This window comes from Komagataeibacter sp. FXV3, assembly GCF_015155755.1.
Lineage (GTDB): Bacteria > Pseudomonadota > Alphaproteobacteria > Acetobacterales > Acetobacteraceae > Komagataeibacter.
Genome location: NZ_VWPI01000044.1, coordinates 1 through 57,671, shown reverse-complemented (window position 1 = coordinate 57,671; position 57,671 = coordinate 1). Strand labels below are relative to the sequence as shown.

Annotated in this window: 52 protein-coding genes and 2 pseudogenes (1 of these 54 running past the window's edge); 25 read left to right on the top strand and 29 right to left on the bottom strand. The window is 58.1% G+C overall.

The window, feature by feature from the left end:
* Both F1542_RS04435 and F1542_RS04430 read left to right on the top strand, forming a co-directional pair.
* Positions 1-1,185: the 3' portion of a molybdopterin cofactor-binding domain-containing protein gene (locus tag F1542_RS04435; RefSeq protein WP_193731971.1), read on the top strand. It extends 948 nt beyond the left edge of the window; only the last 1,185 of its 2,133 coding nucleotides appear in the window; its start codon lies beyond the left edge, outside the window; the stop codon is at positions 1,183-1,185.
* The gene (locus F1542_RS04430; RefSeq protein WP_193731970.1) at positions 1,182-2,489 is read left to right on the top strand and encodes an FAD binding domain-containing protein; all 1,308 of its coding nucleotides are present in this window, start codon (positions 1,182-1,184) and stop codon (positions 2,487-2,489) included. Before F1542_RS04435 ends, F1542_RS04430 begins: the two co-directional genes overlap by 4 nt.
* Here F1542_RS04430 and F1542_RS04425 read toward each other — a convergent pair.
* The gene (locus tag F1542_RS04425) at positions 2,458-3,021 is read right to left on the bottom strand and encodes a TetR/AcrR family transcriptional regulator (protein WP_193731969.1); all 564 of its coding nucleotides are present in this window, start codon (positions 3,019-3,021) and stop codon (positions 2,458-2,460) included. The genes F1542_RS04430 and F1542_RS04425 overlap by 32 nt on opposite strands.
* Positions 3,022-3,089: 68 nt before the next feature.
* Between F1542_RS04425 and F1542_RS04420 the strand changes: the two genes are divergently transcribed.
* The 3 genes from F1542_RS04420 to F1542_RS04410 are packed head-to-tail and all read left to right on the top strand — an operon-like array spanning position 3,090 to position 5,200.
* The gene (locus F1542_RS04420) at positions 3,090-3,797 is read left to right on the top strand and encodes a DUF1349 domain-containing protein (protein ID WP_193731968.1); all 708 of its coding nucleotides are present in this window, start codon (positions 3,090-3,092) and stop codon (positions 3,795-3,797) included.
* The gene (locus F1542_RS04415) at positions 3,794-4,330 is read left to right on the top strand and encodes a sugar O-acetyltransferase (protein ID WP_193731967.1); all 537 of its coding nucleotides are present in this window, start codon (positions 3,794-3,796) and stop codon (positions 4,328-4,330) included. Before F1542_RS04420 ends, F1542_RS04415 begins: the two co-directional genes overlap by 4 nt.
* A gap of 27 nt (positions 4,331-4,357) precedes the next feature.
* Positions 4,358-5,200: a PhzF family phenazine biosynthesis protein gene (locus F1542_RS04410; protein WP_193731966.1), complete on the top strand. Its 843-nt coding sequence runs from the start codon at positions 4,358-4,360 to the stop codon at positions 5,198-5,200.
* A gap of 115 nt (positions 5,201-5,315) precedes the next feature.
* Here F1542_RS04410 and F1542_RS04405 read toward each other — a convergent pair whose 3' ends face one another.
* Positions 5,316-6,236, bottom strand: a complete 921-nt coding sequence (locus tag F1542_RS04405) for an SDR family oxidoreductase (RefSeq protein ID WP_193731965.1) — start codon at positions 6,234-6,236, stop codon at positions 5,316-5,318.
* A 150-nt stretch (positions 6,237-6,386) separates the two neighbouring features.
* Between F1542_RS04405 and F1542_RS04400 the strand changes: the two genes are divergently transcribed.
* A complete protein-coding gene (locus tag F1542_RS04400) occupies positions 6,387-7,079 on the top strand; it encodes a type 1 glutamine amidotransferase domain-containing protein (protein ID WP_193731964.1) in 693 nt (230 codons plus the stop codon).
* Here F1542_RS04400 and F1542_RS04395 read toward each other — a convergent pair.
* Positions 7,076-7,585 (bottom strand): MerR family transcriptional regulator, encoded by a 510-nt coding sequence (locus tag F1542_RS04395; protein WP_193731963.1) that lies wholly within the window; start codon positions 7,583-7,585, stop codon positions 7,076-7,078. The two genes, F1542_RS04400 and F1542_RS04395, sit on opposite strands and share 4 nt — an antisense overlap.
* A gap of 100 nt (positions 7,586-7,685) precedes the next feature.
* On the opposite strand from F1542_RS04395, the gene F1542_RS04390 reads away from it, so the two are divergent.
* Positions 7,686-8,522, top strand: coding sequence for an alpha/beta fold hydrolase (locus F1542_RS04390; RefSeq protein WP_193731962.1), 837 nt, complete (start codon positions 7,686-7,688; stop codon positions 8,520-8,522).
* 189 nt (positions 8,523-8,711) lie between these two features.
* Here the strand turns inward: F1542_RS04390 and F1542_RS04385 are convergent.
* Positions 8,712-8,924, bottom strand: a pseudogene (locus F1542_RS04385) (type II toxin-antitoxin system VapC family toxin); the annotation flags it as partial.
* Positions 8,925-9,459: 535 nt separating this feature from the next.
* On the opposite strand from F1542_RS04385, the gene F1542_RS17080 reads away from it, so the two are divergent.
* From F1542_RS17080 to F1542_RS17485, 3 genes are read left to right on the top strand one after another with little or no spacing between them, the layout of a single operon-like run.
* Complete coding sequence (locus tag F1542_RS17080) at positions 9,460-9,582, top strand: Arm DNA-binding domain-containing protein (protein WP_227672466.1); 123 nt, start codon at positions 9,460-9,462, stop codon at positions 9,580-9,582.
* A 33-nt stretch (positions 9,583-9,615) separates the two neighbouring features.
* The gene (locus F1542_RS17490) at positions 9,616-9,720 is read left to right on the top strand and encodes an integrase arm-type DNA-binding domain-containing protein (RefSeq protein WP_227672472.1); all 105 of its coding nucleotides are present in this window, start codon (positions 9,616-9,618) and stop codon (positions 9,718-9,720) included.
* Positions 9,721-9,729: 9 nt separating this feature from the next.
* Entirely contained in the window at positions 9,730-10,182 is a 453-nt protein-coding gene (locus tag F1542_RS17485) for a phage integrase central domain-containing protein (RefSeq protein ID WP_408886226.1), read from the top strand.
* Positions 10,183-10,197: 15 nt separating this feature from the next.
* On the opposite strand, the pseudogene F1542_RS04375 reads toward F1542_RS17485, so the two are convergent.
* Positions 10,198-10,472 (bottom strand): annotated as a pseudogene (locus tag F1542_RS04375) (IS3 family transposase); the annotation flags it as partial.
* Between the two features lie 233 nt (positions 10,473-10,705).
* On the opposite strand from F1542_RS04375, the gene F1542_RS17430 reads away from it, so the two are divergent.
* Complete coding sequence (locus F1542_RS17430) at positions 10,706-11,035, top strand: hypothetical protein (RefSeq protein WP_193731960.1); 330 nt, start codon at positions 10,706-10,708, stop codon at positions 11,033-11,035.
* A 266-nt stretch (positions 11,036-11,301) separates the two neighbouring features.
* Here the strand turns inward: F1542_RS17430 and F1542_RS04365 are convergent, their stop codons facing one another.
* Genes F1542_RS04365 through F1542_RS04345 form a run of 5 tightly spaced genes read right to left on the bottom strand, consistent with a single transcriptional unit; the run spans position 11,302 to position 16,715 of the window.
* Positions 11,302-11,622 (bottom strand): antibiotic biosynthesis monooxygenase, encoded by a 321-nt coding sequence (locus F1542_RS04365; RefSeq protein ID WP_193731959.1) that lies wholly within the window; start codon positions 11,620-11,622, stop codon positions 11,302-11,304.
* Positions 11,607-12,437, bottom strand: coding sequence for an ATP-binding cassette domain-containing protein (locus tag F1542_RS04360; protein ID WP_193731958.1), 831 nt, complete (start codon positions 12,435-12,437; stop codon positions 11,607-11,609). The genes F1542_RS04365 and F1542_RS04360 overlap by 16 nt, the downstream gene beginning before the upstream one ends.
* Positions 12,437-13,462, bottom strand: coding sequence for an iron ABC transporter permease (locus tag F1542_RS04355; RefSeq protein WP_193731957.1), 1,026 nt, complete (start codon positions 13,460-13,462; stop codon positions 12,437-12,439). The genes F1542_RS04360 and F1542_RS04355 overlap by 1 nt, the downstream gene beginning before the upstream one ends.
* On the bottom strand, positions 13,459-14,391 hold the full coding sequence (locus F1542_RS04350) for a hemin ABC transporter substrate-binding protein (protein WP_227672464.1): 933 nt from the start codon (positions 14,389-14,391) through the stop codon (positions 13,459-13,461). Before F1542_RS04350 ends, F1542_RS04355 begins: the two co-directional genes overlap by 4 nt.
* Positions 14,391-16,715 (bottom strand): TonB-dependent hemoglobin/transferrin/lactoferrin family receptor, encoded by a 2,325-nt coding sequence (locus tag F1542_RS04345; RefSeq protein ID WP_346011773.1) that lies wholly within the window; start codon positions 16,713-16,715, stop codon positions 14,391-14,393. The genes F1542_RS04350 and F1542_RS04345 overlap by 1 nt, the downstream gene beginning before the upstream one ends.
* 189 nt (positions 16,716-16,904) lie before the next feature.
* Here F1542_RS04345 and F1542_RS04340 point away from each other — a divergent pair, with 189 nt between their 5' ends.
* Positions 16,905-17,510: a biliverdin-producing heme oxygenase gene (locus F1542_RS04340; protein WP_193731956.1), complete on the top strand. Its 606-nt coding sequence runs from the start codon at positions 16,905-16,907 to the stop codon at positions 17,508-17,510.
* A gap of 143 nt (positions 17,511-17,653) precedes the next feature.
* Here F1542_RS04340 and F1542_RS04335 read toward each other — a convergent pair whose 3' ends face one another.
* The 13 genes from F1542_RS04335 to F1542_RS04275 all read right to left on the bottom strand — a co-directional run bounded on the left by F1542_RS04335 (position 17,654) and on the right by F1542_RS04275 (position 32,828).
* Positions 17,654-18,112, bottom strand: coding sequence for a Fur family transcriptional regulator (locus F1542_RS04335; RefSeq protein ID WP_227672462.1), 459 nt, complete (start codon positions 18,110-18,112; stop codon positions 17,654-17,656).
* A gap of 91 nt (positions 18,113-18,203) precedes the next feature.
* Positions 18,204-19,079 carry a TonB family protein gene (locus F1542_RS04330; protein ID WP_408886225.1) on the bottom strand — a complete coding sequence of 292 codons (876 nt, stop codon included), beginning with the start codon at positions 19,077-19,079 and terminating at the stop codon, positions 18,204-18,206.
* Positions 19,076-19,585: a TonB system transport protein ExbD gene (gene exbD, locus F1542_RS04325; RefSeq protein ID WP_193731954.1), complete on the bottom strand. Its 510-nt coding sequence runs from the start codon at positions 19,583-19,585 to the stop codon at positions 19,076-19,078. The genes F1542_RS04330 and exbD overlap by 4 nt, the downstream gene beginning before the upstream one ends.
* Before the next feature lie 6 nt (positions 19,586-19,591).
* A complete protein-coding gene (gene exbB, locus F1542_RS04320; protein ID WP_193731953.1) occupies positions 19,592-20,335 on the bottom strand; it encodes a tonB-system energizer ExbB in 744 nt (247 codons plus the stop codon).
* Positions 20,332-20,586 carry a hypothetical protein gene (locus tag F1542_RS04315; RefSeq protein ID WP_193731952.1) on the bottom strand — a complete coding sequence of 85 codons (255 nt, stop codon included), beginning with the start codon at positions 20,584-20,586 and terminating at the stop codon, positions 20,332-20,334. The genes exbB and F1542_RS04315 overlap by 4 nt, the downstream gene beginning before the upstream one ends.
* On the bottom strand, positions 20,583-21,839 hold the full coding sequence (locus tag F1542_RS04310) for a PepSY domain-containing protein (RefSeq protein WP_193731951.1): 1,257 nt from the start codon (positions 21,837-21,839) through the stop codon (positions 20,583-20,585). The genes F1542_RS04315 and F1542_RS04310 overlap by 4 nt, the downstream gene beginning before the upstream one ends.
* A 211-nt stretch (positions 21,840-22,050) precedes the next feature.
* Positions 22,051-23,781: a cyclic peptide export ABC transporter gene (locus tag F1542_RS04305; protein ID WP_193731950.1), complete on the bottom strand. Its 1,731-nt coding sequence runs from the start codon at positions 23,779-23,781 to the stop codon at positions 22,051-22,053.
* A 56-nt stretch (positions 23,782-23,837) separates the two neighbouring features.
* Positions 23,838-26,423: a TonB-dependent siderophore receptor gene (locus tag F1542_RS04300; protein ID WP_193731949.1), complete on the bottom strand. Its 2,586-nt coding sequence runs from the start codon at positions 26,421-26,423 to the stop codon at positions 23,838-23,840.
* Between the two features lie 150 nt (positions 26,424-26,573).
* On the bottom strand, positions 26,574-27,551 hold the full coding sequence (locus F1542_RS04295) for a FecR domain-containing protein (RefSeq protein WP_193731948.1): 978 nt from the start codon (positions 27,549-27,551) through the stop codon (positions 26,574-26,576).
* Between the two features lie 96 nt (positions 27,552-27,647).
* Complete coding sequence (locus tag F1542_RS04290) at positions 27,648-28,277, bottom strand: sigma-70 family RNA polymerase sigma factor (protein WP_193731947.1); 630 nt, start codon at positions 28,275-28,277, stop codon at positions 27,648-27,650.
* Between the two features lie 262 nt (positions 28,278-28,539).
* A complete protein-coding gene (locus F1542_RS04285) occupies positions 28,540-31,050 on the bottom strand; it encodes a TonB-dependent siderophore receptor (protein ID WP_193731946.1) in 2,511 nt (836 codons plus the stop codon).
* 176 nt (positions 31,051-31,226) lie between these two features.
* Positions 31,227-32,219: a FecR domain-containing protein gene (locus F1542_RS04280; RefSeq protein ID WP_193731945.1), complete on the bottom strand. Its 993-nt coding sequence runs from the start codon at positions 32,217-32,219 to the stop codon at positions 31,227-31,229.
* Between the two features lie 99 nt (positions 32,220-32,318).
* Positions 32,319-32,828, bottom strand: coding sequence for a sigma-70 family RNA polymerase sigma factor (locus F1542_RS04275; protein WP_193731944.1), 510 nt, complete (start codon positions 32,826-32,828; stop codon positions 32,319-32,321).
* Between the two features lie 235 nt (positions 32,829-33,063).
* Between F1542_RS04275 and F1542_RS04270 the strand changes: the two genes are divergently transcribed.
* Complete coding sequence (locus F1542_RS04270) at positions 33,064-34,245, top strand: PepSY domain-containing protein (RefSeq protein WP_193731943.1); 1,182 nt, start codon at positions 33,064-33,066, stop codon at positions 34,243-34,245.
* A gap of 58 nt (positions 34,246-34,303) precedes the next feature.
* On the opposite strand, the gene F1542_RS04265 is transcribed toward F1542_RS04270, so the two are convergent.
* On the bottom strand, positions 34,304-34,597 hold the full coding sequence (locus tag F1542_RS04265; protein WP_193731987.1) for a DUF6525 family protein: 294 nt from the start codon (positions 34,595-34,597) through the stop codon (positions 34,304-34,306).
* A gap of 7 nt (positions 34,598-34,604) precedes the next feature.
* On the opposite strand from F1542_RS04265, the gene F1542_RS04260 reads away from it, so the two are divergent.
* The 5 genes from F1542_RS04260 to F1542_RS04240 all read left to right on the top strand — a co-directional run bounded on the left by F1542_RS04260 (position 34,605) and on the right by F1542_RS04240 (position 41,233).
* On the top strand, positions 34,605-35,066 hold the full coding sequence (locus F1542_RS04260) for an IS5 family transposase (RefSeq protein WP_346011771.1): 462 nt from the start codon (positions 34,605-34,607) through the stop codon (positions 35,064-35,066).
* Positions 35,067-35,417: 351 nt separating this feature from the next.
* Positions 35,418-36,437 carry a glycosyl hydrolase family 8 gene (locus F1542_RS04255; RefSeq protein ID WP_227672461.1) on the top strand — a complete coding sequence of 340 codons (1,020 nt, stop codon included), beginning with the start codon at positions 35,418-35,420 and terminating at the stop codon, positions 36,435-36,437.
* Positions 36,434-37,732 carry an HlyD family secretion protein gene (locus F1542_RS04250; protein ID WP_193731941.1) on the top strand — a complete coding sequence of 433 codons (1,299 nt, stop codon included), beginning with the start codon at positions 36,434-36,436 and terminating at the stop codon, positions 37,730-37,732. The genes F1542_RS04255 and F1542_RS04250 overlap by 4 nt, the downstream gene beginning before the upstream one ends.
* Before the next feature lie 108 nt (positions 37,733-37,840).
* Positions 37,841-39,685 carry a glycosyltransferase gene (locus F1542_RS04245; protein WP_193731940.1) on the top strand — a complete coding sequence of 615 codons (1,845 nt, stop codon included), beginning with the start codon at positions 37,841-37,843 and terminating at the stop codon, positions 39,683-39,685.
* Positions 39,686-39,739: 54 nt separating this feature from the next.
* The gene (locus F1542_RS04240) at positions 39,740-41,233 is read left to right on the top strand and encodes a TolC family outer membrane protein (protein WP_227672460.1); all 1,494 of its coding nucleotides are present in this window, start codon (positions 39,740-39,742) and stop codon (positions 41,231-41,233) included.
* A 9-nt stretch (positions 41,234-41,242) separates the two neighbouring features.
* On the opposite strand, the gene F1542_RS04235 is transcribed toward F1542_RS04240, so the two are convergent.
* Positions 41,243-41,440 (bottom strand): transposase, encoded by a 198-nt coding sequence (locus F1542_RS04235; RefSeq protein ID WP_408886228.1) that lies wholly within the window; start codon positions 41,438-41,440, stop codon positions 41,243-41,245.
* 438 nt (positions 41,441-41,878) lie between these two features.
* On the opposite strand from F1542_RS04235, the gene F1542_RS04225 reads away from it, so the two are divergent.
* Entirely contained in the window at positions 41,879-43,414 is a 1,536-nt protein-coding gene (locus tag F1542_RS04225; protein WP_193731939.1) for an ATP-dependent endonuclease, read from the top strand.
* 605 nt (positions 43,415-44,019) lie between these two features.
* Here the strand turns inward: F1542_RS04225 and F1542_RS04220 are convergent.
* The 3 genes from F1542_RS04220 to F1542_RS04210 all read right to left on the bottom strand — a co-directional run bounded on the left by F1542_RS04220 (position 44,020) and on the right by F1542_RS04210 (position 47,717).
* Positions 44,020-45,087: a nitronate monooxygenase family protein gene (locus tag F1542_RS04220; RefSeq protein ID WP_193731938.1), complete on the bottom strand. Its 1,068-nt coding sequence runs from the start codon at positions 45,085-45,087 to the stop codon at positions 44,020-44,022.
* Between the two features lie 281 nt (positions 45,088-45,368).
* Positions 45,369-46,484, bottom strand: a complete 1,116-nt coding sequence (locus tag F1542_RS04215) for a metallophosphoesterase (RefSeq protein WP_193731937.1) — start codon at positions 46,482-46,484, stop codon at positions 45,369-45,371.
* Between the two features lie 252 nt (positions 46,485-46,736).
* Entirely contained in the window at positions 46,737-47,717 is a 981-nt protein-coding gene (locus F1542_RS04210; protein WP_193731936.1) for an SDR family NAD(P)-dependent oxidoreductase, read from the bottom strand.
* A gap of 120 nt (positions 47,718-47,837) precedes the next feature.
* On the opposite strand from F1542_RS04210, the gene F1542_RS04205 reads away from it, so the two are divergent.
* Entirely contained in the window at positions 47,838-48,419 is a 582-nt protein-coding gene (locus F1542_RS04205) for a TetR/AcrR family transcriptional regulator (protein WP_193731935.1), read from the top strand.
* Positions 48,420-48,590: 171 nt separating this feature from the next.
* On the opposite strand, the gene F1542_RS04200 is transcribed toward F1542_RS04205, so the two are convergent.
* Positions 48,591-49,409: a mechanosensitive ion channel domain-containing protein gene (locus F1542_RS04200; protein WP_193731985.1), complete on the bottom strand. Its 819-nt coding sequence runs from the start codon at positions 49,407-49,409 to the stop codon at positions 48,591-48,593.
* Between the two features lie 506 nt (positions 49,410-49,915).
* Between F1542_RS04200 and F1542_RS04195 the strand changes: the two genes are divergently transcribed.
* The 5 genes from F1542_RS04195 to F1542_RS04175 all read left to right on the top strand — a co-directional run.
* Positions 49,916-52,333 (top strand): TonB-dependent receptor, encoded by a 2,418-nt coding sequence (locus F1542_RS04195; protein WP_193731934.1) that lies wholly within the window; start codon positions 49,916-49,918, stop codon positions 52,331-52,333.
* A gap of 12 nt (positions 52,334-52,345) precedes the next feature.
* Entirely contained in the window at positions 52,346-53,449 is a 1,104-nt protein-coding gene (locus F1542_RS04190) for a glycerophosphodiester phosphodiesterase family protein (protein ID WP_193731933.1), read from the top strand.
* A gap of 650 nt (positions 53,450-54,099) precedes the next feature.
* The gene (locus tag F1542_RS04185; RefSeq protein WP_193731932.1) at positions 54,100-55,599 is read left to right on the top strand and encodes a carbohydrate porin; all 1,500 of its coding nucleotides are present in this window, start codon (positions 54,100-54,102) and stop codon (positions 55,597-55,599) included.
* Between the two features lie 141 nt (positions 55,600-55,740).
* The gene (glpK, locus tag F1542_RS04180; protein ID WP_193731931.1) at positions 55,741-57,240 is read left to right on the top strand and encodes a glycerol kinase GlpK; all 1,500 of its coding nucleotides are present in this window, start codon (positions 55,741-55,743) and stop codon (positions 57,238-57,240) included.
* A gap of 35 nt (positions 57,241-57,275) precedes the next feature.
* A partial coding sequence (locus tag F1542_RS04175) for an MIP/aquaporin family protein (RefSeq protein WP_193731930.1) occupies positions 57,276-57,671 on the top strand: 396 nt, incomplete at its 3' end.

The window sequence follows — 57,671 nt, the reverse complement described above, 5'->3', positions numbered from 1 at the left end:
CATGCCTCCGGCCCCTACCGTTTTCAGGCCAGCCGGATTCAGGGCAAGGCCGTCCATACCAATACCGGCAATGCCTCGGCCTTTCGCGGGTTTGGCAATCCGCAGGTTATTCTGGGCATTGAGCAGGCGATGGACGTGCTGGCGGCGAAATGTGGCATGAACCCCATTGATTTCCGGGTGCAGAACCTGCTTCGCGGCGGTGACCGGGCCGGGGCCGGGCATATCGTGCGCAATGATGTCACGCTGCCACGACTGATTGCAGCAGCCCGCAACGGGCCATTGCTTCGTGCGCCTGAGGCAGAAACCCTGCGGCCAGATGAAGATGGCAGGCTGCGTGCGACCGGCTTTGCCTTTGTCTGGCAGGGCTTCGGGCTAGGAGCCGGGGCCGAACCCGGTTCCAGCGTCACCCTGCGCCGCGACGCAGACGGGCAGTTCTGGCTGGACTGTTCAAGTGCGGATCTTGGCGAGGGCAATCTGTCCGCATTCCAGCAGATTGCCGCGTCAATGCTGGGTTGCGCGGCGCATGACATCGGGCTTGATAGCGGCAGCACGGATAATACGAATTCATGGTCCACGAACGCCTCCCGCTCCGTGGTCGTGACTGGTAATGCCGTAGCGAAGGCGGCCCGTCAGTTAGCCGTGCGGATTGATGCGGGTGAAAACGGAGCGCTGGAGGAGACCGCGCATTTTGCCCCCGATTTCCCCGAAAAACTGACATTGGGCGCGCCGCACGTCGGGTATTCCTACGGCATACAGGCCGTTCGCATTGCGCTGGATACCGCAACTGCGAATGTCACGGTGGAAGAAGTCGAGACATGGCTCGATGCCGGAACGGTCATCAATCCCGATGGAGTGACAGGCCAGATCGAAGGCGGTCTGGCGCAGGGGCTGGGCTTTGCCCTGAGTGAAGACCTTGTGCAGCACGAGGGGCGTGTCCTGAACAACCGTTTCTCGTCCTACATCCTGCCCACCATCCGCGATGTGCCGGTGGATGTTCGTGTTCACCTGATCAATCACCCTGATGCGTCAAATCCGCTGGGCGCGCGCGGCATTGCGGAAGTCGGGCTGACACCTGCGGCGCCCGCCATCGCCAATGCCCTTGCGCGCTGCCTTGGCCATCGCTTCGAACAGTTCCCGATCACGCCGGAGGCCATTCTGCCGGTCATGGAAAGGGTTCTGTCATGATCACATTCCAGCTTAATGGCGCGCCGGTCCAGATTGCGCATGAGGGCAAGACCCTGTTGCAGGTGCTGCGCGATGATCTGCACCTCAATGGCGCCAAGCTTGGCTGTGGTGAAGGCGAATGCGGGGCCTGCACGGTGCTGGTGGATGGGCGGCCAGTCTGTTCCTGCCTTGTAGCAGCCGAAACGCTGCAAGGCGCTACGGTTACAACCATTGAAGCCCTGGCCCGGACGCGGGATGGATCAGAAATCTGTTCCGCCCTGGCGCGCACGGGCGGGGTGCAATGCGGGTTCTGCACGCCGGGCATTGTCATGGCCTGGGCCGGCCGGCACCGTGATGATACCCCCGATGATGCCCTTGAGGGCAATCTCTGCCGGTGCACGGGCTATGTGAAAATCCGCGCAGCATTGGAGCAGGCACCCTGCCTGCCGCAACACAGGGGCACCATTTCCGGCACGGCGGACCTGTCCTTGCAGGACGGGCTGACCCGTCTGGCCCAAAATCCTGAACTGGTCCCGATCGCAGGGGGAACCGACCTTGTGGTGCGCGCGGGCCATGCTCTTGGCGCCCACCGGCTGTTTTCGCTTGAGCGGCTCGATGCGCCGGAACTGCATCAGGTTTTTTGGGAGGATGGCAATCTCGTCATCGGTGCCCTGATGCGCTGGCAGGATATCCTGCATGATCCTGTCATTGCGCGCTCTGTGCCCATCCTCAGGGATGTCGCGCATGGGGTTGGCAGCCCGCAGGTCAGGAATGCCGCGACCATTGGCGGCAATGTGGCCACCGCCTCCCCGGCAGGAGACGGGCTTCCCGCACTGGTGGCCCTTCAGGCCCGTGTCCGGCTCATCCATCGCGATGGAAGCCGAGAGATGCCCGTTGCCGCATTCATCACGGGGGCCGGGCGCACGCAACGCAGGGCAGGAGAACTGATTGCTGGCTTTGTCATTCCCGCAAAATGCCTGGGCCAGCCGCAACTCTTTACCAAGGTCGGCCCGCGCAGCGCGCAGGCGATCTCGAAACTGTCCCTCGCAACGGTCGGCGTGCCTGATGACCCGGCCGGGATCAGCTTTGCGTTCGGGGCGGTCGGTCCCGTTCCCATGACATGCCCGAAGGCGCATCATTCCCTTGCCTCAGGCATGCGGGATGACGCGCATCTCAACGCCGTGGCTGACCTGGCCATGTCCGAAATCACGCCGATCGATGACATGCGCTCGACGGCCTCCTACCGCAGGCGCGTGGCTGGCAATCTTCTCATGCGCCATTGCCGGGCACTCTTCAGCCGTGCGGCGTGCAGAGGCGGCGGATAATGTCCTCTATCTGCCCACGGTCCAGCTTGGCGGGGTCCACCGAGCCGTGAATGCCCATGCCCTCGACCAGGGCATCGAGTGCGCGGCAGGTCAGCGGATCAAAGAAGCACCCCAACGCCTCCCGGCTGGCCTGCATCCAGTCGCGCATGATGGCCGCGAGTGCGGGCTTGCGGGCGGCAAAGGCGTATAATTCATAACTCAGCAGCAGCGTGCGCGGCGTGGACCAGATGTTTCCGGCAATGATATCGACAAGCGCCTGTATCGCCTCCTCCCGGTTTCCGGCCTCGGCCAGCCGCCCGACAAACGCTGCGGAACTGGCATGGGCCACCTGCGTGAAAGCCAGATGCAGCAGGTCGTCCATGCCGTTGAAATGGTATGTCATCGAGCCAAGCGGCACGCCCGCCGCCTTCGCCACGCGGCGGTGCGTCGTGCCCTGCACGCCGTGTTCCACGATCACGTCCAGGGCAGCATTGATGATGCGCTGCTTGCGGTCGGGGTCGGGGCGACGGATGGCTGAAGGGTTGCTTGACATGAGGGAACAGGTTTAGCCTTGCGCGATGTGTACGTTCGTACACAAGATGAATATCTCAACGACGCGGGATGGTAGCAGTGAGCGAGAATACCGAAAAGAACGCTTCCCCCGGCATGACACGGCGCACGATCATCGCAGCAGGCGCAGTAGCCGGTGGCATGGCCCTTGGCGGCGGAGTGGCACATGCCAGCGCGCGCGGCCCGTGGCGGGGCGGGGTCTGGCTCAACAAACCACATCAGAGCGCGATCAGGGCCAATGCGCTTGAGATGACAACGGACAAGGGCTCCGACTTCTGGCGCGAGACCTTTTACGGCTTCACACGTGATAGCGGTCATTTCTACGGCATGCATGCCCCTGCCCGCTTCACGGCGCAGCTTCGTATCCGCGCTGAGTATGAGAAGCTGTACGATCAGGCCGGTCTCATGGTGCGCATTGACGAGACGCGTTGGGTCAAGGCAGGGATCGAACTCTCGGATGGGCGCGCCATGCTCAGCAGCGTGCTCACCGATGGCCGCTCGGACTGGGCCACGGCTCCTTATGAGGGCGACCCGAAGGATTTCTGGATGCGGGCAAGCGTGGCCGATGGCGTGCTGCGGCTTCAGGTCTCGGGGGATGGCAAAACCTGGCCGCTTGTGCGTCTGGCCCCCTTCCCTATGGCTGAGTCCTATCTGGTCGGGCCGATGTGCTGCACGCCGGAGCGTGAGGGGCTGAAGGTGCGTTTTTCTGACTGGAAACTGACCCCGCCGCTTAACAAGCCACTGCATGACCTGACATGATGCCCCACCGCAGCGAAAAACAGAAAATGCTGGCGGGCGAGCTGTATGTGGCCAGCGACCCCGAATTGCAGCACGATATGGCGCAGTGTGCCGAGTGGCTTGCCCGATACAACAACGCCAACGCTACCCTGCCTGAACGGCTGGGCGCGGTTGGAGAGAATACCTGCATCCGCCCACCCTTTCGTTGTGATTACGGCTATAATCTCTTTCTGGGGAACAACGTATTCTTCAATTTCAACTGCATCGTGCTTGATGTGGTTCCGATCAGGATTGGCGATGGCACGCAGATCGGTCCGGGCGTGCAGATCCTGGCAGCCGATCACCCGCGCGATCCGGCTTTGCGCCAGAAAATGCTGGAATTTGGCCGCCCTGTTACCATTGGCCGCAATGTCTGGATCGGTGGCGGCGCCATCATCCTGCCTGGCATCACGGTCGGGGATGATGCCATTATCGGGGCGGGCAGTGTCGTCACCCATGATGTGGCCGCTGGCGCAACCGTGGCCGGCAATCCGGCGCGGCCTCTGCATCTGTGATCATAACCTCGGCAAACAGATACACCCATGACTGAATTCCAGTTTCAACAGATCGATGTATTCTCCACTGAGCCGACCAGGGGCAATCCGGTCGCCGTGGTAATCGGAGCCGACGACCTGACCACGGAGCAGATGACCGCCTTTGCCAACTGGACCAACCTGAGTGAAACCACGTTCCTGCTCCGTCCAACAACGCCGGAAGCAGATTACAGGGTGCGTATCTTTACGCCCCGGACGGAACTGCCGTTTGCGGGCCACCCTACCCTGGGTAGCTGTCATGCCTGGCTGGCTGCGGGCGGCCAGCCGCGCGGGAATACGATCGTGCAGGAATGTGGTCTGGGCCTTGTGCCGGTGCGCGCGCATAATGGCTGCCTTGCTTTTGCAGCGCCCCCATTGCAGCGATCGGGGGCGGTGGAGCCCGGCCTGCTGCACCGGGTTGCGGATGGGCTGAAGATTCCCGCCTCATCCATCCGGGCCGCGGCTTGGACTGATAACGGGCCGGGATGGCTATCCGTCATGCTGGGGTCGCGCAGGGAGGTTCTGGCGCTTGAACCCGATTACGCGGCCCTGTCGGACCTGTGTATCGGCGTAACAGGACCTTGGGATCCCATCCATGATGGACAACAGGCGCAGTTCGAGGTGCGTGCCTTCGCCATGGCCTGCGGAGTCAATGAAGATCCCGTTACCGGTAGTCTGAACGCCGGGCTGGCGCAGTGGCTCATAGGCAGCGGGCTCGCGCCCGAGCATTACATTGCCAGCCAGGGCACCTGCCTTGGCCGGGCCGGGCGCGTCCATGTCGATCAAGAAAATGGAAAAATCTGGGTTGGCGGGGGGGCAACGACCCTGATTAAAGGCGTGCTGCGGTTATAATCCTTCTTGCAGGAATTCAAGGGACCTTTGCTGGCTTCAATATGGGAAGAGTGTCAGTTTTTGAGATACATAACATGCGCATGCATTGCCTGACATGAAAGCGGTATCCACCTCTCTATTCCTTCCTGATCAGTTCCAGACCCTCCTCATATGTCGTCACGGAAAACTCGGGAAAATGGTGTTTGAATTTGGTTGAGTCGAAGAGATTGTCCTGTTCGTAACGGGGCAGCAATTCCCTGATCTCCCGCACCTTTTTTGAGAAAATGCCTGCGATGATCAGTGGCCATTTTCCAATGACCGAATAGGAAGGGGGACGTCCGAAAATCCTACTCGCCATGGTAACAAATGTCTTGTAGGTCGGCCGATCGTCACAGCACGGCAGATGCCAAGTCTGCCCGAAAGCTCCCGGTGTATTGCCCAGCGTTGCCAGCGCGCGGCTCGCATCCGGCGTCCAGATGAGGGTCCGGCGTGTGTCGTCACGGACAGGCACCAGGGGCCTTTTACCTGCTTTCAGCCTGTCAATGATCAGGGCGTTGGTGAAGCTCTGGGTTTTTCCCGGTCCATAGAATTCCGGTGCGCGGGCGATCAGCACGGGAATGTCTCCGCGTGCCATTTCTTCCAACACCATGGAGGCCATTGCCGCGCGCACCCGTCCTTTCCGGCCAATCGGCGCAAAACACGTTTCCTCCGTCTGGATCTGGCTGTTCTGCGGATACATGTAGGTATTGTCGAAATAGGCAAAGCTGGCCCCCGCCGCCCGGCAGGCCTGCAGGGCATTCCTCAGCATGACGGGAAACTGTTCTTCCCAGAGTTTGCTGTCAGGGGGCAGGCCGGCCGTAAAGTAGACGATCCGGCTGCCTTTAACTGCCTGTGTCGTCTGCCCTGCATCCAGCAGGTTCGCCGCCATGAGCGTATCGTCTTCGTTGACCTTGCGGGGATTGCGGCTCACAAGCCGCAACGCCCCCGTATGATGCTGATATAATGTTCGCGCTAGTTCCGTGGCGATTTGGCCATTTGCGCCCAGTATTGTCTGCATGTGAGGCTGCCTCCATGATGTCAGGTAGGTTTGCCCTTACACCATTAACCTTGAAGTCAGATTTAATGTCAAACCACAGATTGACCTTCAACCGGGCTTGAACGTTACAGGGCAGTGATCAGAAACGCTGCCGCATGGGAGGGGCCAGCCATGAACCGTCGTATCCTTCACGTTGTCACCAACACCGCTCATTTCGGCGATTCCGCGCAGCCGACCGGATTATGGCTGTCGGAACTGACGCATGCGTGGGACGTATTTGCCGCCAGCGGTTATGAACAACGCATTGTCAGCCCAAAAGGCGGCAGGGTTCCGCTTGATCCGCGTGCGTTGAAATGGCCTATGCGCGATGCCTCCGCCAGGGCCTGGCTGGGCGATGGAGAAAAAATGGCCCTGCTGTCTTCAACAGGTAGCCCCGCAGACATCAATCCGGTCGATTATGACGCGATCTACTTCACCGGCGGTCATGGCGTAATGTGGGATTTTCCCGACAATGAGGGCCTTCAGGCCATCACCCGCGCACTATGGGAAAAGGGCGGTGTGGTCTCCGCTGTCTGTCATGGATATTGCGGACTGCTGAACACCCGGCTTGCAGATGGCTCCTTTCTGGTCCGCGGTCGGAAAATCACCGGTTTTTCATGGACCGAGGAGAGGCTGGCGGGTGTCGCGCGCGAAATCCCCTTTAACGCGGAGGCACAGATGAAGGCACGGGGCGCGATTTATGAAAAGGCGCTGCTTCCGTTCATGTCCCATGTCGTGATGGATGGACGGTTGGTGACAGGACAGAACCCCTTTTCCGCCAGGGCGACGGCAAGAAAAGTGGTGGCGCTTCTGGATAGGATTTAACGGGATGCCGTCTTTTTACGGCGGCCAGGGCTTACCGACTGACGGCGGTCCGTCGCATCCAGAAGGCGGATATCGTCCGACGTGACGTCGAGGGCTTTGGGGTGATCCGCAAGCATGTTCGTCAGGACACGATGCGCATTGGCTGCACAGTCCATGTCGTCGGGGCGCGCCTGAATATCCTCGATCAGACGGAGCAGATGCATCCTGCTCTGGGCCAAGCGTGCCTGCAGCGCTTCGATATCCGCAATCTTGCGTGTCAGGGCATCCATCAATGTAGCGTGGTCCCAGTGTTCCAGATCAGGAGGCAGCAGGGTGCGGATTTCATCCAGTGTAAACCCGGCCCGCTGCGCCGTTGTGATGAGACCCAGGATCATCACGGCCTGCCGCGGATAGGTCCGGTATCCGTTGGGCCGGCGGTCAACCGTTTTCAGCAGCCCAATGCGCTCATAGAACCGGATCCTCGACGGTGTCAGGCCACTTAGCCGTGCCAGTTCTCCAATCTTCATGATTTCCCCCCCCCGGTCATGAACGCAGCTTGACCTTGAAGCTATCTTTAACGTTAGGCTCTGACCAGTATCCCGTTATTGATCGGCAAGGAGGCGTATCATGTCATTCGTCACGACATCTGATGGCGTAGAGATTTTCTACAAGGACTGGGGACCGAAGGATGCCCAGCCGATCGTCTTCCATCATGGCTGGCCACTCAGCGCCGATGACTGGGACACACAGATGCTGTTTTTCCTGAGCAAGGGGTTTCGCGTGATCGCGCATGACCGTCGCGGTCATGGGCGTTCGGCACAGGTGAACGACGGGCACGACATGGATCATTATGCGGCGGATACATCGGCCGTTGTCGAACATCTTGATCTACAAAATGCCATCCATGTCGGGCATTCGACCGGCGGGGGCCAGGTTGCCCGCTATGTCGCGAAATATGGTCAGCCTCAGGGGCGTGTCGCCGGGGCCGTGCTCATCAGTTCCGTACCGCCCCTGATGGTTCAGACGGACCATAGCCCTGAAGGCGCACCGATCGCAGCCCTGAACGGACTGCGTGCGGGGCTTGCGGCCAATCGCGCGCAGTTCTTCCTGGATGTAGCCAGCGGGCCGTTCTACGGCTTCAACCGCCCCGGAGCAGAAGTTTCGGAAGGCACGATCCGCAACTGGTGGCGTCAGGGCATGATGGGCAGCGCCAAGGCCCATTACGAGGGCATCAAAGCATTCTCCGAAACGGATCAGACCGAGGATCTGAAGGCCATCACAGTACCGGTGCTTGTGCTACAGGGCGATGATGATCAGGTCGTGCCCTACCGGAACGCAGCGGTCCTTCAGGACAGGCTGCTTCAGGACAGCACGCTGAAAATCTATCCCGGTTATCCGCACGGCATGCACACGACCCATGCAGACGTCATCAATGCAGATATCCTGGCGTTCATTACCGAATGATGATCGCATCATGATGACGAGACGTTTAGCGTCAGCAGGTAGCGTCTGGCCTCTCCACCTGCCCTGTTGTGCATTCAGTTCCCGCAATATCGCCGCGCAGAAATCTGTCCGTCGATGTCGGCTGAAGGTAACCTCGCTTACGGACGGAATGTCTTGACATGAAGACGTATTCTGACGGCAGTTTCTGCTTCACGAACAGCGTATTCGCTTGAGAGGGTAATGATCCATTTGTCCGTCTTCCGAAAGGAATGTGGCGTGTTCAGCTTGCGCCTGCGCCATCAGGAGATGATCAAACGGATCACGATGATGCAGAGGCAAAGACATCAGGATCTGCAGGTGTTCGGGTTGTATTTGCAGCAGAGAGAAACCTTCCGCAGGAATGGCTGCCAGAATATCGTTCATAATGCTTTGCCGCATAAGGTTCTATCATCGTCTCTCTCCGCCGTCCCATAACTCGTTGAGAGCCAGACTGTCAGATACAAAAAAAGGGTATAAGGTCGTCTTTATATACTGGTATAAAAACCACCATCATGCGGCTTTTCTCTGAACAGCACCGTGCCCTTGGGGGCCTTCCTGCGCGCCCGCCGCGATGCCCTTTCGCCCGGCGATGTCGACCTGCACCCATTGCCAGGAAGACGTCTGGCCAAGAACCGTCGGTCGTCATCACGAAGAAACCCTCGCTAAATATGTGGGAAATAATGTGGGATACTGAGGATTAATGAAAGATATAAGTTAATTCCTTTCAGTGGTTTATTTAGATATTAAGGCGGACTTCCCCTCCGCCAATTCTCCTTCTCAGACAATGTGAAATAGCGTCAAAAATCTTGGTTTTCAGCCAGTTTTGGCGCATTCTTCATCTCGTAAGTTCCTGTTTTGTCTCATCCTATCTCGTCAGAAAGCGGGTATGGAGCGGGTATGAAGAACAGGCACAGCGGGTATGGAGATTGCGATGCTGACCGACGCAAAAATCCGCTCGGCCAAGCCGGCAGACAGGGTCTGGCGACTGGCAGACACGGGCGGACTGTTCGTGCAAATCACCCCGGCGGGAGAGAAGATCTAGCGGTAGCGCTACAAATTCGAAAAGCGGGAGAAACTGCAGACGCTCGGGCATTATCCTGGTGTCTCGCTGACTGACGCGCGGGCCGAGCGGGAGGAAGCCCGGCGTATTCTTCGTGAAGGTCGTGATCCTTCGGCGTAGGCAAAGATCGTGCGCCTTGCCGCGCGTGTGAATACGGCAACGACCTTTGAAGCTGTCGCGCGCGAATGGTATGAACAGCGCAAGGTCCTGTGGGCCACGCGCCATGCATTTGATGTGATCCGCAGTCTGGAACGGGATATTTTTCCCAAACTCGGTCATGTTCCGATCAATGAGATTACCCCTCCCGTCGTCCTTGCCGTGCTGAGGCAGATCGAGGATCGTGGGGCAATCGGCCCACCGCATCCGTCAGCGCATGAGCGATGTGTTTGTGCATGCGATCGCATCCGGTTGTGGTTCCTCCGATCCTGCTGCGGTTGTGACGCCTGCCCTTCGTCCCGTCATACGAGGTCGACAGCCCGCCATTACAGATCTGGAAGGCGTACGCAGCCTCGTCCACAGGACAGAAGCCGAAGAGGCTCATCCAGTGACCCTTCTGGTCTTGCGGCTGCTCTATCTCACTGAATGGTCCCTAGTTTTCTAGACGCCTTGAGCATTCAAAATCTGCTGTTGTTCGAACTGCATGGGTGACAGCATCCCGTTCCTGACGTGCTTGCGCAGGTGTCAAACACGTCCTTCCGGGCTTCCTGGCGCGTTTTGCAGGTGCGGCGCCAGATGCGCTCGCGCTTGAGCGATGAGATAAAACTCTCCGCCACAGCATTGTCGTGGCAATTGCCGCGTCGGCTCATCAAGTGTTCCAGAGTGTGAGCCCGTATGAAGGCAGTCCAGTCCATGCTGGTAAACTGACTGCCCTGACCCCCGGTTGTTCCGAACCGGATAGTCTCATGAATTAACAGTCTGACTGGCAATGCGGCACAGGACCGCATTGTTATATGTTTAGCATCGTCTGCCCTACGGGCTCAACAATCGCCTTCACGACGGTTTTCGCGTCAATACCGCCATATCTGGAGAGCCTGCCGACCATAAGCGCTGACAGCGCTGTCGCCAGCCGCTGCCCGATCGCCTCCATCGGTCGTGTCTCTGCACGATGACCCAGCAGCAAACCGGGGCGCAGGATGTCCACGCGGCTGAAACCGGCCGCCCTGATGTCGCGTTCGATTGTGCCTTTGCTCCTGACGTAAAAACCGCGACCATTCCCCCCACTGAGGATACGGGAATGAACCGGCGCGCGCCAAGCGCATGCGCGCCTCTGGCAAAAGACAAGGACGTGGTCGTGATCGACGCGGAACATGGCCGCCTGCGATCTCGCAGCACGAATTGTCGTGCCCAGGCAGGAAATCGCCGCGTCATGGTCACCGCGCCGGCGGGTAGGGGAAAAGGCCGGCGGTACTGTCGTGTAACCGAAAGAACAGCTTGACCCTGCCCTCGTCTTTCCTGTTGATCGCCAGCAGAAGCTGACGGATCAGGTCAACGGTTATCTGTCAAAGGACGCCAATGTCACCTTCCTGACATTTGACGGGGTTGATCACATGGGGGCGGCCCGCAAGTTCTTCTACATCCGGGCCGCACGCGACTGGATGTTCAGGCAGTCAAAGGCATGAGTCTGGCCCGTGCAGCCTCTTGCGGGCCAATGGCGGTATAATCATCGCCACCGGCCCCCGACCGCATCTGGACCGTATTATATCAGTCCTGCACCGTAATATCCTGCAGGACATCAAAACCCTCGAAGACCGGGGGACCGATCGTCAGGACCTTGCCCTGCCCTGCCCGGGCATGCGCCTGCCGGAACTGCTCCGACTGCGTCCATGCGCCAAATGCGGCATGGGAAGCCCATACCGTATGGGATGCGTACAGGACGTGATCTTCACGTGCAGGCCCACGCAGGAACTGGAAGCTGACAAAACCGGGCACGGTTTTCAGCAGGACGTCACGTTCCAGCCAGCGCTGTTCGAATTCTCCCGTGTATTCGGGTCTGACCCGGAAGCGGTTCATGGCGATGTACATCTGTCTGTTTCCTCGTCAATATTGTCATGGGGAAGGATGAAGGGTCTGGCCGTTTTTTCGTGGCGGTGGACGCAGCCGTGTCGCAACCCGAAAATGTTGCAGGCCAGATCCTGCGTCAGGACGGTTTCTGGCGGCCCCTGCGCATGGATTGTTCCCCGGTGCACCACAACCAGCCAGTCGGCACAGGCTGCGGCCCAGTTCAGGTCATGCAACACGATCGCCACACCACCGCCCCGGCGCGCATGCTGGCGGGCCAGTTGCAGCACAAGCGCCTGATGCGCTGGGTCTTGTGCTGAAATCGGTTCATCCAGCAGCAGGAAGCCGGGTAGCGTGTCATCTGTCATGGCAACTTCCAGTTGCATCAGGACACGGGCCAGATGGGCGCGCTGGCGTTCACCGCCGGACAGCGTCATCATCTGCCGGTTGGCAAATCCTTCCAGTCCCACCCGTTTCACCAGCGCATCGGCCAGCAGTCCCTGTTGCGCAATGTCCAGCCTGTGGGCCGCCATCCCGGCCCCCATCATGACCATCTGGCGCACCAGAAACTGCCCGGCTGCCTCGCTTTCCTGTGTCAGCATGGCCCGGTGCCTAGCCAGCTTCCGGGCAGGCAGGGTTGTAATCGACCGGCCATCCAGCATGACCCTTCCCCCGGTTGGTGTGGAAAGGCCGCTGGCAATGCGCAGCAGGGAACTCTTGCCCGCGCCGTTGGGACCAATGATTGCCGTGACATTTCCCCTGCCAAAAGACAGGGTGATGTCATGCAGGATGTCGCGGCCGCCCTGCCGCCATGTGATGTCGCGTAATTCCAGTGTCATCACGCAATGCCCGTGCGATGGCTGCGCGCCAGAAGCCAGACGAAAGCGGGCGTGCCCAGCAGCGCGGTGACGATGCCGACAGGCACCTCCGCCGGGCTGGCCAGCGTGCGGGCCATGGTGTCCGCGCCGGTCAGCAGGATCGCGCCTAGCATGGCGCTCGCTGGCAGTACGAGCCTGTGGTCAGGCCCCACCACAAGCCGCACCAGATGCGGCACGACCACCCCCACGAACCCGATCGCCCCCACCAGGGACACGGCCGGTCCCGTAGCGCAGGCCACGGCCAGCATAGACAGGCTTTTGATCCGTTCGACCGGGTAGCCCATCAGGTGTGCATTATGTTCATTAAGCAGCATGGCGTTCAGTGGCGCGGCCAGATAGGCCGCAAGGCCACCGGCGACCAGCAGGAACGGCAGTAGCAGGCCAATGCCGCCCCACGTTGCCCCTGAAAAGCTGCCCATTGTCCAGAATGTCAGATCCCGCAGGGCCGCATCGTTCGCCCGGAAGATCAGGACGCCGGTCAGCGCGCCGGAAAAGGCGCCAAAGGCCACACCGGCCAGCAGCATGGCGGTCATGGACGTTACGCCACCACGCGTGGCAAAAAGGTAGAGCAGCCCCATGCCCGCGAAGCTGCCGGCAATACCCGCGCAGGGAATGGCCCACCTGCCCAGCCACGACACCCATGACCCTGAACCACCCAGCACGATGATGCAGGCGGTGGCGAGCGCTGCGGCGGATGATACCCCCGCCAGCCCCGGATCGGCCAGCGGGTTGCGGAACAGCCCCTGCATGATCGTGCCCGCAACCGCCAGCGCCGCCCCGGTCAGGCAGGCCATGACAATGCGCGGCGCGCGGATGTCCCGCAGTACAAGTTGCGCCGCCTGTCCCGTTACATCAGTGGCGGGATGCCACAGATCGTGCAGGTGGACCGCCGTTGCCCCTGTATCAAGGGCAAACAGCGCGGTCATCACCAGCAGGGCGGCCAGCAGCGCCAGAAGCCAGGGTGTGCGTGATATGTCCCGTGTCATGTGGACGTGTCCAGGCGGCGGGCCAGTTCCAGTGCCGCATCGGGCGTGCGGGGGCCAAAGCCCAGCAGGCGTTCGCCCTCCATGGCGATGATTGCCTGATTTCTGCCTGCCGGTGTCAGCCTGAAACCCGCATTGCCCAGCAGGGCCGTGCGGACCTGCGGGGCATCCTGTTCCATGGTCAGGACCGCATCGGGCCGCAGGCCGATCAGGGCTTCCTGATCCAGTATCCTGTAACCTCCGAATGCAGCAGGATTGGTGCCACCAGCAAGGCGGATCACGGCATCTGCCGCCGTGCCTGTGCCCGCGACCATCGGGCGGTTATTGCTCATGCGCATGACGAACAGCACCCGCTTTGTCGTCGGGTGTGCGGCGCGCCACCGTGTCAGCATGTCGAAATGCTGCGATATGTCCGCACATAATAGCTGCGCCCCTGCCGTTTTTGCATCCAGAAGACCGGCCAGAAAGCGCGTGCGTGCGACAATGGCATTCTCGGACGGCGTGGAATCAACAAACACAACCGGAACAGTGGACGCCATCAACTGGTCCAGAACCTGCGGCGGCCCGCAATCGTTCATGGCCAGGATCAGGTCCGGCTGAAGCGACAGGATGCCCTCGGCGGACAGGGCGCGCATGTACCCCACGGACTTCTTCTCATGCAGGGCCTGTTCGGGCCATGTGGAGGTAATATCGACCGCGATGATGCGGTCTTGCGCCCCCAGCGCATAAAGGGTTTCGGTAATGGTGCCGCCGATACTGGCAATGCGCCTTGCGGGGCCAATTTTCACGTGCCGGCCCCGGCAGTCGGTCATCGTGCCCTCTTCAGCGCTCCACCCGGGGCGTGGCAGGGTCAGCATGCTGCCCGCCAGCAAGCAGGCAAACATCCGGCGTCCCATTTCCATCCGGCCGTGGCCTGCGGGTTCATCCACCATCAGAATTCGATCCTTGCAGTGACCTTGAAGGAGCGGCCGGGCTGCGTGTAGTACCGCTCCGAAAGCGAACTGGACGACTGCCCGTATGGGAGCGAGGCGGCGTTGTAATATGCCTTGTTGAATATGTTGTACATGCCCGCCTGTATGCGCAGCGGGCGGTAGAATCTGGGGCTGTACCAGCCTGTCAGGTCAAAAATGACGTAGCCTGGGGTTTTCCACTGGTCCTTTAGCGATCCGGTGGTGGTCAGGTATTTGGCGTCATCACGTGAAGTGGCGAATGTGCCTGACAGGTCGCTGCCCCAGTTGTCCCTCTTGTAGCCAAAGCCGATGATGCCACGGAAGGGTGCGACCGAACTGAGATGGAAGTTCATGTCCGTATCGCGCCCATCGGCATAGGCAAACGAACCCCATGCATGCCAGTGCCGGTCAAACGCCCAGTTGACGCTTGCCTCCACCCCATAGATGCGCACATGCGCCAGGTTCGTGTAGCCGTAACACAGGTAATACCCCGAACAGCCGCTGACCCCCTCCATATCGATGAAGTTGTTGTAGTGGTTATCGTAAAACGAGACATTGGCCCCGCGTTCGGAATTGCCGTATTTCATGCCGACTTCCCACCCCCTGCTGCTTTCAGGCTTGAGGTTCGGGTTGCCGCTGACCTGATAGAATGGCGGGGTGCTGTAGTTCAGGTATTCTTCCGTAGCCGATGGCGCGCGGTAGGCTTCGGAATACTGTCCATATAATGTCAGGTTACGGGCCACGCGGGCTTCCACCAGCACCTTGGGCGAGAAATGGGAACCGTGTGCGCCATGTGGCAGGCCGCCATAACCCGCATTGGCCATGTAGGATGTGGTATTGTGCGGGTCGCGCTGGAAGTAATCAAAGCGGAATCCCGGCGTGATATGGAACCATTCATTGCGGCCAATGCCGATACGGTCCTGAACAATGGCCCCCATATCCGTGCCATGGACTTTGGGCATGTCGGAAAAATTGTCATGCAGATACGGGCTGGAAACCGCCTGCTGGCCGGTCTGGGTCTGGTAGGTATCGGTCAGGAAGACTTCGCCGCCATAAGTGATCTTGTGGTGTAGCGGTCCGGTAAAGATGTTGTTTGTTGCCGAACCTGTAACACCATAGGACTGCACGGGCAGGCTGAGATGTTCGTGGGTGTAGGTGGATGCGTTGGCGGAATCCCGGTTGGTGATGTCGGTATCGGTCTTGATGCTCTGCCAGTAGGCCAGAAAATGCGCCTCGCTGAACAGTGCGGTCGGGCTGTCGGCCTGATAATCATAATTGGCGGAAACGCGGGAGCGCTGGTTTTCGCTGCGGGTGTGGTAGCGGTCGGTTGCCGTGGTTTCGGATGTCTTGGTTTCCTCGTTATAATTGCGGTCATACCACTCCCCGGTCAGGCCGATCCGGTGGCCACCTGCAAAATAATGCCGGACCTTGCCCAGGAAATTGCCGACCTGATAGGAGGCCGGGTTCTGCATGGTCCGGGTCCGGCCATACCCACCTGTATCGCCACGGTTGCCGGTTTCGCTGCCATTCTGGTAGCCGCCCTGCAGCAGGAATACCGTGTTCTTGTAGCGTGCGGCAAAAGCCTGATTGAGGAGTGCGGCCTCGCTTGCGCCATTATAGGTCAGCTTGGTCAGGCCGCCGAAATTCTTTCCGGGTTTGAGAATGTCTTCCGGGTCCAGCGTGCGCAGGGCAATCACGCCGCCAAGCGACCCGGTGCCAAAAAAGCTGGAATCAGCGCTTTTGACCACATCAATTGCCCCCAGCGAATTGAAGTCAAAGTCCCCTACCCCGCCCTGCGCTGTATTGAAGCTGCCGGCATAGGCGCCATCATTGGCCCATGGCATGCGCACGCCATCAATCGTTGTCAGGATCCGGTTCTGGTCCAGGCCACGAATATTGATGCTGGAATTTCCGTTACTGTAATTGACGGCGGCGTCCACGCGCCGCGAATAATCCTCCAGACTGTCAATCTGCCGGTCACGGAAGGTCTTGTAGGTTGTGGTGGTGGTCAGGACTGCCGGTTTGCCTACTGCGCTATGATCCTTGTCCGGATCGAATTTCATCAGGTCGATGATGTCCGTGCTGCCCTGCACCTTGACCGGGGAAAGCTTGATGGGACCAGCCGGGGACAGGGATACCTGTGCTGGCGTGGAAGCCGCCTTTTTCGCCGTTTTGGGTGGGGATTCCGTCTGAATTTCCTGCGATGCGGCAAAAGCGGGGGGCAGCCAGATACAGGCAAGGGCCGTGGTGGCCAGCATGAGGTAACGGCACGCCGGCCGTCGCGCGAGGGGGGACTTGTTCATCATTCACCATCGATAATGAGAATCATTATCGTCACGATAACGCCACAAACCAGACGGCAGCAAGGAATTTGTTGCGCCTGATTCTTAGTTGCATTATCCGTAAAAAGTGCCAGATTACGGCGGCCGGTTCATGTCAAAAACAGGAATCAGGCCACTATCTGTTAAGTATAAAATTGTAACGGGAATAAAAACATGGCCCTTCTGAATGACGGAAACGTCCGTACGCCTCTTTCATCCCAGGTACGTGAAGCGACCCACCATATTCATGATGATCTCAATCGTATCGTCATGTCCCGTGGCATGTTTACGGATGCTGCGGGTTATCGGGACTTTGTGCTGATGCAGTATCTTTTTCATCGGGATCTGGACCCGCTTTACAGCCGTGATGATCTTGCCCGTATCGTGCCCGGTCTGGCGGCCAGAAACAGGTTCCGGCAGGTGAGTGCGGATATGGAGGATCTGGGCATCGGCTTCCCTGCCCCGCGCATGTCTGTGGATATTGCCGATCCCTCGACCGCCCTCGGATGGCTTTACGTAGCGGAAGGTTCCAAGCTCGGGGCCAACATCCTGATCAGGCTCGTTGATAAAATGGGGTATGGTGCCAGTTTCGGCGCGCGTCATCTGGCGCCGGACCCGATGGGACGCGGGATTTCCTGGACGGCGTTTCGTGATGCAATTGACAATGCGCGACTGGATGCCGAACGCTTTATTCATGGCGCGCGCGAAAGCTACGCCCGTATGAAATCGTTTGTTCCTGCATCAAAAGATAAAATCAGGACTGCCGCGACATCTCCCTGAGTGCATATGGACACGTGCCTGACAGCGGCCTGGTCACGCCCCTGCCGCTGGCAGGCTCACGCGGATCAGGCATGAATGGTGCGCCAACGCTCCCGGCGGGTGCCCGCACAGTGGTCCTGCCCATTCGTGGCTTTGTTCCGTTACTACGGCAAGATGTCGGTAGCGTTTGGGTGAGTGGTTGAAACGGTAATGGACGCGCCCTGCACGGCCAGTCCGTATTGGGCAGCCAGTTGTCGCAGCAGACTGGCAATCCCGGGGGCGTTACAGGGAATTGTCCGTCCCGTGTCCGCTTCGACAAAGGTGATTGCAATCCTGCCTGTGCGGGCGGGGGCAATACTGTAACGCAGGACACGGTCGGAAGATACGTCGCGTCGCACGATACCATGCGCAACAAACAGGTTCAGGTTACGCTGAATGGAGGCCAGACTGGGCGCGTGATCCTGCATCATTCGCCCAAGCGTGCGCCATATTTCAGTGACCGTCGTGCCCGGACCGGCCTCGACGATCCCATGTAGCAGGACACGACGCAGGCTGGTCATCCTGACGCATGCTTTCTGGCAGCGGACTTCGAGCCGCCGGACTGCGTTAGGGTTCGCGCCCATGCCGGGGCGAATTCCATTGACATCAAGCCCGGCGCGGCGACGGTTCAAGAATACGGGCATCTGCTACCCCCCTCTTGTTATCCATTAATGATCAGTTGTGGTGGAGATAGAATTCCACCGGAACCGTGAGAGTGATGAGTTCGCCCGCGACACTGTCCGGCGGGATGGGTAGCGGCTGGGCGCGTTTGGGCAGCGCCATGGCTTCCTGATCCAGCAGCGCATGGCCGGAACTGCTCGCCAGCGTCACTGAGAGCACGTGCCCCTTGCGGTCCATGGAGAAGGTCACGGTCGGAACACCCTCCTGATGGTCGGCCATGGCGTCGGACGGGTAGCGCTTGAACTTTTCAAGCTGCGCCAGCAGCGCGCCCTGCCAGGTCACCGGGTCATGCGACGCATGGGCCGATGACGAACCGGGGGCGGGGGCCGCCTGTGTGGGCGCGGGCGGCGCTTCCGAGGACGGTGGTGCGGTTGTGGCCTCGGCGGGCGGCGTTTTGTCCGGGATCGGCTTTTTGAGCATTGGCACCGGCTTGCTCTTCCTGACGATCTTGCGCGGTTTCTCGGGCTTGGGCACCGGGACTGGCGGATTGGGCGCAGGTGATGGGGGCGCTGTGATCTTCGGCGGCTCGACTGGTGCCGGATCGGGGATGGATTGGGTCTGTTTCGGTCCGATGGGCGCATCCGTCGGTGGCGTCGGTGTCGAGACAGGTTCTGGGGCCATGTCGATAGCGATGGCGGCTGGCGGTGGCTCTGGCACGGTCATCGCGGGCGGTGGCAGGCGCATGACCCACCAAACCGCCCCGCCACTGACCGCCAGCACGGCGAGGAAGGACAGGCCCCAGCGGAGCGCATCGTGGCGCCGGGCCAGACGGGCCTGCCTTTTCTGCCACGCGGCAAAAGATGGCGGGACCGTCTCCTGTGTCACGCCAGCAGGATGTGTTGTACCCGCCATGTCAGCCGTGCCGCTCACGGCGTGCCTCCCGCAGCGGAAGCCGTGGCAGGAGCACTACCGGAGGTTGTGGAGTTGGTCGGCACCGTTGTCGTGCCAGCTTCGCTGCCTTCCTCCTGCCCCTGCAGGTTGACCAGTGCGACCTTGAGGTAGCCGGCAGACCGCAGCTTATCCATGACACCCATCAGCGTGCCGTAATCGACTGTCTTGTCGGCGCGCAGAAAGATGCGTTCCTCCTTGTTGCCTTTGGTCGCGGTCTCCAGCGCGCCGGGGAGAGCATCGGTGCTGATGTCATCCTCTCCCAGCACCAGACCATGATCGGCCTTCACTGTCAGGAACACCGGATCGTCCGGGCGCGGCGTCGGCTTCTCGGTCGAGGAGGGCAGGTCCACCGGCACATTCACCGTGGTCAGCGGGGCGGTGACCATGAAGATCACCAGCAGGACCAGCATCACGTCGATGAACGGGGTGACGTTGATCTCGCTGGCTTCGTGCGGGCTTTCATCGGTATGGCGCATGCGGATCATGACGGCTCACTCCCCGGCCGCCGTGCGGACATCACGCGCCTGCGCGCCAAGCATTACGATATTGCCCTGCGCCATGAGCATCTGCGTGCGGCCCAGATCGCGCGACACCAGGCGCATCACCAGCGCTGTGAGGTCGGCAACCTGCGCGCGGCACGAGGCCGTCTGACGGGCGAGATGGTTATAGATCACCACCGCCGGGATCGCGGCCACCAGACCCAGCGCCGTCGCCAGTAGGGCCTCGGCAATGCCGGGGGCGACCACGGCGAGGCTGGTCGCCTTGCTGGCGGCAATGCCGGTAAAGGACGTCATGATCCCCCAGACCGTGCCGAACAGGCCGATAAAGGGTGACGTCGCGCCGATGGTGGCCAGCACGCCGGTGCCACGCAGGAGCCTGCGTCCCTCGGCAGCTTCCAGTCGCTCAAGGTGCAGGACGATACGCTCCTTCAGCCCCTCGCTGTCGTCAGGAATGTCGGCAGAGCGTTTGCGCTCGGTCTCGGCGGCCATGACCAGCGTGTGGGCGATGGACGAATTCCCCCGTGTCCATTCCTCGCCAAGGTCCAGCGTATTGGCCTCTTCCAGCGCTTTTTCGGCCTTCTGGAGTTTAAGGCGCACGCGCAGCAGTTCGATCGACTTGGCGATGAAGATGGTCCAGGTCAGCAGCGAGGCCACAGCCAGCAGGATCATCACGCAGCGGACGACAGGACCGGCGTTGAGGAACATGTCCCACGGGGAGAACGAGATCGGGGTCATGACTGACCTCCTTTGACAGACGGTGTGCGGCACCATGCCCGGATCAGGCAGGCAACCGTCACGATGAGAGGAATGGACAGGGCAGCCCAGGACAGGGCCAGCCAGACGCCGTGCTGGCCCAGCAGGGCGGACAGCAGGCCGAAGATGGTGAGTAGCCCCAATGCGATCGGCCATGGCCAGACGGCAACGGATGGGCGCGGGGTCACATCAGGCGAGGACGGCACGGGCATGTCGGGCGAAACGGTGTTCATCGCACGCCCTCCACAGGGGTAAGCGCGAAACCCGCAGGCGCGGTGCCGTCGGCGTCATCCAGTTCGTAACCCAGCGCCCTCAGACGGGCGTCGGTGGCGATCTTCCGTTTGCCCGCCCACAGCACCAGACCGCTGACCAGCACAAAAATCACCACCACATCGAGTAACGCCCACAGGATTTTCAGGGGCATGCCGCCATAATCGCCGAAGTGCAGCGGGCGGGAGATTTCGAGAAAGCGCAGATACCACGGCATCGGATACGCCCCGGTCAGTTCGCCCGTGCGGGCATCTACCAGCACCGGCGTAAACAGGCGCGCCCGCAGCGGGGTCGCCCCACGGGTCCAGAGCACGTAATGCACGGGACTGCCGAAGGAGGCGCCAGGGAAGGACAGGCCGGTCACCTCATTGCCGGGAGCAGCTTTCGCTGCCGTATCAAAGGCGGCCTGCACCGAGGACAGATGGTCCTGCGACGGGACCGGCAGATTGGCGTAGGGTTTGAGGATTTGCCGCACATCGGTCACGCGCCACAGGCCGAACAGCGGGGTCTGGAGTTCGTTGACGAGCCCGGTAAAGCCCACCACCGTTGCCCAGACCAGTGTTGCGGCCCCCAGCAGGTTGTGCAGGTCCAGCCAGGTCAGGCGCGAAGCGCGATCCGTTCGGACAGAACCAAACGGCAGCCGCTTCATGAACCGGCCATACAGCACCGTGCCAGACACCAGCGAGGCAACGAAGGCACCGCCCATCGCTCCCATGAACATCGCACCGGGAAGGCCCGCGAACAGGTTCATGTGCAGGCGCGTGCAGGTGCCAAGGATAATGCCGGTCCAGGTGCGCGGCTCCTTCGGGGCATCGGCGGGGCGGGACTGTTTCAGCACCTTTGCCGTGCGGGCGTCGAACTTGATCCAGTGCCCGGAATGGCGGTCCGGGTAATTCTCGTCGTCCTTCAGCGCCTGCCAGCTCGGCGCCATGGAGACCAGCACTGCCGGTTCATCATCATCTTGATTGACACTGGTAATGATCTGGCCCGGGTAGAGCGCCCTCGCCTTCTGCACGATTACGTCGAGACTGGCATTCGGTGTATCCGCAGGCAAACTTTCGTAAGGCGGGTCGTCATCACCAACGAAAGTATCGAATATCTGCTCGGAAAACAGCATCGGCAATCCGGTTACGCATACGATCAGAAGGAAGACGGTGCAGGCAAGGCTGGTCCATTTATGAACGCTGAACCACCGCCGAAGGGCGCGGGGGGTCATGGGAGCCATCATTTTAATAATGATTGTGAGAATGAGTTGCAAATAAATTCTGCACCGGCCCCAGCCTGTTCCATTGCGTCGTGCCTCTGACTATCCCGAAAAAAAATCAGCAGGCGCCCGGCCCTGTCGTCCTGTCGGCAGACCGGCCGGAATGCCGCCTCTCTTATAAAGACGATCCAGCAGTGTCTTTTTTCATAAAAAGCCCGGTTTTTTATATGACTGACGGACCATGGTGCTTTTTTCCGATGGATGGCGTCGCTACCATGGCCCGCGTGGCATGCCTCCCCTGCCCCGTTCCGGTCGGGTGGCTGTCGTTTATGATGCGCCCTTCATGCAGATGGATGATATGGTCGGCTGTCGCGAAATAGTGGTCATCATGCGAGATGATGATCAGCGTTCGCCCCGCCGCTTTCAGTTCAGGCAGGATTTCAGTGTAGAAAACCCGGCGGAAAACCGGGTCCTGATCGGCTGCCCACTCGTCCAGCATCAGGACTGGCCGGTGTTCGGCCAGCGCCTGCACCAGCGCCAGACGCCTGCGCTGTCCGGTGGAAAGGTCGGTAGTGCTGAAACGGCCCTGTTCCAGCCTGACCTTGTGGGCAAGGCCCAGCCGTTCCACCCAGTATGCCGCAAGGGCCAGGGTCCGTTCATCCGGGTGCGGCAGGTTCTCAAACAGGAAATAATCCGTGAACACCGTTGCAAAAAGCTGGCGGTATGCAGCGGCATTTTCCATCGTGACCGGAACCCCGTCACACAGCACGGTCCCCGTCGTGGGCGCATACAGGCCGAGCAGCAGCTTGACCAGCGTGGTCTTGCCCGCGCCATTGCCCCCCGTGATGAACATGATCTCGCCATGGCGGATGGTCAGGTCCACCGGCCCCAGTATGAAGCCGGGCGCAGCCATGCCATCGGGGTGGTAGCGCACGCCATGTAGGGTAATGGCATGGTGGAAGGTGACCGCGTCTTCCGCGCGCAAGTCAGGCAGCCTGCCATCGGGCAGGTTGGCGGTCAGTTCGGCAATGCGTTGCAGGGCGATTTCGGTCTCGGTCATGGCGGGTAGCGCCTGCAGGACCCGTTCCAGTGGCCCGCGCGCATAAAGCAGTACCAGCACCGCGCCAGTGGCGGCAGGGGTGGACAGTCCCGTAAGAAAACGTGTGCCCAGCAGCAGGGCCACGGTCAGGAAGAAGAGTGCTTCATGAACGGAATCAAATAACCAGAACCGCCGCATGGCCGTGGTTTTCAGCGTCGCGATACGCGATGCGGCCCCACCCAGCAGGGTATGATGCACATGGTCGCGCCGCATGTGGTTGAGTTGCAGTTCCCGTGCCCCCTCGGTAATGGTGCGGTACTGGTTTTGCAGCCTGTCTTCCATGCTACGGATTTCACTATAATCAGACCGCCACCTGCGCCGGCGCCAGACCGTCAGCGCCACGCCGCAGGCAAAGGACACGATCACGATCAGGCAGGCCGGTGGCGACAGAACGGCCAGATAGATCACGCAGGCCAGCACCACAGCCAGAGAGACGACATAGCCCGAGAAATTGAAGGTAAACGCGCTGACAGTGCTGATATCGCCATTCAGGATGGCCAGCATCCGGTGCGGTTTATGCCGCTCCAGCGTGGCCAGCGGGGTGGCCAGCACGCGGGCGGCGACCTCATGGCGTAGACGGGTGATGATCTTCTGGCCGGCCGCGCTGTTGCCGATCCCGGCAAGGGCAGATCCCGCAATGGACAGCACGCACAGCCCCGCAAGGTTCAGCGCCAGGGCTGCGTTCAGCCTGTCGGGCGCATGCAGGGCGTCATTGATGCCTGACAGCAGCCACGCGCTTGCAAGCCCGCCTGCCGTGCCGACAAGCGTCGCCCCCAGTGTTACAGGCCATAACGGACGTTGCAGACGCCACAGGGCACGCAGGACGCCGGTATATGAAGACTGCATGCGGTTCATGACGGGCACCTCCTGCAGGAAATGACGATGGGATGAACCGTTTTTTCAGTATGGTTTTACCAGCTATAGCTCAGGTTGCCGTAAACACGCCGACCCTGCCCGATATAGCATGAGTAAGTACCTCCACATGAGGTGATGTAATATTTGTTGGTCAGGTTGGAGATGGAAAGCTGTCCCCGCAATCCCTTCAGGATGGGCGTGGCCTGCCCGAAATCGTAATGGGCGCCGATATCGAACAGGGTGTACGCGGGGACCTTGAAGCTGTTTACGTCATCGGAATAGGTAAAGCCGTTATACCGCACGCCGCCATTGATGCCGAAGCCCTTCAGGTAACGCGTGGGTAGCGTGTAATCCAGAAAGGCGGAAGCCATGTTGCGGGGAATGCCCTCGCCTATGTATTTCCCCTTTTCGGATATCGTACTGCCGGTGGTGCCGTTGGCATATTCCTGCGTATCGCTCAGGTTGGTGCTGAGATAGGTTGCAGCGTCATAGGTGTAGGACGCCATGAAACGCAGGTCGCGGGTGAAGTTGGCGTTGGCCGAAAGCTCGAACCCCTGTGAACGTACGCGCCCTGCATCGGCGGAAAAATTGGGGTGATCGGGATCATTGATCAGGTAATGGTCTTCCTCAATTCGGAAGGCTGCGGCCTGCAAGAAGACCCGGTGGTCGGGCGACTGGTATTTCACGCCCGCTTCCAGCTGTTTGCCGGTCAGTGGCGCGAACAGTTTGCCCTGCCAGTTGCGCGATGTCTGCGGCACGAAGGACGTGGAATAGCTGAAATAGGGGGCAAGTCCGAAATCGAAATTATACACCAGTCCCCCACGCCACGTGAAAGCGGATTGCGGGCTCGGCAGGTCGCTGCTCCGGGTATAAGTGACCTGATGGGTGGCGTTCCGGTTATCCAGCTGGGTCGTGGTGCCGTGATAGTTCACCCAGTCCTGCCGCCCGCCAATAATGACCGACAGGCGCTTGTATTTAAGCTGATCCTGAAAATAGACCCCTTCCTGAAAATATCCCTGCTGGCTCTGGTATCCGCTGACCAGGCATTTTGCGGAATGGATGTTCATGCATGGCACATAGCTGCTTTGCGGGTTATAGACATTGACCAGTGAATACCCGTCATAACCGGCAAAACCGTTATAGCCTGACGTATGATCGCTCTGCGACCGGTCATTGGTGTCATATTGCCTGAAATCCGTGCCAACCACCCATGTATTGTGCACCGGGCCAAGACGCACCTTGCCGCTGACGCGGGTATCCAGCCCGATTGTGGTCGAGGGCCAGTCGGTCTCGACCGGTGTGCGTGCATAAAGCTGATCCGTAATCATGCCCTTGCCACGCATGAGCACCCTGTTACGCAGTTCCGAACGTTCATAGCGCAGGGTCTGGTTGAAATCGATCCAGCGGTTGAAGGTATGCTTGAACTGGTATTCAAACATCGCATCCTTTTCCCCTGATTCATTCCAGTTCCTGTCCCCCAGGAAGCGGCTGCGGGGAATGCGGCCATAACCGTTGACATTCAGCAGCACGCTGGGCGGTAGCTGTGTCATGTTCGTGCCATCGCCAGGCGTGTACATGTAGCTGCCCAGCAGGGTCAGTGATGTTTTGTGGTCTATGTCCCACGTAATGGAGGGCAGGACGCCCACGCGGTGATAGTCGATATAGTTGGTCTGCGTGCCCTGGGTTACACCAATACCGGCAATGCGGTAGCGCACATTGCCGGACTTCGTGACCCTGTCACTGACATCGAACGTGGCCTCGTACCGCCCCCAGTTGCCAAAGCCAAGGGTGACATTGCGCAGCGGCGTGTCGGTCGGTTTTTTGAGGGACATGCCGATCAGGCCGCCCGGCGTGGTCTGGCCATACAGCACCGAGGCCGGGCCGTTCATGACCTCGATACGCTCAAGGAACGCGGTCTCCCCCGCGCTGTTGGAATATGACCGGATGCCATCGACAAACTGCGCGGTGGCAAAGCCGCGCTGCACGATGCTGCCGTTATTGTATCCACTACCCACCCCATTGGCGAAGCCGCCCAGTCCTTCCACATGCACGCCGGGGGTGTAGCGCAGCGCCTCCATCACGTTCTGTGGTTGCTGGTCGATCATCTGCTGTTTGGTGATGACGTGGATCGAGTTCGGTATCTCGATAATGGGCGTGTCGGTCTTTGACCCGGTCAGGGTATTGGTGGCCACGTAGCCTACGCCGGGTCCGGTGGCACTTTCATGCGCCACCGTGCCGCCCACCCGCACGGGACCAAGCGTGATGCTGGCGGTCGCGGCTTTCTGGATGTAGAATGCGCCGTCGCGGCTGGAAAATGTCAGTCCTGTCCCACCCAGCAGTCGCCCGATTGCGTCCGGCACCGAAAACGTGCCGTTCAGGGGGGCGACCGTGATATCCGGTATGCTGTCGGCAGCAAAGATCAGGCGTACGCGGGCCTGCGTGCCCAGATCCACCAGCGCATCACGCAGGGGTTTCTGCGCGATATGGAAGGACAGGACCGTGCCAGTGTTGACCCCGGCGGATGGTGCGGCCAGCGCACCCGCGCATGTCAGGCTCCCGTGTGTGGAAAGGGCCACTGCTGTCAGCAGGATATGACGGAACCGGTTGCCTGTGGCGGTAGGGGTATCAACGCTTGCTGCCATGGAAATGTTGCCTGCTGTCTTGCAAATGCGAATTAAGATCAATTCGTCTCACAAAACATGACGGGCCATGCCAGCGGAACTTAATAGCGATTGCACGTTCAGGGACTTTTTTTGCAGGTCAGGACTGCTTGGCCTGCTGCCCGCGCCGGATCAGCCGGGAAAGCTGATAACCAGAATACGCCCTGCCACTTCGCGCATGGACCCGCCAGCGGACGTGACCAGCATGCGCAGGCTGTCGGCAGGGCGCTGCAGGTCATACACGCCCCCCACCAGCCTGCTGGCGGGTATGGTTCCGCGCACGATGACATAGCCGGGATAATGGCGGCGCAATATACCCAGCATATCCGCGACACTGACCGCACTGGCGCCAAACAGGCCTGTATTCCATGACCCGACACTGTCAGGTGAAATGGTGGAGCGGCGCACGGCCCCGGTCTTTTCCGTAATATCGATCTGTTCACCAGCATTGACGGTCTGCTCGGCTGCTATTCCCGCCTGTGGTGCGCGCAGCCCGACCGTGCCCTCACCAACCCCCAGCACGACGTGTCCGGCCCCGCTGCGCACGTCAAATACCGTGCCAATATCGCGTGACACCACGCCATCGGCCTCCACCACGAAGGTCCGCCGGGGATCATGCTTTACCTGGAACAGAGCCTCCCCTTTCAGCAGCACGACCCGGCGTGTATCGCCTTGCATGTGCACGGCAATGGCGGATGCGCTGCCCAGGGTCAGGTGACTACCATCATCCAGGGCAATCTGGCGCGTCTGGCCTGTTGTCGTGGTGTAATCCGCCTGAAACCACAGGCGCAGCGAAGGCGCGCAGGCAAGGACAATGGCCGCTGCCGCCGCAGTTGCCAGCGCCCCCGCCCGCCATCTGCGGACCGGGAAGCGATGCAGGTTGTCGGGCGTGGGCTTTGACGGGGGCCGTGCCTGTGTCGCGCCCTGCAGGGCCATCTGGCCAAGCAGGCGGACCCGCAATGCCTGCTGCCATGCCCGTTCATGCGCGGGATCAGCCTGCCGCCATTGCTGGAGTTCAGCCTTCAGGCGGCCGTCTTCGGGATCATCCTGCACACGGAGAAGGAACGAGAGGGCCGTATCGGCAGCGTCAGGCGGGGGAATGTCGGTCATGGGCCCATATGCTTTGCAGGCAGGACATGCGCCTTCACATCTCCCTTTCTGTCTGACGATTGAACGGCATGGAAGTTAACACCGGCCGGTGGGGCTTCATTCTCCACCCAGCTGCCCGGTAATCCGTTGGAAGGCCTGCCGGAGCATGGCATGCACGCGCGGGGAACTGACGCCGAGGATCTCGGCCACTTCACGCTGTTTATGGCCATAGAGCTGGCTCAGTTCAAACGCGCGGCGGGTGCGCGGGGGCAGGCCGTCAAGGCAGGCCAGCACGCGGCGGAGTTCATCCTGGCTGGCAAGCTGGCGTTCGGGCGTCAGGATTTCGATGGCATCGGCGCGCGGGATATCCACGTCCCCTGCCCCGTCAGTGCATGTGGTCCGTCTGTCGGGAGAACTGATGGCCTGCGCATAGGCACGTTCAACGGCTTTTGCCCGGCGTGCATCAATGGCGAGGCGGAAGATCACCCGTTTCAGGTAACCCAGCGGGTGCTGGATGTCCTGTGGCGCGGCCCCGGCGCGGATGATGCGGATATAGGCGTCCTGCACGATTTCCTCGCCCCGCCATGCGCAACCCACAACACGTGCCGCCAGCGCGACCAGATGGCGCCTGTTGCTTTCAAGGACTTCCAGAAAAATCTTGTCCGCGTAGGACACGGGCACCGCCTCCAAGGAGATCGACGCACGGGGCTTTGCCTTGTCGCGCGTCGTATCTCCTGCTGTTTTCATGTCCTGTAATAATAATCATTCGCATGTTCAAGTTGCGCATGATGTGGCCGATGTTTCGTATGTCACCGTCGGGACACATGCGACATGCTTTCTGAATTCTTTGGAAAGTATAGTTAAATCAGTATGTTGAATGAAGCCGTCCAAAAATATCGGACGGCTGTCGCCGCGCGTTGTTATTTCCTGCCGGGATGGATCGTCTGTATGGGATACCTTCGCTGCATCATGCGACAATCGCATAACTGACAGTCAATATTTGCAGTCATTACCAGCTATAGGTCACCTTGCCGATCACATTGCGGTTCGCGCCGATATAGCAGCCTGTATCGGCACCCGCGCAGCCGGGATAGTACCGCTGGTTGAGCAGGTTCTGGGCCATGACCTGAAACAGCATGCCCTTCATCCGTGGGGCTACCGCATCGAGTGAATACTGTGCCTGCGCATCCACCAGCACATAGCTGGGCGTGACATATTCCAGCGTGTTGTCCACCAGCGTATTACCGTTGTAGCGCACGCCCGCGCCGAACCCCAGCCCCCGCAGCGGGCCGTTGCGCAGGTCATAATGCCCCCAGACCGAGAATGTCTGCTTGGGCACCGCAATCGGGCGCTCGCCGGTCAGGTCGCCACTGCCGCGCGTATAGGCCACGTCCTGATAGGTATAGGCCGCGATGATGTTCAGGTTGCGGGTCAGGTCCACATGGGCTTCGAGTTCGATCCCGCGTGAGCGGATGCCGCCGGTCTGGGTATAGAAGTCGATATGGACCGGATCGGTGACCAGCACGTTGCTCTGCTTGAGGTCATACAGCGCGGCCGTGAAAAACCCGTTGAAACCATGCGGCTGGTATTTCAGCCCCACTTCAAACTGCCGTCCCCGCGTGGGTTTGAACGGCGTGCCGTTGAAGGACAGGTTGTTGGCAGGCTGGAAGGATTCCGCGTAGTGGAAATAGGGTGAAAGCCCGATGGGGAACGCATACAGGATGCCGCCACGCCACGTCGTGGCCTGATCGGACTGGTTGAAGCTGCCGCCGCCATCGGTCTGGTCGCGGGTGTCGATGGTGGACCAGTCATGGCGCACGCCGCCCTGCACATGCAGCCTGCCCCATGTCATCTGGTCCTCGCCATATATGCCTTCCTGGTTGGTGGTGATGCTCTGGGCTTCATACAGGTCCAGCTTGCCGATGCTCTGCCCGTACGTGGGGGAAAAGGCATCCAGTGATGGGGCGTCGCCGTAATACAGGTTGGCGGAATCACGGATATTCTGCCAGTTGCCGCCAATGATCACGTTGTGTCTGACCGGCCCGGTGCGGAAATGGCCAAGGATCTGTTCTTCCACCGTGATCGTGTCGAAATGTTCCTCCGACCCGTAGGCGGCGCGTTCCAGCGTGCGGTTGTCATCATCAAGCATCCCGCCCGAGGACACCTGCTGGAAAAACGCCCCCACATTCGCGTAACGGGCAAATGACTTGAACGTCCAGTTGGGCGCAATCTGGTAGCTCAGGCGGTAGTTCACCGCCGTCTGGGTGCGCTTGTAGGTCTCGAAATTGGGGTCGCCGGGGTAGAAATGGTCCGAAATCTTGCCATTCGGGTTGGGCAGGATGGTGCCTTCCAGCGGCGCGGTATCAAAATTGCCGCCACGCGGGTCACGCTGCCAGAAGGCGGACAGCGTCATGGTCAGGCGGTCATTGGGGGTCCATGTCAGCGATGGCAGGACGCCGAAGCGTTCGTTGCGGGTATGCTCGTCCTGCGTGCCGGACGTGGTGGCGGTTGCCGCCACGCGGTACAGCCATTTGCCATCACGGTCGATCCGGCCGCCAAAATCGGCGGTGCCGCGCACGTAGCCGTATGTTCCGCCCTCGACCGAGATGGAGTGGACGGGCGTGGCCGTCGGCTGTTTCGTGGTCAGCACGATGGCGCCCCCGGGATTGGACTGCCCGTACAGGACCGATGGCGGCCCCTTGAGGATGTCGATCCGGTCGAGCAGGTAGGGGTCGATCTGCTGGGTTGCGTAATAGGCGCCGTTGAACAGGCGCAGGTTGTCAACAAACTCATCCGCGCCCGCGGCCCCCTGAAAGCCGCGGATTTCAACCATGTCGAACCGCGTGGTGTAGCCCGATGCCACATCGCCCGACACGCCCGCATTATAGCGCAGGGCCTCGGCTATGGTGCGGGCATTCTGCTGATCCAGCTGCGCGCGGGTTACGACGGATACGGATTCCGGGGTTTCGATCAGGGGCGTGTCGGTTTTGGTGGCGGCACTCGAATTCTTGGGCACAAGCCCGGCCCGCCCCGATGTGGCGTAGACGGCGATCTGCTCCTCTTTCCAGCCTTTTCTGCCGTCCCCGTTCCCCTGCCCTTCCACCCGCACCGGATCAAGGGTGATGGCGGCAGGCGCGCGGATAAGCGAGACGGAATGCGCCCCGGTTCTGTGGTAACTGATGCCCGTGCCCGCCAGAAGGCTGGCAAGCGCCTGTTCCGCTGTCATCTGCCCGCTCACCACCCCTGAGCGTGCGCCCGCTATCGTGGCGCTGTCGAACGCGATCTGCAGGCCGGTCTGCGCGCCAAGGGCGGCAAGGGCGCGGCCCAGCGGCTGGGCGGGAATGCTGAAGGGCTGTGCCGGTGATGGCGTGGTGGCCACGCTGCCCTCAACCGGTGCGGCTGCAGCATGATGGCCCGTGGCGGCACACATGACGAACAGCAGGGCGGACGTGCCCGTAAGCAGGCTGGATCGGGAGGGCCGGATGCAATTGCGGCGGCACGGCAGAAGAACACACGGCATGGTCAGGTCTCACGGGCGGACGGTTGGCATGAAATGCAAACGAATTGCATTCGCGTATATCCATGTCCGTTGAGACGATTTATTTTTAACGTGTGGATGAAACTTTTTTTAGCGGTCCCCTGAAAAAAGCGCTGCGGCGGTGGTTGTGCGTGGCCTGATTGCCCGTTGTGCGCCCATCAGTGGGCTTTGTGGTCCGCCAGCACCAGGGTGAGGCCCGCCGGGAGTGTGACAAGGCTGCCCCCATGCAGCGCGCACAGGGCTTCCAATGCTTCCTTGGGATGATGCAGGTCATACACGCCCCCTACCGGGACGGTGTCGTACTCAAGACCATGGGTCACGATAGTGCCCGGATAGTAGCGGCCCAGCACCGCGACCGCGTCAGAAAACCGTACGTCGTTCAGCACCATCTGCCCCGAACGCCATGAACCGACATCCTCCGGGTCGATCATGCCGCGATGGGCCTGCCCCGTGTGCTGGTCGACCGCCCATGTCTGCCCGGCGGTCAGGCGCAGGGCGGGGCCGGACTGGCGGGATACGCTCACGATCCCCTCGCGCACGGCAACAGTGACATGGGGGCCGGCCATCTGCACATCAAAGGCGGTGCCGATATCGCGCGTCGTCACATTCCCTGCCCTGACGGCAAAGCCACGTTTTCCGTCATGCACGACATTGAAAAACGCCTCGCCAGCCAGCAGCGTAATCCCCCGTTCCCCACCCGAATAATGCACGGCGATGGCGGAATGACCGGCCAGGGTTACCGCCGTTCCATCCGACAGGCTGACCGTGCGGGTTTCGCCCGTTTTCGTGTAATAATCGGCGTGCAGGCGGAACATGAGGTCCGGCGTGGCGAAGGCCAGCAGGCTTGCCGCCACCGGCAGCATGCAGGCCGCCGCAATCCGCAACGGGCGTGCCCGCGCCATTCTGCCAGCCGTCGGTCGCCGGGGTGTCGCGGGCCGGTCATGCGGGGGCGTTACGGGAACCATCTGGCCCGTAAGGGTCCAGGCGCGTTCCATCCGGCGCCATGCCCGCTCATGGTCGGGGTCCTGTGCGTGCCATGCGGCCCATTCCACCCTTACCGTTTCATCATCCGGTGCCTCATTGAGGCGGATTTTCCAGGTGGCGGCTTCCAGCATGGCACGTTCGGCGCCCTGTGTTGGCTGTGTGCTCATCCGTGTTCGCTCCCCTTCGTTCCGCGCCAGTGGCGTTGAACGTGCTGCCAGCAACAGGGACGGCGCAGGTGCCTGTTTTTTAACGCCAGGGGAAAAATTTTATGGCTCCATGTCTGGCAGGGCCGCGGCACAGGCCACCAGCGCGATCTGGATCATCTTGTGCACGCGCGTGGTGGAAACACCCAGAACGGTCGCGATTTCCTGCAATGTGTAGCCACCGATGCGATACATCTCGAACGCGCGGCGGGTGCGTGGCGGCAGGCTGTCCAGGGCATTTGCCACGGTATGCAGTTCCTGCCGATGGCGGCAATGGGCTTCGGGCGATATGGACCCCGCACCTGTATCAGCCAGCAGGGTATGATCGATCTCGGTCGGGATCTGCCGGTGCGCGGCCCGCAGATGGTCAAGCGCCAGATTGCGTATGATTGCGGTCAGATACGCAACAGGGTTGAACACGACCCCCTGCCGCCTGACGGATGCAACCTGAACAAACGCGTCCTGCACGATATCCTCGGCCTGTGCCGCGCAACCGACCATGGATACGGCGAAGGACACGAAACGCGACCGGTTTGCCAGATAGGTTTCCAGAAGGTGATCGGTCGAGGCCACGGCCTGAAGGTTCCTTGACAGCGTGCGTCAGCGCCCGGACGGGGCACGCGCTTCCTTATATGAACATAATAATCATTATCAATAACAAAACGGCACTGTGATGTTTCGATACATTCCGGATTGTCAGACATGCCATTCCTCGGCAGGGCGTTTGGGAAACCGGACGGGCAAATATGCGAACGCGTCTTATTTTCTTTTGTTGCCCTGCCCTGATGGGCGTGCCAAGGCATGCATGATGGCTGTCCTGACCCTGAAAACCGTTCGTCCGGTCCTTGTGCGCCTGCACCGATATACGGGGCTGCTGCTGTCGGGCGTGCTGTTCATTGCAGGTTTGACGGGAAGCATCAGCGTGTTCCGCACGGAAATTGACGCAGCCCTCAATCCCGACCTGTTTGATGCCCCTGCTCCTGCCCCTGCCCATTCGCTGCCGGTTTCAGCATTGCTGGCGCAGCTGAAGCTGCAGCGCCCCGAAACGCAGGTAACCGCCCTGCTCTACCGCCCTCCTGCGGGGCGTGCGATCGAGGTTTATTCGTCCGAAACGGTCGCGGGCAGGAAAGATCCGGTTGAAAGCGAAATCTTTCTCGATCCCGCTACGGGACGCATCCTGGGACTGCGGCCGACAGAAGGGTGCTGTTTCAACCGTCGTGCGCTGATGTCCTTTGTGTACCGTGTTCATTATTCCCTTGATCTGGGCCAGGCGGGCATGTGGGTCATGGGGATCTCGGCCATGCTGTGGTCGATTGACTGTGTGGTCGGCCTTCTCCTGACGTTTCCGTTGCACCAGCCTGCATGGCGGCAGGCATTCTGGCGGCAATGGCGTAAGACATGGGCGATCGGACTGCGGCGTTCTTCCATACGGATCACGTTTGACCTGCATCGGGCCGTCTCGCTGTGGCTATGGGTTGTCCTGCTGGGCATTGCCATAAGCGGGGTGGCGCTGGCGCTTGAGGATGAGGTGTTCAATCCCGTCATCCGGACCATCCTGCCCACCGCGCCGTCCATGGTGGACACACGGCTCCCGGTCCAACCGGTTACGATTGATCAGGCGGAGGGCCTCGCCGCAGGTTTCGTGCAGGCTCATGGCAGCGGCGAGAGACCGGCCGCAGTGCTGCTGGACCCGGATGGCGGGACTGCCATGTTCTACCTTTTCAGCAATCAGGGAACAGAACCTTCCGGGCTGGGAAGTCCCATGGTTACCGTGGATCTGAAAACCGGTCAGATCACGGCAGGTGACATGCCCGGCCAGGGGGCTGCGGGCAATCTGGTCATGCAGATGCAGTTGCCATGGCATAGCGGCAGGATAGCCGGGACTGGCGGCCGTATCCTCATATGCCTATCGGGTCTGGCCGTGTGCATGCTGGTGGTAACAGGCATCATGATCTGGCAACGAAAGCGGCAGGCCCGTCAGGCCAGATAGCCCGACAGACTGCTACAGGGAGCTGAAAAGCCAGAATGGTGGCATTCGGATGCCAGTGTCATCTCGGCACGGTCACGCCGTAGGCTTCGCTGTAGCGCGAGGCAAACGCTTCCCGCTCCAGCCGCTCGCAATAATCAAGATACCGGATCAACGCCCGCTCGGCGCGCATCGTGCGCCCATGGAGCCGTTTGTAATGCTGCCATAGCATCATGACATTGACCGACCAGGCACCATAGGCATGTGTTGCAACCCGGTTGCGGATCACGGCGGGAAGAGCATTGAACGCTGCCCAGTCATCCCCCGCATCGTGCCGCCACATCTCGTGCCGCAGGGTTCGCTCGTTATCTGCCATTGCCTTTGTGGCCCTGCTCAAAAAAGGGGCTTTTCCCCACCATATCGGACGCGCAAAAGGCGGATTGAGCTCAAGACTGCATGCCGTGTGTGATGGGCAGGGCCGGCCTGTCCGCCTGCATCTGACTGCTGGACAGGTCAGTGACTTCAAAGGGGCTGATGTGCTGCTTGCAGATCTTCCCGACGGGACAGAAGAAGTCATCGGTGACCGGGGTTATGACAGCAACCGGATCTGGTTACTGCTTGTAAAACGCAATATTACAGCTTGTGTTTCTCCAAAGAAAAACCGGAAATCAAAACCACCTTACAACTGGCATCTGTATAAAAAGTGCCACCTTATCGAGAACATGTTCGTAAAGCTGAAAGACTGGCGACGTATTGCGACCAGATATGACCGGTGCGGCATACATTCATGTCTGCCATCCAGATCGCAGCAAGTTTCATCTTCTATCTCAAAGAATGATTTCTAAACCTGGGACATGAGTCACGTCCGTGCAACTGTACCATCACGGGTAATGAAGTCTCTATACTCGTTCCGGTTGTAATATATATCTGCCAGAATTCGGATCATTAATAAGTTACTATATCGACATGATATTTCAGAAGGATGCTATTCTATAGATCCGGAAATATCTTTATAAATCAATATATTATACCGTTTTAATAAAATAAGATATATCATGTTGACATATTTTCGCCATATATTATATCAGGAAACAACATTGTGTGAATTCCATGTAGGACCGTAAACCCTGTTTGAATTAGCAATATCACGGCGAAAACTATCCGCTTTATCAGCCTGTACTGCTATTTTTTCATTAATGGCAAAGATGACCGGTGCACGCGCACAGGACTATACCATCGGGAACTGGGGGGAATACAAGAAACGCTTCCTGTTACCGGAAGGCCGTATCTGTGACACTGGTAATAAAAATATCTCACATAGCGAAGGCCAGGGGTACGGACTATTATGTGCGCAGCATTTCAACGACCGTGAAACCTTTGATCTTATTCTGAAATGGACTGATCAGTGGTTGAGCCGTCCCAAAGATGCCCTGCATTCATGGCGTTATGTGCCGGATGCGACGGATCATGTCGCGCAGAAACTGTGCGCGACGGATGGTGAACTGCTCATGGCGCTGGCACTGGCGCGGGGCGCCATGCGCTGGAATGATTCCCATCTGCGCGACAGGTCGGCCGCCATTTATGCTGATGTGCTGAAGCAGCTCGTTGCGCAGGTCGGCGACAAGAAGATACTGCGTCCGGCCGATATCGGGTTCGAGACGGGCGATACACACACGATCAATCTGTCCTATTATATTTTTCCCGCCCTGGTTGCCGGGGGGCAGGTTTGCCCCTCCCCCCTATGGGATGCTCTCATCCGGGATGGGGCGGAACTGATGCAGCTTGCCAGGTTCGGCATGTGGAAGCTGCCTCCGGACTGGTTGCAGATTGACAACAGGTCCCTGGACATGATTCCCGCCCCCGGGTGGCCACCACGTTTTTCGTTCGATGCAATCCGGGTGCCCCTTCATTCATGGTGGGGGGGCATATGGGACGAGGATGCCGCGGGTATTTACCATCGTTTCTGGAACGCATGGCCTGAACATAATATTCCCGCATGGATCGATCTGGATACAGGCGAACGGGATAATGGTGCGACACCTGGCGGATATATGGCTGTCGCTACCTGCACTGGCCTGGAAGGTGTTGGTACCCTGCCTGCGGGTCTGCCTGATATTACCCCATATGATGATTATTACTCTGCTTCCTTGAAAATGCTGGCCCATGTTGCATGGGACGAACGTCACAATCCCGATCTGCGGCAAAATGTACGATGACTGAAATAACGGATATTCCTCCTGAACAACCAGATGGCCTGCGTGCCAGACTGCAGCAGGCTCAGGAATATTATAAGAACAACCAGGTCAAATGCCTGCGCATGCTCAAGTTCGGGGGCGCAGGCATAATTGTATTCGCAACCGCACTGGGGCTGCTTTCGCACCAGCAGCTGATTATTTCGTCGGATGCGGTTGTGTCCGCATATACGACTGACGTACGCGCGCCAATTTCAGGTCGGCTTGAAGTCGCCATTCCATCTGTTGGCACCCATGTAAAAGAAAAGATGGTGCTCGGCCGGATTATCAATGACCGGGCTGAACACATGACCTTTCTGCACCTGCAGCAGCAGCTTGCGCAGGTTGAAACGGATCTGCAGGCCTATCAGGCTGAAAATCAAGAACTGACCACGATGTACGATCGCCTTCGCAAGCGTGGTGAAGATTACAACAAGCTTGAGGCCGAATATATTCGCAGCGAAGTCGAACAGGCGCGCGCGGAAGAAGGGCAGCAGGCCGCCAAACGGGCGCTGGCATCGCGTGATCTGCAGCGCCAGCAGCAGTTGGCCCAGGAAGGGTGGCTGTCTGGTGCCTATCTGGACAAATACCGTACCCAGCTTTCCACATCCAGCCATGGTGTCAGCGCCAGTAATGAACGTATCAATTATCTGGCGGTAAAGGCCACGGCGGCTGAAAACGGGTTCCAGCTTGACAGCGGTTCCAATGACACGCCCTATTCCGCCCAACGCGCTGATGAAGTGCATCTGCGTATCGCAGATATCACCCGTCAGATCGCCAGCCTGACCGCCCAGAAACATGGTTTGGAGCACGAAGTCGCTGAAGCCCGTGTAGAGGATGCGCAACTCAGCGATACCGTGCTGCAGGCCCCTACGGCCGGCATGATCTGGAATATCCGGCATCTGGGTGACGGCAGGGTTTTCCAGGCGGAAAGCCTGTTTCAGATTGTTGATGACCAGTCCCTGTTCGTTCTGGCGATTGTACCCCAGAACCGGATTGACGCCATTCGTGAAGGCGGGGTCGCCCGCTTCCGCATCGAAGGCGGCAAGAAGGAATATACGGGACGTGTCGTATCCGTCATTGGTGACAACATCCTGAGTGCCAGTAACCAGTATGCCAGCTTCCCGACTACATCTGCCAGTGGGCGGAATGGGCTGATCAGCATAGCGATACATGTGCCACAATCGGATGCTGCCAACATGATTGGCCGGACAGCGCATGTCGTACTGCCTACTACGGATAATTCCATAATCAAGCGGTTTCTGACCTGGCTTTGGTAACGATTTATGGCTTTCTGGTTTCTTCTTTTATGTGCCTGTTTTCTTGTCATACATTATGGCAATGTAGATCGCATAATTTACAATAAATATTTCAGATTTATATTTGCCATGATTACAGTTTTGATTGGCATACAATATCTGTATTGGCGCATTCATAGTGCAATGCCGCACTATGATTCGTGGATTGCCCAAGGATGGGTATATTTTTTCGTGTTTTTTGAATTTACGGCCATGTGTTCAGGTTTTCTGGGTGTTGTCGTCCTGAGCCGAACCATTAATCGCAGCGAGCAGGCAGACCGTGGCCTGCTGTCACCGTTGCAGCATGCGCCGACAGATGTGTTTATAGCCACCTATAATGAATCATATGATATTCTGGAGCGTAGTATTATTTCCGCTTCTTCCATCATTCACCCAGATTTGCGGGTGTGGGTTCTGGATGATGGAAACCGGGAATGGGTGAAGAAACTTGCGGAAGAAAATGGCGCCCATTACACCTTTCGCATCAAAGGCAAGCATGCAAAAGCAGGGAACGTCAATAATGGCGTAAAAATTGCACGCTCTACCGGGCGAAAGCCTGATTTCATTCTGCTGCTGGATGCGGACTTTACTGTAAAAAACAATATATTGCAGAGAGTTCTTCCAATATTTGAGGAAGAGGATATTGGAATTGTGCAGACACCGCAGCACTTCTTCAACCCTGATCCCATACAGATCAATCTTTTATGTCATACAAGCTGGCCTGACGAACAGCGTGTTTTTTTTAATTCCATCCTTGAATCCAAAGATGCATGGAATGCCGCGTTCTGTTGTGGAACATCTGCTGTTTTCCGGGCTGATGCATTGGAAAAATGTGGTGGTCTTGCCACGGCGACCGTAACGGAAGATATGCTGACGAGCTTCCTTATGTATGAGCATGGATATAGGACCGTCCTGCTGAATGAACAATTGAGCATGGGGCTGGCACCAGAAGGGCTGGCGGAATACATAACCCAGCGCTGCCGCTGGTGCCTGGGTGCCATCCAGCAGATTTACACCCGATGGAATAGTTTTGGGCCGGCAAAAATAGGGTGGGCCAATCGCATATCAATGGCCGATGGTGTTATTGTCTGGGCGGTTATATATCCCTTCAAGATGCTGACGCTTCTTGCGCCCGGTGTTTTCTGGTGGACAGGCGTGACCGTAATTGACTGTCCCATCGAAAAACTGTGGACCAATCTGGGACCATATGCCGTTTTGAATATAGTATTCAATTATATTTATACAAAACGTGGCAATGTGCCTATACTTTCTGATGTCGCGGGAATCGTTTCGGCACCATCCGTGATCATTAGCGTAATGACAGGACTCATAAAGCCGTGGGGGCATCCATTCAAGGTGACGGACAAAGGCGTCGCGCGTGACGGCATTACCATACACTGGGGGTTTATGCGGCCTTTTGTCCTGATACTGGTCTTGATTGTTACTGGCATGATGCGGCATCTTTCCGCATATGATCCGTTACAGTCATCGGCAGGTTATGATTCAGCCATTGTCTGGTCGTTCCTGAATATTTTCCTTCTTGTAGCCGTCTGTGTGGTCTGTATTGAACTGCCAAAACGTCGGCGTGACGAACGTTTTCCCATGGGCGAGGAAGCCATACTGGATAATCAGGGGAAAATAGAAAAAGTCACACTTATGGATCTGTCACTACGTGGGGCGTTATTGCATTTCCCTGGACGATTTGATGAAAAGTATATATCAGAATCAATACTTTCAATTGATAACAACGAAATCATTACACCAATAAAAATTAACAGAATTGTTGACGAAAACACATGCGCTGTCGAATTTGCAGAAGATAAGGAGATACGAAAGAAAATAATAATAAAGATGTTTACCGGAAGGTATAACGCTGAAGTGGACATAAAGAATATATCTACATTAAAATCATGGATAAAAAGAATTTTCGAGTAATTATAAATTTTTATCATAAAAATACTAACAAACGTAACTGCAAAAAGAAATATAATGATGCGTATTCTGTATTGTGCTCTGGCTTCTGTTCCGTTTGGCATTGCGGTCGGCTTCACGAGTAACGTGGCCTATGCGCGATCGCCGGCAAGTCATACATCGGTTATTGTGCCCCCCGCTGTCACAGACATAGCCGTTGACCCTGAAACCCGATCCGCAACGGTTACGCTGGAACAGGCCCTGGCTCGCGCCTATATCGATAATCCCGTCCTGCGTGAGGAACGCGCCATGCTGCGCAGCGTGGACGAGGGGGTTCCCACTGCACTATCGGGATGGCGGCCCAACGTGCAGGTAGGCGCCAATGCATCATACTACTCTGGCGAGTTTCTTATGGCGGCACAGGGGGCCAACAGTGCGTTTGCGCGTAACTACGATGTTCCTGGTTATGATGCAGGCGTTATGATCACGCAGCCCCTTTTTCGTGGGGGGGCAACCATAGCCTCGACACATAAGGCCATCAATAACGTCCACGCGGAACGGGCCCGTCTGGTCGCAACGGAACAGCAGGTGATGGAAGACGTCATCAGTGCTTATGTTGGTTTGATTGAAACCCAGAAAATTCTCGAACTCTCCATCAATAATGAAAAAGTGTTACAGGCACAGTCAGATGCAACGCGCAGCCGATTTGGGGCTGGAGATGTGACACGAACGGATACAGCGCAGGCTGATACGGCACTTTCTATCGCCCATGCGACACGTCAGGACGCAGAAGCCGCTGCCGAGAACGCAAAAGCCCGTTATATGCAGGTGGTGGGAGATATTGCGCCAGATCATCCCATTATGCCCTCCCCCTACAAGGTAGATGTCAAAAATGAAAAAGATGCCGTTGTCATAGCAAAGCAAAATAACCCGAATATCTTGTTTGCGACGTCTTCAGCACTTGCTGCAAAAAATTCCGTTTCTGTTGCCATGGCCGCACTACTGCCGAAGATCTCGGTCAATGCCGGATATGATCACAGCATTAATCAAAGCGATGGTCGATCGGAGCTGGACAATAAATTCGTCATGCTCAGTGCGTCCCTTCCGTTATATCAGGGTGGAGCAGAATATGCCGCTGTCCGGCAGGCACGCCAGCAATGGGAGGCGGCACAGCGTGCCGTTGACGTGCAGAACCGTGCTGTTACACAACAGACCATTACGTTCTGGAACCGTATGCAGGCTTATCGGCAGGAAATCGAAAGCACACGCTCAGCGGTGGAGACCAGCGTTATTGCCGTCCGTGGTGTTGAACGTCAGGCAATGGTGGGTACCGGCACGACCCTGGCAGCATTGCAGCAACAGCAGACCGCACTGATAGCCCAGGTTGCCCTGGTTCGTAGTCAAAGCAATTATATCCGCGCCAGCTATGGCATGGCGGCTGCTTTAGGCCGCCTGAACGCAGAAACCCTTAACCTTGATGTCCCGCATTATGATGAAAAAGCCTATTATCATGATGTAAAGTTCAAACTGTTCGGTCTTGGAGATTATGCTCTCCATCAGCCGGGCCGTTAGGACGTGTCGTCAGTTAATCCCTATGATGGCGGAAACGAACTGCACTGCTGCGATGAAGGTTGATTTCAGCTTGTCGTAGCGTGTTGCAATGCCTCTGAACGGCTTCAGTCTGGCGAAGAACCGTTCAATGATGTTTCGTTGTGAATAGCCCAGACGTGCTTTTCTTTGAGCGCCCGCTTGGCGCCAACCATTTTTCCTACATTCCAGGGTACGGACGCCTTCAGCGCAGGTGATGAAAAACGTGTTTCCTTCTCCATGATACTTTCTCCTGATCAACTGCAGATGCAGCAATCAGAAGTCTGGATGAAGATATGGGCGGATAACGAGAACTATTGCAGACCGTCCACTTTCCGGAATCTTGAACGGCTCTTCTTATGACTGACATGGGGGGTAAACGGAATGTCCGCGGTTAGGATAAGAACCACCGAGATAGACATACAACCCCTTGCAACCCAACGAGGGGGACGCGACGGTGTTGACACGCGTGGTCGAATTTCGCTGTCTAACAATCAGGATTGAAAGGAGATTTTGGTGCTTATTGAGGAAGTAAGGTTTTGCTTTGGCGCTAGCCAAGGATCAGTTCCCCTGGTGTTGGACGCGCCTGCCGTTACCATCTTCGTTGGACCAAACAACTCAGGGAAGAGTATGGTTCTGCGCGAAATTGCCGAATTCAGTAGTAGAGGAGATACCCATCGTACAATTCTTGATGGGCTCAAATTCCGCAAACACTCCGCTCAAGAAATCGACGCGATCCTTAAAGCCTGGACGGACAACACGCCCCTGCCGGGAGTACGGAATTCTCCTAATCATATGCACCTCAAGGTTGGAACCTGGCGGACACAAGTCCACATCCATAGTTTCCGCCAAAGTCTGCAGAATCCTGATCAGCACATAAATCACTTCGCTCAAAACTACGCAGCTGGTCATATGCTCATTCTCGATGGGCCAAGCAGGATTGGCTTGACCGCGGAACAGAACAGAGGCGACCTGAAGGATCCGCAAAGCACTTTTGCTCGGCTTCTAACAGACGATTCTCGCCGACAGTCTCTAAGGGATATTTTGTTTGATGCCTTCGGCCTTTATCTAGGCATGGACATTTCCGAGGGAGCGTCAATCCACCTTCGATATGGGAATACGGCCCCACCAAACGAGCGCTCCGTCGAGGACCCCACGCTGGAATGGATGAGGAATGCTCTTCCTGTCAATCAGTGGAGCGACGGAATGAAGGCCTTCACGGGCATGCTGTTATTACTGCGCGCAGGCGACCCGAAGATCATGATCATCGATGAACCGGAAGCCTTTCTGCACCCAACCCTAGCCTACAAACTTGGTCGCGAAATCGCCCAGACTGCAAGTCAAGGCGACAAGCAGGTTTTTGTATCGACCCATAGTAGTCAGTTCCTAATGGGCGCGATCCAGTCGGGCGCGAAGGTCAATGTTGTCCGCCTGACCTATCAGCAAGGCAGTGCCACCGCTCGCATGCTTTCGAACGATGACATCCGTGTCATGATGCAAGAGCCACTTTTACGGTCTGCAAATGCTCTATCGGGCGTCTTTTACGAAGGCGTCGTGGTCACCGAAGCGGACGCGGACCGCGCCTTCTACCAAGAGCTCAACGAGCGGCTTCTGGCAGAGGAATCTGGACGAGGCGCGCCGAACACTCTTTTCCTCAACGCCAACGGGAAGGATTCAGTGAACAAGATCGTCGGGCCGCTTCGGGCACTTGGGATACCCGTTGCCGCCATTCTTGACATTGATGCACTCAACCCCGAGACCAACTTTCCGGTTCTCTTAGATGCCATAAGTTACCCGAAGCCCCACAATTCTATAAAATTGGAGCGCACAGGCGTCTGGTCAGACCTTATCTCAGACGACAAGAAGCCCAAGTCGGATGGCGGAATTGCGCTGCTCAATGGCGCTGCGAAGGAAAAGGCCGAGAATCTTTTCGACCGCCTCGACCAATATGGCTTGTTCGTCCTGAGGGGGGGCGAAGTCGAGCACTGGCTGCCGGGATTGAGCGTTCCCAGAAGCAAAAGGTGGCTACGCAACATCTTCGAGGCACTGGGAAACGATCCGAAAGCTCTCAACTATGTTCATCCAGGTGACGACGATGTCTGGGCATTTGTCGACAGGGTTGCGGCCTGGATCAAGAACAAGGCACGACGTGGGATTCCTCTTTGACGCTCAGCGTGCGGAGGCGGGTTACACTTTCCTATGCCTGAAGTGCCCTCGATCGACTACGCACGCCGTTATCACTCAGTGACCGCAAGGCCGTCGATCCCCTTGCTGATCTTGGCACAGATGGCAGATCATAGGAATTTCTGAAGGCTCGTCAGGTGAACGAAAAAGGGCGTTTCGCCGACGTCGCTTGAAATCGCGGAATGGCAGGTTTTGGGGCTGGGGAAATAGGAACTGAATGGCCACAAAGAGGTGAAACCTGCTTTCTCCGTTCCCCCTGACCTTCTCGATTGGGCTATCGGTCACAGGGTCGGGCTGTTCGAGATACCACGTTATTGGAAAGTCTATTCAGTCGACGTGGAACTGGTCTTTTCGATCAGAAAAAGCGGTCTGTCCCGCATGTAACTGGCACCGAAGCAACGGCCTGTTTCTGCCCATCAGTTACTGAAAACTGCTGCATGGCGCGGGATCAACTGGCATCGTAAAACCAAGGACGGTTCGGCAGCACGTTTTGCAACCGTGCGTATCTGCGTTGCAGAAGGCCCAGCCCAGCATACCTGGCAGCGGTGCGACATCCTTGAAGTTAGCAACGCCGGGCAGGTTGGCGATTATGTCTTTAAATAACGTGCCCTGTGCAGTTCTTCCTTCAGTTTGTCCATGAGCTGACCCACCGGCATAGCCCGGGCCAGTGCGGCGCCCTGTCCGGCCCAATAAGCACCAAAACCACTTTCACCACAGTTTCTGGCGGTTTTGTTGAGTGCTTTCCCCGCATCATAGGCAATGGGGTAATCGGGAACCTGTGGAATGCCGACACTGTCACTCAGGCCCGTAAACCGGTTTTGAAGACAGCGCGCAGGCCGTCCTGAAATAAGATCGGTCATGCGTGTATGAAACGCGGCCGGTCCCGCCAGAGCCTTTCGGTAATCTTCATCCGCGCCTGTCTCCGGACAGAGAATGAAGGCCGTGCCCATCTGTGCCGCGACCGCGCCCAAGGCAAGTGCAGCCGCTATACCCGCTCCATCCATGATACCGCCTGCGGCAATCACCGGAATGCGGCATTTGCGCACAAGAAGGCGGGTCAGGGTCAATGTTCCCAGGGCATCGTCGTGACCCGCCGGATCGAAAATGCCACGATGGCCGCCCGCCTCGATCCCTTGCGCTACAATCGCATCCATCCCTGCGGTCTCGGCAGCGCGGGCTTCCTCCAGGCTGGTGACCGTTGCCAGCAAGACGGCACCTGTCGCCTTCAGGGCCAGGATCTTCTCAGGCAAAGGAAGTCCGAAATGGAAACTGATGACCGGTGGCTTCATGTGCACAAGCATGTCGAGCATGTCTGGATCATCATTGAAGCTTCGGTATATGGGATGCAGGCTGGCTGGCGGAACTGCATTGAACGCGGCAAACAGCGGTTTCAGCCATGTCAGCCAGGCCCCGTCACGGGCCGGGTCGATTTCCGGTGCCTTATGCGCGAACAGATTGACGTTGAAAGGGGCCGCCGTCTGCTGGCGTATCTGGCAGATCATTTTATGCGCGACTGAAACACCAGCGGCCCCTACCCCGATTGAGCCAAGTGCCCCGGACTGAGAAACCGCAGCAGCAAGGGCCGGAGTGGAGACACCGGCCATCGGTGCCTGTACCAATGGAATTGTAAGGCCGAGCTGTTCAGGCCAGTTCATTATCGTTTTCCATCGCGCCAACCGGTTTCTTTCTTACCCTGATGGGAGTTCATCTCGTTGGATACGGCGTTCAAAACCATATCATCACGCCTTTCCCCAGCCCGCTCTTATCCTCAAGCGCAACGAAGTTCTGGTCCAGCCGATCATATTACGCGCATCCGTGTTTACTGCGTAAAAAGAGGTCCCCTGCAGGACCGAACGGACAGGATCCATCACCCGAACGATACAGGAAATCGCATTGGAATATTGAAATTTTCAAGCACAGGATAAAGTTCATCCCCTCACCCCGCACGCAGGGTGAAACGGGTGATCTCGGATGGCCTGCCCAGCCGGAGCGCGAAGCCCGGCCATAGCCCGGTGCCATTGCTGACATAAAGCACCATGCCACCCACATCGTAGCGCCCGGAGACAAACCCGCTGTTGCCGCGCGCGACGAGACGGTCGAGGCCAACAATCATCCCGCCATGTGTATGCCCCGACAGTTGCAGGGCGACATCCCGTACGGCCGCTTCACGCGCGTCCCCTGGCTGGTGATCAAGCAGTATGATCGATGCCCCGTCGGGACGACCTGCAAGGGCTGCAGCCAGATCGGGGCCAGCCTGCCCATGCGCGGGTGCTGACCGGTCGGTAACGCCCGCAATGACCAGCCTGGCCCCTGCCCTCGTTATGACTACATGGCAGTTCAGCAGCATGTGGAAGCCCAGTTTCGACAGGTGCTGCATCCAGTCGGTGTAATCGAAGAAATATTCATGGTTTCCCGGGATCGCCAGAACGCCGTCCGGCGCATGCAGCCCCGCAAGCGGTGCCACGTCGGCACGACGCATGGCCACCGAGCCGTCAATGAAATCGCCTGTTACGACAATCATGTCGGCACCAGCCGCGTTGGTGCGCTCGACAACCGCCCTTGCCCATCTGGCGGGAAATAGCCGGCTGATATGCATGTCGGTCAACTGGACCAGCCGATAGCCGTCAAACGCTGGCGACAGGCCGGGAATGGTCACGCTTACATCCCTGACTGGCGGCACACGCAGCGCATTGGCAACGCCAATTGCGGAAAGTCCCCCGGCAATGCTGCCCACAGCCATCCGTGCTGCCACCGGGATACGCACCGGCTGCCACGTTACCAGCGCAACCAGCAGCGCACCGATATCAAGCGCGATCTGGAACAGCATGAGAAACGCGATCGCCCCGAACGCCCAGTTGAACAGGATGACAACAGGCCGGGGAAATTCTGGCGCGAAGACCGAACCCGAGGAAAGCCGGGACCAGTAATGGTAAAGGGCGGCGATGACCACCAGAGCGGCCGCCATTATCTTCAGCCCGAGGGGAAGAGGTAGCGGCCAGAGCCAGTTGAGGATCACGACAAGAAGGGGCAGACCGAAAACAACAAGGCGCATTACAATCAATATCCTAACACGAAAGCGCAGGGAGATGCCTTTCGTCCCCCTGCACGCACGTCACACATATCGGTAAGTGACTGTTTGAAACGTTAGCCCAGAAAACATCTGGCAATCATAAGGAAGTTTTGGGTGAAGCTTTTTTCAAAAAGCTTTGGAAAACGTCGCCTTTTTGAAAAAAAAGGTGGCGCCCAAAAGCTTTTATTATTTCTTATCAATGAGTTGTTTTTAAACAGTCTTTAAACGGATGCTTCAGGAGAATTTCTCCCCGACCATTTCCTCGCTTTTGGCCCATAGCGCCTCGGCATGCACGGGATCCACTGCATAGGCCCGCACGCCCGCACTGACCAGACTGATCGGCTGGTCATCAGGCACGACTGGGCTTACGTGGCAGTCTTCGCAGTAATGACCGCCAACCGCGTCAGCCGCTCCCACCACGCCTGCCCAGACGGACGTGGCCGCGCCCTGCGGAATGGTCTTGAACTGGAACGGTGGCTTGCCTTCTGCCGCAGCCTGTTCATTGATCCGCGCCACCATCGCCTCAATGCCGCCTGCTGGCATGTAACGCGTCAGTTCGGTCAGAATCCCGCCCGGATGCACCGCTGTAGCGCGCACGCCGCGCGCGCGGTGCCGTGCGTCAAAGGCGACGGCAAACAGGATGTTGGCTGTCTTGGAGCGGCCGTAGGCGAGGAACGGATCATACGGCGTATGCTCGAAATTCGGGTCGTTCAGGTCCACATCCGCAAAGCGATGTCCGGCCGAGGACACGTTGACCAGCCGCGCACCGGTGCGCATCAGCCCCGCAATGCGGTTGACGAGGACAAAGTGCCCCAGATGGTTGGTGCCGAACTGCGTCTCGAACCCGTCCTTCGTATGGCCAAATGGCGTGGCCATCACGCCCGCATTGGCGATCACCAGATCGAACGGAAGGCCGGCTGCGTTCAACTGATCGGCGCAGGCGCGGACACTGCCCAGATCCGCAAGGTCAAGGACGACCAGTTCGAAGCTCCCTCCCCCGCGCGCGCCGTCCGCATGGACCTGCGTGGTGGCATGCCCTGCTTTTTCCAGATTGCGCGCGGCACCCACCACATGGGCGCCATGGGCTGCAAGGGCGCGCGCGGTTTCAACGCCCAGACCGGCAGAAACGCCGGTTACAAGCACGCGTTTGCCCTTCAGCGATACGCCGGAGAGGACATCTTCCGTTGTCGAGCTTGCGCCAAAATTCTGTGTCATGGGGAAACTCCCTGAAAGGATGCATCCGTTTTTTGCCGAAATGGCCTGCGGGATGTTATATGGAGTGTGGCTCCGCTTTATATATGCGGAGGATTGCTCCGTTTAACAAGAGGGAAACCGGTGACCGACGAAAAAAAGCCGCGCCGCCGACCGCGCAGCGATGGACAGCGCAACAGGACAAACCTGCTGAACGTGGCCAAGGCGGCCTTTACGGCGGGAGAAACCGATATTCCGCTGGACGAGATCGCCCGGCGTGCCGGCGTGGGCATCGGAACGCTTTACCGCCATTTTCCCAATCGCGATGCGCTGATCGAGGCGGTCTATCGCGCTGAACTGGACCGCCTTGCCGATGCCGCACCGCTCCTTGCCGCGCAGCATCCGCCGGTGGAGGCGCTGCGGGCATGGATGCGGCTGTTTGTTGACTATATTGCCGCCAAGCTGGTGATCGCCCCTGCCCTCAACGGGCTGGCAGGCGGTACGGGCACGCTCTACGCCCAGTCCGGCACCGTTTTGCAAAGTGCGATTGACGGGCTTGTAGCGGCCGCTGTGGCCAGTGGCGACATCAGCGCGGATATCGAGCCGGTTGACCTGCTGCGTGCGCTGGCCGGGGTTTCGAACTACGCCGCTGGTCCCGGCTGGGAGACCAGTGCGAAGCGTCTGGTCGATATTCTCATCGCCGGGTCACGGGTGTCGACATCATAATGCGCGGAGAACGCTATCGGGCCTATTCATGAAAGACAGGCAGCGCGACAGTGACCATTGCCTGACGTGATGGATACGTTCCTGCCCCTATTCCTTTCAGGGGTAAGCTGTCTCCTGCATGCTACATCAGTATTGTCAGGCTTCAGGGCGTGACCCTGAAGCCTGCTTTGGTCATGCAGCGCTCCGCGCCGTTACCCCAAGACGATAGCCTTCCTTCTGAAGTACCTTGATTGAGGATTCGGAATATTTCGCGACCAGTGCAGACACGTCACCGGGCGCACACCAGAACCCCAGCGTGACCTGAATGTTTGCAGGCTTTGGCAGAAAGGAAACGGATGGTGCGGGGACTTTCAGTACCTGCGCGTCATTTTCCGTAAGGCCAAGCAGCAGTGCGCGTGCCTTGTCCATGTCGTCCTGGTAATCAATCAGCAGGCTGACCGAGCCAGCAAGCCGGTCTGATTCCGAACTGTTGATGACAATGTTGTTCGATAATGTTCCGTTAGGGACGTAAATAATCTCATTATTGGCATCAAGCAGCACGGTGCGGAACATTTCGATCGATGTAACCGTTCCCGAACTGCCGCCTGCCGTAATCGAATCCCCTACCTTGAACGGACGGAACAGCAGGATCAGCACGCCACCCGCAAAGTTGGCAAGACTGCCCTGCAATGCCATGCCAACTGCCAGACCGGCAGCACCCAGAACGGCCACGAACGATGTTGTCGCAATGCCGACCATGGATGCCACACTAATCAGCAGCAGGGCTTTGAGAAACAGCCCGATCACACTCAGCAGAAACCCGCGCAATGTCGGTTCTATATGACTGGCCTCCATCATCCGGCCCGTTGCCCGCGTTACGGCGTTGACCAGTTTCCAGCCTACGAAAAGAACGATCAGGGCCAGGAGGAACTGACCTGCATACCCCAGTAGAAGAGGGAGTAATCCGTCTACCTGCTCCAGAATTGAATGAACCTGCTTTTCCATGATTATCCCTGATGTATGTTTTTCTGCCCTACGTGGTGGCGTATGCCATCTACTTCATTTCATATCGTAAGATATTTTATGCCCGGTCGTCACCACGACGGTCTTACAAAATAATTTCAGGAGCGATCCTGTTCCCCCGGCACAGGATGAACCTTTCGGAATGGCCATCTGAATTAAATGAAGCCTGAGCGGGGCGGGCGTCGATCATGTCTTGCAGGAAGGCATGCGAGATGCCCGGAATGATGTGCAAGCCGTTACAGGTGCCACAGGCACAGTGGTTCCCTCTGCGCCCATCGGGCATCCGTTTATACAGAAACGATCCATATCGATCTGGGATCATCCCAAGTAACTTTGAAAACTTAATTCCCGATAGGACCATTTGAAATAAAAAATTCATAATCGATCAGTTTGTTTTTGACTGTGTGTGGCGGGGCTGCCTCGTCATAAAAAGTTCACATGAAATTCAGTCAACAATTACTTAGACGGAAACCTGCCTTTTATATTGCAGGAAAATGTCTGTGGTACCGAAATTACTGCGTAACAGTCGTATCGCTTTTGGCCTGTTCAGTTCTGTTCTGGCTCTCTCCACGGCACATGCTCAGACCATTCAGCCTTACATAAAGGACCGGAAAGCCGACCGGACATCCGCCCAGACAGTAAAAACGGTTAATAAAGGCATGCAGGCGCCTGTCGGCAATGTGGAACAGATCATGGCCACGGCCAAGCGCTCGCGCTCGGAGCAGAGTGTCAACCACACCCAGTTGCAGCGCCTCCTTCCCGGCATAAACCCGCTCAAGGCGCTTGAAATCCTGCCGGGCGTCGTGTTTGAAAATGCTGACCCATGGGGTAATAACGAACAGAATTCATCGCTTTATATTCATGGTTTCAACCAGAACCAGCTTGGCTTCACCCTGGATGGCGTCCCGCTGGGAGATCAGTCCTATGGCAACTATAATGGCCTTTCGCCCCAACGTGCGGCGCTGAGTGAAAATATCGGTTCCGCTTCGGTTGCAACCGGGTCTGGCGCATTGGGCACGGCCTCGACCAGCAATCTTGGCGGCTCGCTTGAATTCACCACACAGGACCCCCTTCATAAGGCCGGGGGCCAGATATCCCAGACATTCGGCAGTTGGTCGACCTTCCGCACCTTTGCCCGCGTGGATACCGGGGATTTCGGCAATGGCAATTCCGCCTATTTCTCATGGGCGCGTCAGGATGCGCGGGCATGGGACTTTGCCGGGCATCAGGGGGGCAATCAGGTCAACGCCAAATTCGTGCATCAGGGTTCCAAGGACAAGATTACGGCTTTCTTTGACTGGTCGGACAAGGTCGAGCCCAACGAGGATGGCGTTGTCGAGCCGGAAGGGGGAAGCCTGTATGTCCGGCCCTTCCTTTACCCAAATCTCAACCAGGCTGTTAATTATTACAATTCAAGCGCCTACAAGAACGCGGGCCTGAATTATCGCAATTATTATTCCGATGCGCAGCGTGAAGATTTCCTGGCCTATGTAAAGTGGTCACATACATTCAATTCCCACCTGCGCTGGGACAACCAGATCTATTATCATCACGATCTGGGTGAAGGCGTGGTGGCGGGGCCGATCTCGGCAGCCGGCCTGCCCACATTGTTCAGTGCCTATTTTCCCAACAATTCATCCAGCCAGCTGTCCGATGTCTTCGGCGGATCGGGCATGGCCACGCGCACGACGGAATACTGGGATAATCGCGGCGGCATCATGTCCACATTGCATTATGATGTCGGGCATCATCATATTGAACTGGGCGGCTGGTACGAGCGCAACAACAATACACAGGCGCGCCGCTGGTACGCATTTGACATCAACGACCCGACCACACCCTATGATCGCCAGTCCAATCCCCTGATCCACCAGTACACCAATTATTTCTATACCAATACCTGGACCGCCCACCTTCAGGATAGCTGGCAGATCACCAGGAATTTCAACCTGAACGCAGGCTTCAAGTCCGAACTGGTCTATACGGACGGCACCCTGCCCGTGGCCGGACTGCCGGGGTCGCTTTCTCCCGCTACGGCGCGGACCATTCCCGGCGGCCGGATCGCAACGGTCAGGCCGTTCCTGCCCGCCTTTGGCGCCTTGTGGAACATTACGCCGCATGAACAGTGGTTTGCCAATATTCAGGAGAACATGCGTTCATTCCAGGATACGGGATATGGCAATGCCAGCCCGTGGGGCATGACCAGCCAGGCTGCATTTGAACTGTTCAAGAAGGAAGGCAAACCCGAAACGGCGTGGACTTACGAAACCGGTTTCCGTACCAACCGCCGCCTCAAGGCCGGTCCGCTTACCAATATCAGCGGGCAGATCGAATATTATCACGTCCACTTTTCAAACCGCCTTCTGGCGGTGTCATCCACGCCCACCATCGCCTCGATTGTGGGAAGTGCCACAGTCCTGACCAATGTCGGTTCGGTTTCCACCGATGGCATGGACTTTTCCTTTACCGCCCAGTTCGGGCCGCATTTTTCATTCTACAATGCCCTGTCCTATAACAAATCCGTCTATAACGACAATTACATGAGCGGCACCACCCTGGTTCCGACGGCAGGAAGGAATGTTGTCGGAATACCCAACTGGACGGAAAAATTTGTCGCTTCCACCAACTGGGGCAATTTCTACGCCCAGTTCATCGGGGATGTGATCGGCAAACGGTATACGACCTATACCAATGACCTGTCGGTAAAATCATATGCGCTGTTCAGCATCAACGCCGGGTATACCATTCGTGGCATTCCACATGTGCAGGGCCTGAAGGTACAGGGCAATATCACCAACCTGACCGGCACCCGTGGCTGGTCTACACTCAGCACCACGTATGCCAGCGGGCAATACTCCGCCTATCCGATTGCACCGCGCATGTTCTTCCTGACCGTGGGCGCCAGTTTCTAGGAACGCAGGTTCATGTTGACACGTAGACAGGCCATGACCGGCACCATGATGGGCATGGGACTGCTCCTGGCACGCAATACCCATGCCGCGCCCGCGCTCGCGCCGGTACCGCTGCTCATGGCGCACCGGGGGGCGTCCGCGCTGCGGCCCGAACATACGCTGGCGGCCTATGCCAGGGCCATCATGGACGGGGCCGACTATATCGAGCCTGATCTGGTGCCCACCCGTGATGGCGTGCTGGTTGCCCGCCACGAAAGCAACATCACCGCCACGACGGACGTGGCGGCACATCCGGAATTCGCGTCACGCCGCCGCGTCCTGAGCATTGACGGCACGGAAGAGACCGGCTGGTTCACCACCGATTTCACGCTGGCTGAACTCAAGACCCTGCGTGCGAAAGAACGCCTGCCCACGGTGCGTGCCCACAACACCCGTTATGACGGGCATTTCGATATCCTGACATTTGAGGAAGTCATCGATTTTGTCGCCGCCGAAGCCGCGGCCCGGGGGCGTGTGATCGGCCTGATACCCGAGATCAAGAATTCCACCCATTTCCACAAGCTGGGCCATACACCCGAAGAAACGTTCCTGCATGTGATCGCGGCGCATGAATATACCCGCACCTGCCCGCTTGAGGTACAGTCCTTCGAGACCACGAACCTGCGCCTGCTCCATGGCAGGGTGCAGGCCATAAACCCGCAGGCCCGCCTCATGTTCCTGATGGGCGAGCGTACGCAGTCGGTGCCGGACACGCTGGGTTCGGCCCATCCGCTGACCTTTGGCGATTTCATGACGGCCGAAGGCCTGAAGCGCGTGCGTGAATATGCCGATGTGATCGGGCCATCCAACACGGACATCATACCGCGCGATGCGGCCGGGGCCTGGCGTGAACCGACAACACTGATTGATGACGCACACCGTGCCGGGCTTCTGGTCCATTCCTATACCTTCCGGCCGGAAAACCGTTTCCTGCCCGCGCAACTACGTGATGCCAGGGGAGATGATGCACGTAACCCCGAAGGCTCGATCGCAGAAATCCGTCGCATGCTGGATATGGGACTGGACGGTTTCTTTACGGACGATCCGGGCATCGGGCGTATGGCCATGCGCAACTAGCTCTGTCAGGTCGGGATACACCGTTGGCATAATCAGGGATTTTACCAGCCTGTTTCATGATGTCGCGACCGGCTGGTCTCATATCGGCAGGATTGCGGCATCCCGGATGTCCTTTAAGCCATGAGGCAACGTGTTCGATGGGGGATATCCAACCCGGAACGCGTTGCCAGCCGCGCCTGCAGGCACACCAGATGCCTCTGGACAGTATTCCCGGCGACTTGCCCTGAACAACCGAAATCATAAGGCGGTCATGCTGCCTACGTTCTGCGATCATAAGCACGTTTATGGTGAAGCTGTTTTTTCAGAAAGCTTCGACAGGACGCCACCTTTTTGAAAAAAGGCGGCACCCAAAAGCTTTTATTTATAGCGATAAGTTATTTTTAAACAGTATTTTAGGGATACAGGGCATGTCGTCGGGATTCCGGCGGGATCAACCGCACATCATCGGCATAAAACCATTCTAAATTAGATAATAACTTACTTTATGAGTTTAAATATATATTTAAATCATTGCAAATATAAGATGATTAAATTATTCACTAAATTGTGTTATTCATGAATTAAATCTTTCTCATTTGTAAATCGATACACATCCTGTTCCCGATAACCGAACCCGTGGCCCAGACCCGCCCGGGAGGGGAGAGCAGACAATGTGTGTCATCACGACATGCGCCAAGAACGAGAACAAGTCTGCAATAACATGGAACAACTTTCCCGCCCTTATCAGGCTGCTGGCCGTTATGGTGGGAATGCTGTTCGCCGGTTGCATGCTCACTTCCGAAGTATTGGCCCAGACAGAAACCGCCAAGACCGCCTTTACGACCCATTACGAACCCACGGCCTTTCCCATGACCGAAAGCGGACAGGTGGCAATCGGCCCCCTTGTGCCCATGCTGACCGCCTCCCCCCACCTGTTCGGGGACTGGGGCGGCATACAGCCATGGCTGTCCAATCGGGGCATTTTCCTTAATGTTACCGTCAATGAAGAATATATGGGCAATATTACCGGTGGCAAGCAGCGCGCCAACGTGCTGGCCGGTCAGGTCGCGGGCGCGCTGGACATAGACTGGCAACGCCTGGCAGGAATTCCATCCTTCTGGACCCATATGCTGGTCATCAACGGACACGGCAACAGCCTGTCCAACGCCATGGGGGATTCGGTCACCAATCCTGAAGAAATATACGGTGCGCGCGGTAACGTGGTTGCCCATCTGGTGGACATGTATGCTGACAAGGGTTTCCTGCGCGATCGCATCATCCTGTCGGTCGGTGTCATACCCACAGGCAGTTTTTTCAATCAGGATTATCTGGCCTGTTCGTTCATGAACGTATCGGTGTGCGGCAATCCCGCCCCATCCAAATACGTGCCGGGTGGACGGGACTGGCCTTCGGGCAACCTTGGCGCGGTCCTGCGGGTGCGGCCCACGCTGCGTACTTACATCATGGGGGGCATCTTTGCCGTCAGCCCCCACGCCTATAACGGTGGCATTTCAGGCTGGGCACTGGGGCAGGACGGACTGGGAAAGCTTTCCTCCCAAGTGGAGATCGGCTGGAGCCCCTCCTTTGGCAGGCACCACCTGCTGGGGCATTACAAGATCGGGTACTGGTACGACAATTCCCGTTATCCCAACCTGTATGCCGACATAAACGGCAATTCGTTTCAGGCGACAGGCCTGCCGCGCCGGTATGAATCCGGCATGAACGCGGCATGGCTCATGTTCAACCAGATGATCCACCGAAGCGGGGACGGCCTGGCGAACGGCCTGATCGTGATCGGGGGTGTTGATTATACACAGGGCAGCCAGGTGGCCATGCGCGATCATGAATGGATCGGCCTGCTGCAAAGCGGCACCCCCTGGGGTCGCCCGCTGGATCAGATAGGCGTCATGTTCCAGTATATGGAAATGAGCCACACCGTGGCCCTGCAGCAGGAATCCTCACTTGCGCTCGGTCTGCCCTACCTTCCCAACCAGTGGGGCGCCGTCTACGGCATACAGAGCCATGAAAACGTGTGGGAAGCTTTCTACAGCATCCATGTTGCCCGTGCCACGGCCTTCCAGCCTGATTTCCAGTACCTGCAGCGCCCCGGGGCCACGACAACCTTCCATGATGCAGCGGTGATCGGGTTCCAGTTCACCACCAATCTCTGAAGTTTTGCCGCAGCAGATATCCTGAATGCCTGCGGGAAGAAAAGGCGAATATGATTTTCACACCGGTTCATAATAAAATTTAAATAAAACCGGCGCTGTGAAACGTTATTGCAGAAGATAAAAACAAAAAAGGAATGCAGCATGACGGAATACGTTGGCGCGATAGACCAGGGCACAACCAGTTCCCGGTTCATGATATTCGACCGGAAGGGAACAATCGTTTCCGTGGCGCAGAAGGAGCACCGCCAGATCTATCCCCAGCCGGGCTGGGTTGAACATGATCCAATAGAAATCCTTGAAAATACCAGTGAAATGATCGGTGCCGCCATGGCGCGGGCCAATCTGGGTGCGGGCAGCCTGGTATCGGTGGGCATTACCAACCAGCGTGAAACCGCCGTCCTGTGGGACAAAACAACGGGCCAGCCGCTGCATAACGCCATTGTATGGCAGGACACCCGCGTGGACCAGCTGGTCCACGAATATGGTCGTGATGGGGGGCAGGACCGCTTTCGCGCCATTACCGGCCTGCCGCTGGCAAGTTATTTTGCGGGCCTCAAACTGCGGTGGCTGCTGGATAATGTGGAAGGCGCGCGCCAGAAGGCCGAAAGCGGGCAGGCCCTGTTCGGCACGATAGACAGCTGGCTTTCATGGAACCTGACGGGAGGCGCCCGGGGCGGTATCCACATTACCGACGTGACCAATGCCTCACGCACCCAGCTTATGAACCTGAAAACCTGCGCGTGGGATGAGGACATGCTCAAGGCATTTTCCATCCCTCCCGCCTGCCTGCCCCGCATTGTACCATCATCTCAGGTATATGGCACGATCACCATTCCCAGCCTGCAGGGCACGAAACTGGCCGGCATTCTGGGCGACCAGCAGGCGGCCCTGGTCGGGCAGACCTGTTTTTCACCGGGAGAGGCCAAAAACACCTATGGCACCGGATCGTTCCTGCTGATGAACACCGGTACCGATCCGGTCCAGTCCAAGGCAGGACTGCTGACAACGGTGGCCTACCAGTTCGGCACGGAAGAACCCCGTTACGCGCTGGAAGGTTCCATCGCCATTACGGGCGCACTGGTGCAATGGCTGCGCGATAACCTGAAGCTGTTCGACCTGGCGACACAGATCGAACCGCTGGCCCGCAGTGTGGCGGATAACGGCGGCATCTATATCGTTCCTGCGTTTTCCGGACTGTATGCACCATACTGGAAGGAAAATGCCCGTGGCACTATTGTGGGGCTGACCCGTTACGTCACACGCGCGCATTTTGCACGCGCAACGCTGGAGGCCACGGCCTATCAGGTGCGCGATGTCGTGGCCGCCATGGAGGAAGACAGCGGCATCATCCTGAGCAGCCTGAAAACGGATGGCGGCATGGTGGCGAATGAACTGCTCATGCAGTTTCAGGCCGATATCCTGAATGTGCCGGTTGTCCGTCCGAAAGTGGTGGAAACGACCGCGCTGGGTGCTGCCTACGCCGCAGGTCTGGCCGTGGGTTACTGGAAAAATATCGATGACCTGCGCGCCAACTGGGAAGTTGACCGCACCTGGCAGCCCACAATGCCGCCGGAACAGCGCAGCCGCTACCTGGCATGGTGGAAGAAGGCAGTACAGAAATCCTTTGACTGGGCCGAATAAACCGGTTCCAGATCAATACATAAGGAAACAGGCCAATGAATCGGGTATTCCTGGGTGAGCTTATTTCCGAAGCTCTTGCCGTATTCATCATCATTGCTTTTGGTGATTCAGTAGCAGCGATGTACCTTCTCTACGATCCCAGCCCTTACCTGCACGCCTACTGGGGGGTGTGTATCGTATGGGGACTGGGGGTCACCGTGGCCATCTATGCTACCGGATCGGTTTCGGGCACGCATGCCAACCCGGCGGTGACCCTTGCCCTGGCCACTTACCGCGCGTTCCCATGGAAAAAGGTGGTGCCTTACTGGATGGCGCAGATCGTGGGTGGCATTCTGGGGGCCGCGCTGGTTTATGCGCTGTATTACCCCGTAATCGACCACTTCAATGACGTACACCAGTTGACCCGCGGGGCGGGTCAACGGGTGTACGTC

What these genes read in the sequence shown, in the direction of transcription:
- F1542_RS04430 (WP_193731970.1), top strand. Translation starts at nt 1,182, where the DNA reads ATGATCACATTCCAGCTTAATGGCGCGCCGGTCCAGATTGCGCATGAG.
- F1542_RS04285 (WP_193731946.1), bottom strand. Translation starts at nt 31,050, where the DNA reads ATGCCGTGTGTTCTTCTGCCGTGCCGCCGCAATTGCATCCGGCCCTCC.
- F1542_RS04255 (WP_227672461.1), top strand. Translation starts at nt 35,418, where the DNA reads ATGGCAAAGATGACCGGTGCACGCGCACAGGACTATACCATCGGGAAC.
- F1542_RS04215 (WP_193731937.1), bottom strand. Translation starts at nt 46,484, where the DNA reads ATGCGCCTTGTTGTTTTCGGTCTGCCCCTTCTTGTCGTGATCCTCAAC.
- F1542_RS04195 (WP_193731934.1), top strand. Translation starts at nt 49,916, where the DNA reads ATGTCTGTGGTACCGAAATTACTGCGTAACAGTCGTATCGCTTTTGGC.
- F1542_RS04365 (WP_193731959.1), bottom strand. Translation starts at nt 11,622, where the DNA reads ATGTACATCGCCATGAACCGCTTCCGGGTCAGACCCGAATACACGGGA.
- F1542_RS04360 (WP_193731958.1), bottom strand. Translation starts at nt 12,437, where the DNA reads ATGACACTGGAATTACGCGACATCACATGGCGGCAGGGCGGCCGCGAC.
- F1542_RS04310 (WP_193731951.1), bottom strand. Translation starts at nt 21,839, where the DNA reads ATGACCCCCCGCGCCCTTCGGCGGTGGTTCAGCGTTCATAAATGGACC.
- F1542_RS17080 (WP_227672466.1), top strand. Translation starts at nt 9,460, where the DNA reads ATGGAGATTGCGATGCTGACCGACGCAAAAATCCGCTCGGCCAAGCCG.
- F1542_RS04420 (WP_193731968.1), top strand. Translation starts at nt 3,090, where the DNA reads ATGGTAGCAGTGAGCGAGAATACCGAAAAGAACGCTTCCCCCGGCATG.
- F1542_RS17430 (WP_193731960.1), top strand. Translation starts at nt 10,706, where the DNA reads ATGACCCAGCAGCAAACCGGGGCGCAGGATGTCCACGCGGCTGAAACC.
- F1542_RS04245 (WP_193731940.1), top strand. Translation starts at nt 37,841, where the DNA reads ATGATTACAGTTTTGATTGGCATACAATATCTGTATTGGCGCATTCAT.
- F1542_RS04220 (WP_193731938.1), bottom strand. Translation starts at nt 45,087, where the DNA reads ATGAACTGGCCTGAACAGCTCGGCCTTACAATTCCATTGGTACAGGCA.
- F1542_RS04340 (WP_193731956.1), top strand. Translation starts at nt 16,905, where the DNA reads ATGGCCCTTCTGAATGACGGAAACGTCCGTACGCCTCTTTCATCCCAG.
- F1542_RS04240 (WP_227672460.1), top strand. Translation starts at nt 39,740, where the DNA reads ATGATGCGTATTCTGTATTGTGCTCTGGCTTCTGTTCCGTTTGGCATT.
- F1542_RS04265 (WP_193731987.1), bottom strand. Translation starts at nt 34,597, where the DNA reads ATGGCAGATAACGAGCGAACCCTGCGGCACGAGATGTGGCGGCACGAT.
- F1542_RS04250 (WP_193731941.1), top strand. Translation starts at nt 36,434, where the DNA reads ATGACTGAAATAACGGATATTCCTCCTGAACAACCAGATGGCCTGCGT.
- F1542_RS04210 (WP_193731936.1), bottom strand. Translation starts at nt 47,717, where the DNA reads ATGACACAGAATTTTGGCGCAAGCTCGACAACGGAAGATGTCCTCTCC.
- F1542_RS04400 (WP_193731964.1), top strand. Translation starts at nt 6,387, where the DNA reads ATGAACCGTCGTATCCTTCACGTTGTCACCAACACCGCTCATTTCGGC.
- glpK (WP_193731931.1), top strand. Translation starts at nt 55,741, where the DNA reads ATGACGGAATACGTTGGCGCGATAGACCAGGGCACAACCAGTTCCCGG.
- F1542_RS04345 (WP_346011773.1), bottom strand. Translation starts at nt 16,715, where the DNA reads ATGATGAACAAGTCCCCCCTCGCGCGACGGCCGGCGTGCCGTTACCTC.
- F1542_RS04335 (WP_227672462.1), bottom strand. Translation starts at nt 18,112, where the DNA reads ATGGGCGCGAACCCTAACGCAGTCCGGCGGCTCGAAGTCCGCTGCCAG.
- F1542_RS04425 (WP_193731969.1), bottom strand. Translation starts at nt 3,021, where the DNA reads ATGTCAAGCAACCCTTCAGCCATCCGTCGCCCCGACCCCGACCGCAAG.
- F1542_RS04295 (WP_193731948.1), bottom strand. Translation starts at nt 27,551, where the DNA reads ATGACCGACATTCCCCCGCCTGACGCTGCCGATACGGCCCTCTCGTTC.
- F1542_RS04290 (WP_193731947.1), bottom strand. Translation starts at nt 28,277, where the DNA reads ATGAAAACAGCAGGAGATACGACGCGCGACAAGGCAAAGCCCCGTGCG.
- F1542_RS04185 (WP_193731932.1), top strand. Translation starts at nt 54,100, where the DNA reads ATGTGTGTCATCACGACATGCGCCAAGAACGAGAACAAGTCTGCAATA.
- exbB (WP_193731953.1), bottom strand. Translation starts at nt 20,335, where the DNA reads ATGACCCCGATCTCGTTCTCCCCGTGGGACATGTTCCTCAACGCCGGT.
- F1542_RS04300 (WP_193731949.1), bottom strand. Translation starts at nt 26,423, where the DNA reads ATGGCAGCAAGCGTTGATACCCCTACCGCCACAGGCAACCGGTTCCGT.
- F1542_RS04190 (WP_193731933.1), top strand. Translation starts at nt 52,346, where the DNA reads ATGTTGACACGTAGACAGGCCATGACCGGCACCATGATGGGCATGGGA.
- F1542_RS04415 (WP_193731967.1), top strand. Translation starts at nt 3,794, where the DNA reads ATGATGCCCCACCGCAGCGAAAAACAGAAAATGCTGGCGGGCGAGCTG.
- F1542_RS04350 (WP_227672464.1), bottom strand. Translation starts at nt 14,391, where the DNA reads ATGGTGGATGAACCCGCAGGCCACGGCCGGATGGAAATGGGACGCCGG.
- F1542_RS04305 (WP_193731950.1), bottom strand. Translation starts at nt 23,781, where the DNA reads ATGAACCGCATGCAGTCTTCATATACCGGCGTCCTGCGTGCCCTGTGG.
- F1542_RS04355 (WP_193731957.1), bottom strand. Translation starts at nt 13,462, where the DNA reads ATGACACGGGACATATCACGCACACCCTGGCTTCTGGCGCTGCTGGCC.
- F1542_RS04410 (WP_193731966.1), top strand. Translation starts at nt 4,358, where the DNA reads ATGACTGAATTCCAGTTTCAACAGATCGATGTATTCTCCACTGAGCCG.
- F1542_RS04280 (WP_193731945.1), bottom strand. Translation starts at nt 32,219, where the DNA reads ATGAGCACACAGCCAACACAGGGCGCCGAACGTGCCATGCTGGAAGCC.
- F1542_RS04270 (WP_193731943.1), top strand. Translation starts at nt 33,064, where the DNA reads ATGGCTGTCCTGACCCTGAAAACCGTTCGTCCGGTCCTTGTGCGCCTG.
- F1542_RS04315 (WP_193731952.1), bottom strand. Translation starts at nt 20,586, where the DNA reads ATGAACACCGTTTCGCCCGACATGCCCGTGCCGTCCTCGCCTGATGTG.
- F1542_RS04405 (WP_193731965.1), bottom strand. Translation starts at nt 6,236, where the DNA reads ATGCAGACAATACTGGGCGCAAATGGCCAAATCGCCACGGAACTAGCG.
- exbD (WP_193731954.1), bottom strand. Translation starts at nt 19,585, where the DNA reads ATGATCCGCATGCGCCATACCGATGAAAGCCCGCACGAAGCCAGCGAG.
- F1542_RS04225 (WP_193731939.1), top strand. Translation starts at nt 41,879, where the DNA reads ATGGTTCTGCGCGAAATTGCCGAATTCAGTAGTAGAGGAGATACCCAT.
- F1542_RS04390 (WP_193731962.1), top strand. Translation starts at nt 7,686, where the DNA reads ATGTCATTCGTCACGACATCTGATGGCGTAGAGATTTTCTACAAGGAC.
- F1542_RS04395 (WP_193731963.1), bottom strand. Translation starts at nt 7,585, where the DNA reads ATGAAGATTGGAGAACTGGCACGGCTAAGTGGCCTGACACCGTCGAGG.